This window comes from Bacillus sp. DE0042 (assembly GCF_007680225.1).
Lineage (GTDB): Bacteria > Bacillota > Bacilli > Bacillales > Bacillaceae_G > Bacillus_A > Bacillus_A wiedmannii.
Genome location: NZ_VEJP01000002.1, coordinates 196,829 through 254,499, shown reverse-complemented (window position 1 = coordinate 254,499; position 57,671 = coordinate 196,829). Strand labels below are relative to the sequence as shown.

55 protein-coding genes and 1 other annotated feature (1 of these 56 cut by a window edge) are annotated in these 57,671 nt (G+C 35.3%); of the genes, 38 read left to right on the top strand and 17 right to left on the bottom strand.

Features of this window, described 5'->3' with window-relative positions:
- Nucleotides 1-781, top strand: the 3' portion of a protein-coding gene (locus FS802_RS11640; RefSeq protein WP_001186934.1) for an MFS transporter. The gene continues 677 nt to the left of window position 1, outside the view; the window shows 781 of its 1,458 coding nt (coding positions 678-1,458); its start codon lies beyond the left edge, outside the window; the stop codon is at nucleotides 779-781.
- A 57-nt stretch (nucleotides 782-838) separates the two neighbouring features.
- On the opposite strand, the gene FS802_RS11635 is transcribed toward FS802_RS11640, so the two are convergent.
- The 3 genes from FS802_RS11635 to FS802_RS11625 are packed head-to-tail and all read right to left on the bottom strand — an operon-like array spanning nucleotide 839 to nucleotide 4,012.
- The gene (locus tag FS802_RS11635) at nucleotides 839-1,948 is read right to left on the bottom strand and encodes a DUF4018 domain-containing protein (protein WP_144525037.1); all 1,110 of its coding nucleotides are present in this window, start codon (nucleotides 1,946-1,948) and stop codon (nucleotides 839-841) included.
- Complete coding sequence (locus FS802_RS11630; RefSeq protein ID WP_070168916.1) at nucleotides 1,923-3,086, bottom strand: DUF58 domain-containing protein; 1,164 nt, start codon at nucleotides 3,084-3,086, stop codon at nucleotides 1,923-1,925. Before FS802_RS11630 ends, FS802_RS11635 begins: the two co-directional genes overlap by 26 nt.
- Nucleotides 3,083-4,012: an AAA family ATPase gene (locus FS802_RS11625; RefSeq protein WP_070168915.1), complete on the bottom strand. Its 930-nt coding sequence runs from the start codon at nucleotides 4,010-4,012 to the stop codon at nucleotides 3,083-3,085. The genes FS802_RS11630 and FS802_RS11625 overlap by 4 nt, the downstream gene beginning before the upstream one ends.
- Nucleotides 4,013-4,215: 203 nt before the next feature.
- Between FS802_RS11625 and FS802_RS11620 the strand changes: the two genes are divergently transcribed.
- Together FS802_RS11620 and FS802_RS11615 are read left to right on the top strand one after the other, a co-directional pair.
- Nucleotides 4,216-4,533, top strand: coding sequence for a PadR family transcriptional regulator (locus FS802_RS11620; RefSeq protein ID WP_000991836.1), 318 nt, complete (start codon nucleotides 4,216-4,218; stop codon nucleotides 4,531-4,533).
- A 7-nt stretch (nucleotides 4,534-4,540) separates the two neighbouring features.
- Complete coding sequence (locus FS802_RS11615) at nucleotides 4,541-5,077, top strand: DUF2812 domain-containing protein (RefSeq protein WP_000448680.1); 537 nt, start codon at nucleotides 4,541-4,543, stop codon at nucleotides 5,075-5,077.
- A 324-nt stretch (nucleotides 5,078-5,401) separates the two neighbouring features.
- On the opposite strand, the gene FS802_RS11610 is transcribed toward FS802_RS11615, so the two are convergent.
- Nucleotides 5,402-5,650: a hypothetical protein gene (locus FS802_RS11610; protein ID WP_000433607.1), complete on the bottom strand. Its 249-nt coding sequence runs from the start codon at nucleotides 5,648-5,650 to the stop codon at nucleotides 5,402-5,404.
- A 283-nt stretch (nucleotides 5,651-5,933) separates the two neighbouring features.
- On the opposite strand from FS802_RS11610, the gene FS802_RS11605 reads away from it, so the two are divergent.
- The 9 genes from FS802_RS11605 to FS802_RS11565 all read left to right on the top strand — a co-directional run bounded on the left by FS802_RS11605 (nucleotide 5,934) and on the right by FS802_RS11565 (nucleotide 11,863).
- Nucleotides 5,934-6,317, top strand: a complete 384-nt coding sequence (locus FS802_RS11605) for a VOC family protein (RefSeq protein WP_001049874.1) — start codon at nucleotides 5,934-5,936, stop codon at nucleotides 6,315-6,317.
- A gap of 14 nt (nucleotides 6,318-6,331) precedes the next feature.
- A complete protein-coding gene (locus FS802_RS11600; protein WP_070168914.1) occupies nucleotides 6,332-6,874 on the top strand; it encodes a GNAT family N-acetyltransferase in 543 nt (180 codons plus the stop codon).
- Nucleotides 6,874-7,455: a kinase gene (locus tag FS802_RS11595; RefSeq protein WP_064475647.1), complete on the top strand. Its 582-nt coding sequence runs from the start codon at nucleotides 6,874-6,876 to the stop codon at nucleotides 7,453-7,455. Before FS802_RS11600 ends, FS802_RS11595 begins: the two co-directional genes overlap by 1 nt.
- Nucleotides 7,456-7,478: 23 nt before the next feature.
- Complete coding sequence (locus FS802_RS11590; protein WP_001024257.1) at nucleotides 7,479-8,057, top strand: HAD-IA family hydrolase; 579 nt, start codon at nucleotides 7,479-7,481, stop codon at nucleotides 8,055-8,057.
- A 178-nt stretch (nucleotides 8,058-8,235) separates the two neighbouring features.
- Nucleotides 8,236-8,970, top strand: a complete 735-nt coding sequence (locus tag FS802_RS11585; protein WP_000021622.1) for a LytR/AlgR family response regulator transcription factor — start codon at nucleotides 8,236-8,238, stop codon at nucleotides 8,968-8,970.
- A complete protein-coding gene (locus tag FS802_RS11580) occupies nucleotides 8,970-10,286 on the top strand; it encodes a GHKL domain-containing protein (protein WP_000276074.1) in 1,317 nt (438 codons plus the stop codon). The genes FS802_RS11585 and FS802_RS11580 overlap by 1 nt, the downstream gene beginning before the upstream one ends.
- An 89-nt stretch (nucleotides 10,287-10,375) precedes the next feature.
- On the top strand, nucleotides 10,376-11,053 hold the full coding sequence (locus FS802_RS11575) for a YhfC family glutamic-type intramembrane protease (protein ID WP_001013714.1): 678 nt from the start codon (nucleotides 10,376-10,378) through the stop codon (nucleotides 11,051-11,053).
- A gap of 2 nt (nucleotides 11,054-11,055) precedes the next feature.
- Nucleotides 11,056-11,442, top strand: a complete 387-nt coding sequence (locus FS802_RS11570; RefSeq protein ID WP_001253789.1) for a DUF3887 domain-containing protein — start codon at nucleotides 11,056-11,058, stop codon at nucleotides 11,440-11,442.
- Between the two features lie 109 nt (nucleotides 11,443-11,551).
- Nucleotides 11,552-11,863: a hypothetical protein gene (locus FS802_RS11565; protein WP_098190411.1), complete on the top strand. Its 312-nt coding sequence runs from the start codon at nucleotides 11,552-11,554 to the stop codon at nucleotides 11,861-11,863.
- Between the two features lie 40 nt (nucleotides 11,864-11,903).
- Here FS802_RS11565 and FS802_RS11560 read toward each other — a convergent pair whose 3' ends face one another.
- Nucleotides 11,904-12,119: a helix-turn-helix domain-containing protein gene (locus FS802_RS11560; protein WP_000974614.1), complete on the bottom strand. Its 216-nt coding sequence runs from the start codon at nucleotides 12,117-12,119 to the stop codon at nucleotides 11,904-11,906.
- 10 nt (nucleotides 12,120-12,129) lie between these two features.
- Nucleotides 12,130-12,612 (bottom strand): DUF2975 domain-containing protein, encoded by a 483-nt coding sequence (locus FS802_RS11555; RefSeq protein ID WP_078183365.1) that lies wholly within the window; start codon nucleotides 12,610-12,612, stop codon nucleotides 12,130-12,132.
- Nucleotides 12,613-12,936: 324 nt separating this feature from the next.
- Between FS802_RS11555 and FS802_RS11550 the strand changes: the two genes are divergently transcribed.
- From FS802_RS11550 to FS802_RS11535, 4 genes are all read left to right on the top strand, one after another.
- The gene (locus FS802_RS11550) at nucleotides 12,937-14,598 is read left to right on the top strand and encodes an alkaline phosphatase (RefSeq protein WP_098655005.1); all 1,662 of its coding nucleotides are present in this window, start codon (nucleotides 12,937-12,939) and stop codon (nucleotides 14,596-14,598) included.
- A gap of 258 nt (nucleotides 14,599-14,856) precedes the next feature.
- The gene (locus FS802_RS11545; protein ID WP_000739687.1) at nucleotides 14,857-17,241 is read left to right on the top strand and encodes an immune inhibitor A domain-containing protein; all 2,385 of its coding nucleotides are present in this window, start codon (nucleotides 14,857-14,859) and stop codon (nucleotides 17,239-17,241) included.
- Nucleotides 17,242-17,616: 375 nt separating this feature from the next.
- The gene (desA, locus tag FS802_RS11540; protein WP_000171507.1) at nucleotides 17,617-18,648 is read left to right on the top strand and encodes a Delta(5) desaturase DesA; all 1,032 of its coding nucleotides are present in this window, start codon (nucleotides 17,617-17,619) and stop codon (nucleotides 18,646-18,648) included.
- A gap of 282 nt (nucleotides 18,649-18,930) precedes the next feature.
- The gene (locus FS802_RS11535; RefSeq protein ID WP_098200520.1) at nucleotides 18,931-20,118 is read left to right on the top strand and encodes an RtcB family protein; all 1,188 of its coding nucleotides are present in this window, start codon (nucleotides 18,931-18,933) and stop codon (nucleotides 20,116-20,118) included.
- Between the two features lie 199 nt (nucleotides 20,119-20,317).
- Here the strand turns inward: FS802_RS11535 and FS802_RS11530 are convergent, their stop codons facing one another.
- Both FS802_RS11530 and FS802_RS11525 read right to left on the bottom strand, forming a co-directional pair.
- Nucleotides 20,318-20,665 (bottom strand): VOC family protein, encoded by a 348-nt coding sequence (locus FS802_RS11530; RefSeq protein WP_000589594.1) that lies wholly within the window; start codon nucleotides 20,663-20,665, stop codon nucleotides 20,318-20,320.
- Nucleotides 20,666-20,968: 303 nt separating this feature from the next.
- Entirely contained in the window at nucleotides 20,969-22,393 is a 1,425-nt protein-coding gene (locus FS802_RS11525) for an amino acid permease (RefSeq protein ID WP_098655004.1), read from the bottom strand.
- A 270-nt stretch (nucleotides 22,394-22,663) separates the two neighbouring features.
- Here FS802_RS11525 and FS802_RS11515 point away from each other — a divergent pair, with 270 nt between their 5' ends.
- Together FS802_RS11515 and FS802_RS11510 are read left to right on the top strand one after the other, a co-directional pair.
- Nucleotides 22,664-23,413, top strand: a complete 750-nt coding sequence (locus tag FS802_RS11515; protein WP_098655002.1) for an IclR family transcriptional regulator — start codon at nucleotides 22,664-22,666, stop codon at nucleotides 23,411-23,413.
- A 51-nt stretch (nucleotides 23,414-23,464) separates the two neighbouring features.
- Nucleotides 23,465-25,129, top strand: coding sequence for a M20/M25/M40 family metallo-hydrolase (locus tag FS802_RS11510; RefSeq protein WP_141545882.1), 1,665 nt, complete (start codon nucleotides 23,465-23,467; stop codon nucleotides 25,127-25,129).
- Between the two features lie 201 nt (nucleotides 25,130-25,330).
- On the opposite strand, the gene proC is transcribed toward FS802_RS11510, so the two are convergent.
- A complete protein-coding gene (proC, locus tag FS802_RS11505; protein WP_000360731.1) occupies nucleotides 25,331-26,149 on the bottom strand; it encodes a pyrroline-5-carboxylate reductase in 819 nt (272 codons plus the stop codon).
- A 339-nt stretch (nucleotides 26,150-26,488) separates the two neighbouring features.
- Nucleotides 26,489-26,699, top strand: a binding site (T-box leader).
- Between the two features lie 144 nt (nucleotides 26,700-26,843).
- Between proC and proB the strand changes: the two genes are divergently transcribed.
- On the top strand, nucleotides 26,844-27,947 hold the full coding sequence (gene proB, locus FS802_RS11500) for a glutamate 5-kinase (protein WP_098655000.1): 1,104 nt from the start codon (nucleotides 26,844-26,846) through the stop codon (nucleotides 27,945-27,947).
- Between the two features lie 30 nt (nucleotides 27,948-27,977).
- The gene (locus FS802_RS11495) at nucleotides 27,978-29,225 is read left to right on the top strand and encodes a glutamate-5-semialdehyde dehydrogenase (protein WP_001006640.1); all 1,248 of its coding nucleotides are present in this window, start codon (nucleotides 27,978-27,980) and stop codon (nucleotides 29,223-29,225) included.
- Between the two features lie 49 nt (nucleotides 29,226-29,274).
- On the opposite strand, the gene FS802_RS11490 is transcribed toward FS802_RS11495, so the two are convergent.
- Nucleotides 29,275-30,468, bottom strand: coding sequence for a NupC/NupG family nucleoside CNT transporter (locus FS802_RS11490; RefSeq protein ID WP_000545487.1), 1,194 nt, complete (start codon nucleotides 30,466-30,468; stop codon nucleotides 29,275-29,277).
- Nucleotides 30,469-30,632: 164 nt separating this feature from the next.
- Between FS802_RS11490 and FS802_RS11485 the strand changes: the two genes are divergently transcribed.
- From FS802_RS11485 to FS802_RS11465, 5 genes are all read left to right on the top strand, one after another.
- Nucleotides 30,633-31,676: an ArsR/SmtB family transcription factor gene (locus FS802_RS11485; RefSeq protein WP_000454586.1), complete on the top strand. Its 1,044-nt coding sequence runs from the start codon at nucleotides 30,633-30,635 to the stop codon at nucleotides 31,674-31,676.
- Nucleotides 31,677-31,727: 51 nt separating this feature from the next.
- A complete protein-coding gene (locus FS802_RS11480) occupies nucleotides 31,728-32,948 on the top strand; it encodes an MFS transporter (protein ID WP_098654997.1) in 1,221 nt (406 codons plus the stop codon).
- Nucleotides 32,949-33,044: 96 nt separating this feature from the next.
- Complete coding sequence (gene hmoA, locus FS802_RS11475) at nucleotides 33,045-33,371, top strand: heme-degrading monooxygenase HmoA (RefSeq protein ID WP_000469503.1); 327 nt, start codon at nucleotides 33,045-33,047, stop codon at nucleotides 33,369-33,371.
- A gap of 148 nt (nucleotides 33,372-33,519) precedes the next feature.
- Complete coding sequence (locus FS802_RS11470) at nucleotides 33,520-34,224, top strand: nucleotidyltransferase domain-containing protein (RefSeq protein WP_098274059.1); 705 nt, start codon at nucleotides 33,520-33,522, stop codon at nucleotides 34,222-34,224.
- 205 nt (nucleotides 34,225-34,429) lie between these two features.
- Nucleotides 34,430-34,825, top strand: a complete 396-nt coding sequence (locus tag FS802_RS11465) for a VOC family protein (protein ID WP_098274060.1) — start codon at nucleotides 34,430-34,432, stop codon at nucleotides 34,823-34,825.
- Nucleotides 34,826-34,977: 152 nt separating this feature from the next.
- Here FS802_RS11465 and FS802_RS11460 read toward each other — a convergent pair whose 3' ends face one another.
- Nucleotides 34,978-35,580 (bottom strand): hypothetical protein, encoded by a 603-nt coding sequence (locus FS802_RS11460; protein WP_098654996.1) that lies wholly within the window; start codon nucleotides 35,578-35,580, stop codon nucleotides 34,978-34,980.
- A gap of 282 nt (nucleotides 35,581-35,862) precedes the next feature.
- Between FS802_RS11460 and FS802_RS11455 the strand changes: the two genes are divergently transcribed.
- A complete protein-coding gene (locus FS802_RS11455; protein WP_000127643.1) occupies nucleotides 35,863-36,366 on the top strand; it encodes a GNAT family N-acetyltransferase in 504 nt (167 codons plus the stop codon).
- A gap of 138 nt (nucleotides 36,367-36,504) precedes the next feature.
- Here the strand turns inward: FS802_RS11455 and lsrF are convergent, their stop codons facing one another.
- The 4 genes from lsrF to FS802_RS11435 form a co-directional block, all read right to left on the bottom strand.
- Nucleotides 36,505-37,287, bottom strand: coding sequence for a 3-hydroxy-5-phosphonooxypentane-2,4-dione thiolase (gene lsrF / locus FS802_RS11450; RefSeq protein ID WP_144525035.1), 783 nt, complete (start codon nucleotides 37,285-37,287; stop codon nucleotides 36,505-36,507).
- Between the two features lie 6 nt (nucleotides 37,288-37,293).
- Nucleotides 37,294-37,656, bottom strand: coding sequence for a cupin domain-containing protein (locus tag FS802_RS11445; RefSeq protein ID WP_000909986.1), 363 nt, complete (start codon nucleotides 37,654-37,656; stop codon nucleotides 37,294-37,296).
- A 177-nt stretch (nucleotides 37,657-37,833) separates the two neighbouring features.
- Nucleotides 37,834-39,396 (bottom strand): autoinducer-2 kinase, encoded by a 1,563-nt coding sequence (gene lsrK / locus FS802_RS11440; protein WP_141545881.1) that lies wholly within the window; start codon nucleotides 39,394-39,396, stop codon nucleotides 37,834-37,836.
- The gene (locus FS802_RS11435; RefSeq protein ID WP_000192723.1) at nucleotides 39,396-40,328 is read right to left on the bottom strand and encodes a sugar-binding transcriptional regulator; all 933 of its coding nucleotides are present in this window, start codon (nucleotides 40,326-40,328) and stop codon (nucleotides 39,396-39,398) included. Before FS802_RS11435 ends, lsrK begins: the two co-directional genes overlap by 1 nt.
- A gap of 197 nt (nucleotides 40,329-40,525) precedes the next feature.
- Here FS802_RS11435 and FS802_RS11430 point away from each other — a divergent pair, with 197 nt between their 5' ends.
- From FS802_RS11430 to lsrB, 4 genes are read left to right on the top strand one after another with little or no spacing between them, the layout of a single operon-like run.
- Nucleotides 40,526-42,007: a sugar ABC transporter ATP-binding protein gene (locus FS802_RS11430; RefSeq protein ID WP_098654994.1), complete on the top strand. Its 1,482-nt coding sequence runs from the start codon at nucleotides 40,526-40,528 to the stop codon at nucleotides 42,005-42,007.
- Nucleotides 42,004-42,957, top strand: a complete 954-nt coding sequence (locus FS802_RS11425) for an ABC transporter permease subunit (protein ID WP_000827674.1) — start codon at nucleotides 42,004-42,006, stop codon at nucleotides 42,955-42,957. The genes FS802_RS11430 and FS802_RS11425 overlap by 4 nt, the downstream gene beginning before the upstream one ends.
- Complete coding sequence (locus tag FS802_RS11420) at nucleotides 42,954-43,943, top strand: ABC transporter permease (RefSeq protein WP_000876511.1); 990 nt, start codon at nucleotides 42,954-42,956, stop codon at nucleotides 43,941-43,943. The genes FS802_RS11425 and FS802_RS11420 overlap by 4 nt, the downstream gene beginning before the upstream one ends.
- Entirely contained in the window at nucleotides 43,940-44,983 is a 1,044-nt protein-coding gene (lsrB, locus tag FS802_RS11415; protein ID WP_000823626.1) for an autoinducer 2 ABC transporter substrate-binding protein LsrB, read from the top strand. The genes FS802_RS11420 and lsrB overlap by 4 nt, the downstream gene beginning before the upstream one ends.
- A gap of 45 nt (nucleotides 44,984-45,028) precedes the next feature.
- Here the strand turns inward: lsrB and FS802_RS11410 are convergent, their stop codons facing one another.
- Complete coding sequence (locus FS802_RS11410) at nucleotides 45,029-46,531, bottom strand: malate:quinone oxidoreductase (RefSeq protein ID WP_000069157.1); 1,503 nt, start codon at nucleotides 46,529-46,531, stop codon at nucleotides 45,029-45,031.
- Nucleotides 46,532-46,912: 381 nt separating this feature from the next.
- On the opposite strand from FS802_RS11410, the gene FS802_RS11405 reads away from it, so the two are divergent.
- The 5 genes from FS802_RS11405 (at nucleotide 46,913) to FS802_RS11385 (ending at nucleotide 54,298) form a co-directional block, all read left to right on the top strand.
- Nucleotides 46,913-47,959: a DUF2332 domain-containing protein gene (locus tag FS802_RS11405; protein WP_098355291.1), complete on the top strand. Its 1,047-nt coding sequence runs from the start codon at nucleotides 46,913-46,915 to the stop codon at nucleotides 47,957-47,959.
- 360 nt (nucleotides 47,960-48,319) lie between these two features.
- Complete coding sequence (locus FS802_RS11400) at nucleotides 48,320-50,059, top strand: sigma 54-interacting transcriptional regulator (protein WP_098355290.1); 1,740 nt, start codon at nucleotides 48,320-48,322, stop codon at nucleotides 50,057-50,059.
- A 240-nt stretch (nucleotides 50,060-50,299) separates the two neighbouring features.
- Complete coding sequence (locus FS802_RS11395; RefSeq protein WP_098849843.1) at nucleotides 50,300-51,904, top strand: ATP-dependent acyl-CoA ligase; 1,605 nt, start codon at nucleotides 50,300-50,302, stop codon at nucleotides 51,902-51,904.
- Between the two features lie 44 nt (nucleotides 51,905-51,948).
- The gene (locus FS802_RS11390; RefSeq protein ID WP_098355288.1) at nucleotides 51,949-52,740 is read left to right on the top strand and encodes an enoyl-CoA hydratase; all 792 of its coding nucleotides are present in this window, start codon (nucleotides 51,949-51,951) and stop codon (nucleotides 52,738-52,740) included.
- A 121-nt stretch (nucleotides 52,741-52,861) separates the two neighbouring features.
- Nucleotides 52,862-54,298, top strand: a complete 1,437-nt coding sequence (locus FS802_RS11385; RefSeq protein WP_098355287.1) for a GntP family permease — start codon at nucleotides 52,862-52,864, stop codon at nucleotides 54,296-54,298.
- A gap of 104 nt (nucleotides 54,299-54,402) precedes the next feature.
- Here the strand turns inward: FS802_RS11385 and FS802_RS11380 are convergent, their stop codons facing one another.
- On the bottom strand, nucleotides 54,403-54,888 hold the full coding sequence (locus FS802_RS11380) for a GNAT family N-acetyltransferase (protein WP_098355286.1): 486 nt from the start codon (nucleotides 54,886-54,888) through the stop codon (nucleotides 54,403-54,405).
- Nucleotides 54,889-55,068: 180 nt separating this feature from the next.
- On the opposite strand from FS802_RS11380, the gene FS802_RS11375 reads away from it, so the two are divergent.
- From FS802_RS11375 to FS802_RS31500, 3 genes are all read left to right on the top strand, one after another.
- Nucleotides 55,069-55,560 (top strand): nitroreductase, encoded by a 492-nt coding sequence (locus FS802_RS11375; protein ID WP_141530058.1) that lies wholly within the window; start codon nucleotides 55,069-55,071, stop codon nucleotides 55,558-55,560.
- A gap of 156 nt (nucleotides 55,561-55,716) precedes the next feature.
- A complete protein-coding gene (locus tag FS802_RS11370; protein WP_098355284.1) occupies nucleotides 55,717-56,478 on the top strand; it encodes a glycosyltransferase in 762 nt (253 codons plus the stop codon).
- A 242-nt stretch (nucleotides 56,479-56,720) separates the two neighbouring features.
- A partial coding sequence (locus FS802_RS31500; RefSeq protein ID WP_260989066.1) for an SH3 domain-containing protein occupies nucleotides 56,721-57,671 on the top strand: 951 nt, incomplete at its 3' end.

Here is a 57,671-nt window from a genome sequence, read left to right as displayed (position 1 = left end):
CTTTGAAGAGATGGAAAAAGCACAAGAGGAATCTGAAGAAAACGAACAATTTTCATTTATGGATATATTAAAATATCACAAAAAAGACTTCTTATTAAGCACAGTAATTGTTGCCTTCTTTAACATTACAAACTATATGATTCTTTCGTATATTCCTTCTTATCTAACTCAAGTATTAAAAGTCAAAGAAACAACTGGCTTATTAATTATTTCTATTACGATGGCACTTATGATTCCACTGGCACTTTATTTCGGTAAATTAAGTGATAAAATTGGTAATAAACGTGTTGTGCAAATTGGTTTACTTGGTTTAACAGTATTTGCAATTCCAGCATTTTTACTAATAGGTAACGGACATATTGCTGCTATATTTGCAGGTATTTTCGTATTAGGATTCTTCCTAAGTGTGTATGAGGGAACATTACCTTCATTATTACCATCACTATTTTTCACCGATGTACGTTATCGAGCACTTTCGATCTCATTTAATATTTCTGTATCTATATTCGGTGGAACAACACCGCTCGTATGTTCATACTTAGTTCATGCAACCGGTAACCCACTTGCACCGGCATTTTATTTAGCAGGTGTAAGTATTATTGGATTAGTCGTATTTAGTGTATTATTCGTTACAACTTCAGGACGTGCGCTTAAAGGTTCATATCCTACAGTTGAAACGAAAAAGGAAGCACACCTAATCGCTAAAGAAGACCCTGAAGAAACACTTTGGTGGCATGAAGAGTCGTTAGAAATTGAAGCAGGGAAAAACGCTTCAATTTAAAAAGTAATGTAGAAGTATAAAAAGACTCCTATGAAAATAGGAGTCTTTTTTGTTATGTTATTTCTTTCTTTTCTTCAAACTCTTCTGATACAAGTAAAGTTTATGAATCTCTTCCTTAAATTCACGCAAAAGTACAGTGTTTTCCTCATTTGAATAACGCACTGTATTATAAGCATTTACAATAATATGACTCTCAATATTTACATCTTCTTCACTATTTATTCTTTCTAACCATGCTTCAACAGTTTCTCCTCGTTTTCTGTTTAAAGGAGGAGTTAATTTACTCTCCAGCTTAAAAATTTCTTTTCGAATTTCGTTATGTGGTGGTTTGTTTCGTTTAAAATGTTTTAAACTCATTCCTTCTTTGTCAGTGATAATAGTAGATTCGAAGGCAGGCATATTTGGTAAACTTAAATATTTTCGTTTTTTTATTATTTTCCAAACGACGTAAATAGCAATGGTTGTACATACTATTATTGTAATGCTATTTATGAGTGTTGGATCAAAAGCACGCTGTCCAAAGTCATCCTTAATTTGAGGATCCTTTAAATTCCCTTTATTCGACCAAAAATCGTCTGTTTCTTTTGATTCAGCTGCCGAAAATAACGGATTAATGGCGTATCCAAATCCTAAAGCAACTACTTGTACGGCATAAGAAAAAAGAAGCCGAATGTATGGGAAAATAGGAATGAGGAAAGCACTAATTATTCCAATCGTAATAAGAGAAGCGAAACGTAATAACTGCTGATTACGATTAGCCCCAGTTAACCAAAATGTAATCATAATGTGTATTACTAACAGCAACAGTTTCCACAAAGGTGGAAAGGGCGCATAAAATATAGCTGAAACACCAAACCAAACAATACCGCTTAATGATTTTTGAACTGGATATCCTGGTCCGACTACATGTACGATAAAGAAGAAAAGTGGTAACATTATTGTGCCAAATAGAGAGAAAGAGAGAAAGAGAGAACAACCGATTATTTGAGTAAGTAACAGTATGAGAAAACCTGTTGTTTTTTTCTTCATTAGTTTATGGATAAGAAATACTCCCATATAGCCTGTTGCTAAAAATATAGCAATACCGATGAGTTCATCTCTTTCCGTTAATAACGAAAGGAGGAGCAGCAGAATAAAGTCATTAACGTGATAAAGCCAAGTTTTCAAGCTTTTCCACCATCCCTTCGTTATTAATGAGAAACGTAGGCTGAGAGAGAAGAGGGAGTTCATTTCTCTGTAAACCAATGTATATCATTGTAGACGATCGTTCTCTTTTTCTCGTTACATAATGAAGAAATCCTTGTTTCGGAAGTAACGTACTATCATCTGAAATACGCGCTAATTCCTCTAAAGATATTCCGTAATGGGTTTGCCCTTCGTTTAATGGTAAGTGCAGAGGACCACCTTCAGCTAATACACTAATAAATAGTTCAAACGGTATTTGATGCTTCGTTGCGTATTGACAAATGTATGTTGCAAATGAAATAAGGTCTTCTATATTATCTTTCCAACCAAACCCGCGATCAGCAGCTAATGAAAGACAAATCGTCCAACTATAATTTTTTACAGGCTCATATTGCTTCGCCTGTAATGATTGCATTTTAGCAGATGCTTTCCAATGAATAGAACGGAAAGACTCACGTTCATATCGTTTAACTCCAATAATAGATGTTTCATCATTGTAAAAAGAAAAATTCGTTCGATAAGATCCGTTTAAAAGTTGCTGTAGTTCTTGTAGGCCTGCTACTTTTTTAGGAGAAGGGTACACAATAATTTCAGTCCTTAATTTATCAAAAATGGGCAAATGCACAGTTAAAAGATGAAAAGTATCTTTCAAGACACATTCGAACTGTTCAATTTGAAACACACCACGTTTCGTTGCGGTTAATGTTAAATCCCACTTTTGCGCCGAATGAGCAGGTTGTGAAAACGGGAAAGAGAATAGTGTTTTTGATATTTGTTCAATTCCTTGATCATTTTGTGGTAGTAGTGACGGATTTAAATGAAAATAACAAACACCGTTAACGAGTGGTATATTTGCTCCATTTTTTAAATGAATAAAAAACTGCCCAGATTCATTAGGAAAAAGCCGAGTAGTTTGTTTCTCATTTACGACTTCAAATGTTTTCTCTATGTAAGCGACATATTTATAAATGAAAATCGCAAATAAATAATAGAAGAAAAAGAGAAACATAATGATTTGTTGTGGCATAAAAAATGTAAATAGTATAGCGCCTGGGACAGTTAGTTGAATAATATGGAGTTGGAAAAATAAAGGTACAGTTACAACGCGCTGTCCATTCATGTTTGTTCAATCTCCACTGGTACGTCAACCTCTTTAAAAATCCTTTGCATAATTTCATTTTTTGTCGTACGTAATGCACCTTCCATTGATAAGACGATACGGTGATTCCAAACAGAAGGAACTAAAAATTGTATATCTTCTGGCGTGCAATATTCTCTGTCGCGTAAAAAGGCTAGTGCTTGAACTGCGCGTACTAAAGCTAATGTGGCACGCGGGCTTACACCATTGGCGATGTAATCATGATTTCTTGTAGCGTGAGCAAGTTTAATAATGTAATGTTCTAACGGTTCTGATACGAAAATTTCTTTTACTCGTTTCTGTGCTTCTAAAATATCATCTAAAGAAATAACAGATGTGACACTTTCTAGTGGTACATCGCTACGAAAACGTCGCATCATTTGTAGTTCATCCTCTGGAGACGGATAACCAATTGAAATTGTCATTAAAAAACGATCAAGCTGTGCATCTGGTAGAGGGAACGTTCCTTGTGATTCAATTGGATTTTGCGTTGCAATAACAAAGAACGGTTTCGGAAGAGGAGTAGATTGCTTTTCAAGCGTTACTTGTCGTTCTTCCATCGATTCTAATAAACTAGCCTGTGTTCTAGGCATAGCGCGGTTAATTTCATCGGCAAGCAAAATATTGGTCATGACTGGCCCAAGTCTTAACTCGAATTCACTCGTTTTCGGATTGAAATATTCAATACCTGTTACATCACTCGGTAGTACATCCGGTGTAAATTGGACGCGAGAAAAATTACCACCAATACTTTTAGAAAGTGTTTTCGCAAGTAACGTTTTCCCCGTACCAGGCACATCCTCAAGCAGTACATGTCCATCAGCAAGCAATGAAACGAGTAATAAATCTATAACATTTTCTTTGCCTACAAAAACCGATCCTATGTTTTCTTTCAATTTATTTATCATATGTATCATTCCTTTCAAAATATAAGCGGATATTTCTGTATTTTAACAAATTATTCAGAAAATTGATACGATTTTTTGATTTAAAGAAATAGATATTAAGTTATTAAATTACCTTGCATATTTTGGAATATGATTATATAATATCGATATACGATGTATCGTTAGTCGATATATCAGGTAACGATGTATCGGAGGTGGTTATAATGAATGCGAAAGCGAAAAAATATATTCCGTTAACAGAGGCGACATATTACATATTGTTATCACTAGTGAAACCAATGCATGGTTACGGAATTATGCAAATGGTAGAAGAGATGACAAATGGAGAAGTAAAGCTCGGTCCAGGTACTTTATATGGGAATACGACAAAGTTACTAAAAGAGAAGTTAATAGTTGAAGTGGCCTCTACAGATAGAAAGAAGTGCTATGAGTTAACGCTACTTGGTAAAGAAGTATTAGAGCTAGAGTATAACAGGTTGCAGAGATCTGTAAGGAATGGGAATAGTATTTTAGGGGAGTGAATGGAAGATGGAGACTAAAAGGGTATTTAAGTTTTTTACGGCATGGAATTTAGAAAAAGAAGAAGCTTTTTTACGAAAGATGCATCAGCAAGGTTGGGCATTACAAAAATATAATTTAATGTATACGTTTAAGAAAACTGAGCCAAAAGATGTAATATACAAAGCTGATTTTAGATTAGTTTATAGAGATTCGAAAGAACAACAACAGGAGTATTTCGAAATATATGAAATGTCAGGTTGGGAACGTGTAACAAGTTTCACAAGATGGAATTATTTTTGTAAAGAAGTAGAAGAAGTAAATGAATTGCCTGATATTTACTCAGAAAAGGAGACGAGGATACAAAAACTAAATGAGTTATTAGTATTCTTTGTTATTATGTTAGCAGCTATATTACCATCAATGTACAATCTATTTATAAGCCCGATGGAATCAAGAGTGCCAATGTGGGCGAAAGCTATGACGGGTCTTACAGGTTGTATGTGGATATACTTCTTTATAAGACTCACTTGGAAAATTAAGAAATTAAAAAGTGAAATATTATAATAAAAAGTAGAGTTAAAAAGAAGTTGATGTTGTAGGGAAATACCGGGATCAACTTCTTTTGTTTCTATATAATTGTATTTTTGTTCACTCTTTTTTATATAATAAAAATCTATATAAAGGCACAGAATTAACAGTTACGAAGAACCACAAATAACCCAAAAATAATAAATGAAGAAAAAATGATTCATATCGAAGATCAAAAAAATAAAAGATGACTAAAGAGGTGTGGGGTGTAACTTATAATAAGGAAGAAAAACATTTTTTGATTAACATATTAAATCGAAAAACCCCCTACAGAAAATTGGTAGGGGGTAATAAAAATGTTTAAGAAAAAGACTGATTTTGAGCAGGTTTAATAAATTGTTCTGGATTTTCAACGAGTCCGCATACAGCGCATTGGACTCTGTATGTTGGTCCTTGATAAGCCATATGAAAAGCATTCATATTTTCATTTGTGTATTCCTCTTCTACTTGACCAGTTTGTGGATTTAACTTGACTGGTTTTACTTGTTGCTCAAGAATATTAAAGCGAGTACGGTTCGTTTTACAGCTTGGACATAGCATTGGTTCCATATGTATACACCTCCATTTGTAGCATTTCTTAAACTCATTAATTTTATGCAAGCAAAAAAACTTTCTCAATATAAATGGGTGTTTAAAGTATTCAAAATTCAGAAAAAATAAAATATAATAAGAGTACGAACTGGTTATGTCCAAACCAAATCTCCTGTTTTATGCCAATAAGCTGGGGGGCCGAGAAATCGGCCTCATTTTTTTGTGCTCGTTGCTATACGAAACAAGGTTTTTATGAGACATTTGTCGAAATTTTAGGGATGGATATAAAGGAGGATGTAAAATGAATTTAAAAATGAAGTACATCATTTTATATGTAGAAAAGCTTGAAGAATGTTTAAGATTTTATAAAGATATTTTACAGTTACCTATAAAAGCAGAGCATGGTACATATATTGAGTTTAATACTGGTTCTACAATTTTAGCGATGAACACGAGGCAAGATGTGAAAGAATTAACAGGACTACCACTTACAGAAGGCGAGTTACAATCTTCTCATTTTGAATTGGGATTCGTTGTTGATCATGTACAAGAAACAATCGAACAATTTAGAGAGCAAGGAATTAAGATCTTAGTTGAACCAATTGTGAAACCGTGGGGACAAACAATTGCATACATTGCCGATCCAGATGGGAATTATATTGAAATTTGCAGTTCATTAGAATAGAAGGAGAAAAAGAGATGGAGTTTCCGAAACTAGAAACAGAACGTTTATTATTAAGAGAATTAACACTGTTAGATGCAGAAACAATGTTCCGTTATTTCTCAAAAGAATCTGTTATACGTTATTTCGGGATGGATTCTTTCGAAAATATTGAGCAAGCGAAAACAACGATTCAAACGTTTAAAAATCGTTATGAAGAGGGAAGTGTATTTCGCTGGGGAATTGAGAAAAAAGGCACGGGCCAATTAATCGGAACGTGCGGATTTCATTTAATAAACAAGCATCATAAGCGAGCTGAAATTGGTTATGAATTAGACGATACATATTGGGGACAAGGGTATGCAACGGAAGCGTTACAGGCGATTTTAGGTTACGGGTTTGAAACGTTACAACTTATAAGAATTGCAGCTGTTGTATATGTAGAAAATAAATCTTCTCAAAAATTATTAAGTAAAGCAGGGTTTCAAGAAGAAGGATTACTTCGAAAACATATGATTCAAAATGGAGTTGCTCATGATACAATTTTATACTCGTTATTAAAAGAAGAGTGGAAGAAGTAATGAATACAAACGAGCTTATAAATATTATGAAGAAGCATAAAGAAAATAGATTCATTTTAGGTATAGATGGTTTAAGTCGATCGGGAAAGACAACATTTGTAACAAACTTAAAGGAAAATATGAAACAAGAAAGCATCCCGTTTCATATTTTTCATATTGATGATCATATAGTAGAGCGTAATAAACGATATCATACTGGCTATGAAGAATGGTATGAGTATTATTATTTGCAATGGGATATTGAGTCGCTTCGGCAGAAGTTTTTTCAGAAGTTACAAAATGAAACAAAACTGAAATTACCGTTCTATAATAATGAGACAGACTCAAGTGAGATGAAAAAAGTACAGATACCCATAGTAGGTGTAATTGTAATTGAAGGTGTTTTTCTACAGCGAAAAGAGTGGAGAGATTTCTTTCATTATATGGTGTATTTAGATTGTCCAAGAGAGACACGTTTTCTTCGGGAGAGTCCGGAAACGCAGAAGAACCTTTCAAAGTTTGAGAATAGGTATTGGAAAGCAGAGGGTTTTTACTTAGAAACGGAATTGCCGAAGGATCGGGCGGATTTAGTCATACAATGATTGGAAAATAGAAGGAGAACAGAATGAATATTTTATGGGATTTTGATGGGACGTTATTTGATACGTATCCAGTTTATACAAAAATTCTTTCTCAAGTTTTAGGGAAGGAAATAAGTGAAGAGGAAATCTATACAAAGTTAAAGGTTTCATTTTCTCACGCAATTGATTATTATAAAATATCTAAAAAACAATTAAGTGAAATTGATGTATTAGAGAGTCGCATTATGATAGAAGATATAAAACCATTTGAAAAAGTGGAAGAGATATTAAAGTTTGCCGATAAAAATGTCATTATGACTCATAAAGATAGAGCGGGGGTATTATCTATATTAAATCATTACGGCTGGAACAAATACTTCGTAGACATGGTTACAATTGACGATGGTTTCCCCCGAAAACCGAACGCTTTATCTTATGATCATTTGCATAAAAAGCACAATATTGATTTAGCTATTGGTGATAGAGAATTAGATTTATTACCTGCAAAAGAATTAGGTATTTCAACATGTATGTTTCAAGGGAACTGTGATGTAGCGAATTATTCTTTATCGCATTACTCGGAATTTTTTAACGTAGTGATTGATAGAGAGGTTATTTTATAAATAATTCAAATAAAACCTTTACTTTTTGCTTGAAAGTAGAGGTTATTTTCTATGCTTTATAAAAACTATAGAAAATTAATACTTTCTAGTAATTAGGAGGAGATTGGTATAACGATTTGAATTATATAGTTATAGATAAATCTATAGATGAAAAGATTTCAATAAAGCGAGTGATCACATGAGTATTTTCATTTTAGAAGATGATGTCATACAAGCACAGCAAATGAAGCGGCTAGTTGAAGAGATTTGTGAGGAGTATATGTTGCCTTTTGATTTTATAGAGGTAACTAGTAAAAGTGAAAACATTATTACAAACATTCCTAAGGCGAAGTATATCCCAATCTATTTTTTAGATATAGAGATAAAAAGAGAAGAGCGTAAAGGGTTACAAGTGGCACAAGAGATACGAAAGTATGATACACAAGGAATTATTGTGTTTGTAACGACGCATTCTGAATTTGCACCTATTTCATATCAATATATGGTATCAGCTTTAACTTTTATTGATAAAGGGTTGCCATACGAGGAGAGGCGTAACGTTTTTGAACAATGTTTACTACAGTATGAAGCGCGTAATAAGCAAATTATTCCGTCCGATGACTTTATCGTTGAAAATAGTAATGCGACTGTACGGGTTCCGTTTCATGAAGTTGAATATGTTATGACTGATGAACCGCACCGTTTAGCATTAGTGACGTTAGATCGAATCGTTTATTTTTACGGGACTTTAAAAGAAATTGAATTAGTAGATGAACGTTTATTTCGTTGTCATCAATCATATATCGTGAATACGAAGCAACTGTCTTCTTATGATGCGAAGCAAAAAATGATAGTTTTAAAAAGCGGGAAACGTATTCCAGTATCACGTCGTTTATTGAGTAAAGTACGTAACATATTAAAGGGTGAGATGTAATGTATATTTATGATTTATTTGCAATACTGCTTACTAGTATAAGCCATACGTTTTTATACATTCAATTAATCCGGTACAACAGATTGTCAGTTAGAATGTTAATAGCTTTAAGTGCAGTATTCATTATTTTACTGGCTATTGTCGTAACAGTAACGAGATACCCAGAGTTGAATAGTACTATTGTGTTATTTTTAATAAGTTTAGGATTAATGCAAAATGAATTGAAATTTAAGCATAATGTATATTTTGCACTAGTGAGTATGGTAATTATAACGTTAGTGAAAATGTTGCTATTTGATTTAGGAATGAAAACCTTTATGTTAACGCCATTCAATTTATATTTATGGACAGGTAGCATGATTCATCTTATCGTATCAACCCTTACTTTTATCGGTATTTTTGTAGCTCGGAAAAGAATCCGAAAAATTGCTCAATATATAGTAGGTAGTCGGCTATACTATGTAACTTATATATTATTAATTGCCGGATTTATTATTGAATTAATCTTAACTCAGCCATCTACTGCGTTTTTAGCACAATTAAATCGACAATACAGTGAATTAAGTTATATTTCAGCGATTATTGTATTTTTATTATTAGTCATTATAGTACTTATAAGTTCACATTTATCGAAAGCAAAGTTACAAGAAGAGCATGAAAAACGCTTAGATAAAGAGTTATTAGATTATGTGGAGAAATTAGAGGATATGCATGACGAGCTTGCTAGTTTCCGTCACGATTATATGAATGTATTACTATCGTTAGAAGAGGGAATACGTACGAAAAATGTGAAAGAAATTGAGCAAGTGTATTATGACGTTATAGCTCCTACGTTAAAAACAATAAATGATCATGAACTTGATATTGCGAAATTATCTCGTATACATATTCCTGAAGTGAGAAGTGTATTAAGGGCGAAAGTTGGCACTGCCCAGCAGCATCAAATAAAAGTAATGCTTGATATACCGGAGAGCATTGAAAGTGTTTCGATGACGATCATTTCATTTATTCGCATCATTTCAGTTTTAGTAGACAATGCAATTGAAGAGGCAGTACATAGTGAGGAAAAGATATTGCAAATCGCATTTTTTGAATTGGATTCACGACAATATTTTATCGTACGTAATAGTTCAAAGAGTGAAGCGATTGATTTGCAAAAAATTTATGAGAAAAACCATTCAAGTAAAGCAGGAGCGAGAGGATACGGGCTATTTTCGTTAAAACGGATTATGAATAAAACAAATAACGCGACGTTAGAAACAACTTATGTAAGTCCTTATTTCACGCAAACATTCATATTAAAAGAGATGAAATGACCATCTATGATGAAAATGAAACCGAATAGGAAAGAACTACATACTTCCTTCACTCGTTTATATACACTTTAAGTAAGAGGTGAAGCGAGATGAATGGTCTTATTTTTACAACAATGATTAGCTTTGGTTTACCGCTTGTAGCACTTTTATATGCTGTTTGGAAGAAACGCTATATTCCTTATATGTTAGGTGTATTGGCTTTTGTTGTATCACAAATATTGATTCGCATACCAATACTGAATTATGTAAATGGAACTAGCATAGATTTTCAAATGTTTTCAGTAATGCAGCCTGTATTATTTGTACTTTTGCTTAGTTTATCAGCTGGAATTTTTGAAGAGATAGCTCGTTTTATTGCAATGCGTTATTTTATGAAGCAACGAGATTGGCAGTCTGGTTTTTTATTTGGAGCAGGGCATGGTGGTATTGAGGCAGTGTTGATAGTTGGTATCCCGGTAATATCTCTATTATTGTCACAAACAGTCATTCAAAATGGTGACAGTTACTATTTCGGCGGTATTGAGCGCATCTTCGCGATGATATTGCATATTGGACTTTCCTTCATTGTATTACAAGCTGTCGTCCAAAAGAAATTCCGTTATGTTGTATATGCAATTCTCATCCATGGGACCGCAAATGCATTAGCTGGCATTATATCTCTATATGTACCAGGGAAAAACGGGATCATTATGTCAGAAGTTTCAATAGTAATTTGTGCTTTACTCGTTTTTAGTTATAGTTTTATTTTAAAAAGAAAGGGTGTATGAAAATGAGAAGAATGTTACTTATTATTATAAGTGCTATCGCGGCGTTCGCGCTTGCAGCATGTACCGGTAATAAAGTAGATGAAAGTACGTCGGAAAAATTTATTCTGAAAGCGGAAGAAATTGTATCATTATTAAATGAGGCGAAGTATAAAGACGTGCATGAAAAATTTGATAGTAAAATGAAAGCTGGATTGCCAGAAGAAAAAATGAAAGATCTTACACCTGTAATTGAGAAAGCTGGAACGTTCGAAAAAATTGAGAAAAAATCGATTGAAGAAAAAGATGGTCTTTATACTGTTATTCTTGTAGCAAAGTATAGCAAGGAACAACGGACATATATTATAACTTATAACGATAAAGAAGAAATAGCAGGTTTATTTATTAAATAAAAACAGGTGCAGTGGAAGTTTCCGCTGTATCTGTTTTTATTGTTTTAACCAAATTATGGTTATTTGTGCTAATATGAACTCATAGCTATAGAGAAGGGGGTGGGTTAGTATGAAAACTGAAATAGTCCCTAAAAAGAAGTACAGCATAATAAGCTATATATCTTTACTCATCGGTATTTTATGTTTTCTGTTCGTTTTTGTAACTCCGACAAGGATAGCGAATGCAGATAATATAGTGGGAGATTATATTACAGTTGCCCTCACTGTTGCAGGTATCATACTTTCTGTCATTACGATGACGAAAAAAACAGAGAAGAAGGGGATTGCTATTCTTTCATTAATACTGTCCTTATCCTTCTTTATATTTTGGATTATCGCAATTATTTTAGTTTTGACTGGTCGAGTTAGTTTTGCGCCATAATACCGAATAAAAAGAGTCCTTCATACGAGAAGGACTCTTTTTATTCCTTGTCTTCCGGTTGATATTCTAAAATATCCCCTGGTTGGCATTCTAACGCTTTACAAATAGCATCTAAAGTTGTAATTCTAATTGCTTTTGCTTTTCCATTTTTTAATATAGAAAGGTTAGCCATTGTAATTCCAACCTTCTCTGAAAGTTCAGTTACACTCATTTTACGTTTCGCTAACATTACATCAATATTAATTATTATTGCCATGTTATTCACCTCAGACCGTTAAATCATTTTCTGATTTTATATCTATCGCATCTTTTAAAAGTCTTTGGAGAACGGCAGCAAAGACTGTGATAACCATTGAAGCAAAGATAAGGATCATGCCAATTATTATAATACCTGGTGCATCATCTCTCTCTGCTACAAGATAGAAAAGCGGCATACCTACTACATATAATACACTAATTGTAATAGCACATTGTTTTATCTTTTTTAAAGCTCTAACAGATAATTTCGAGAAGGCGTTCCCCTTATCAATGTAGCTTACAAGTTTAAAGGCTTGATATAGAGCAAAATAAAAAGGTATCACCGTTGCATATAGATTGATTAAAACAAGATATTTTATATATGCAATATCCGGGTATAAGTCCGCTGCGTAATTCCCGATATTAGGAATTAAAAATATACACAAAGCAAAAACAGGAATACCGATAAGGATAATTGCTGTCTTTAAAAAGAGTGTTGATCCTTGTTTCATATAAAGCACCTCATTTTTAAATTATCATTTTAATTTAACATAAATTTTATCGTTTAACAATAAATTCTTATTTATTTCAATCGGATTTTTATTGAGAAACAAATTTTAGTGAAGAGAATGATAAGATGTTTTTATAAAAAAAGGTGTGGTCTCTAGTTACTTGAACATAAAAAGGTATGATATGTACCGTTCGTTGCTTTACTAATAAAAGAAAATGAAGGTAATGATTGTTAGCTTCATGAAAATTGGGGACTAATAAAACATATATAGGTTGTGGAAATCTTTTTGTATATAAATGAATGTGAAAAATACGGAGGAACAACAATGTCGAATTTGGGTTTATTGATGAAGAGGTTACTGTTAGTAGGAACAATCACACTAAGTATGTTATGTACGGAAAGCATGATGAATTATCATACGGTGGAAGCTAAGGTGAAACAAGTAGAACGGCAACCGAAAAATGTAATCATAATGGTTATGGACGGAACGAGTTCTTCAGCAACGACATTAGCTCGCTTGTATAAAGGGAAACCACTTGCACTAGATGAAATTGTAACAGGAGGAGTTCGTACCTATTCGGCGGAATCAGCTATAACAGATTCAGCCCCAGCAGCTACAGCTTTAGCGACGGGGAATAAATCGAATTCAGGATATGTAGGTATATTACCTTCTATTGTAAGTTCACCTGGCTTAAAATCAATAAAAGAAGAGGACAAGTTACGTCCAGTTGCCAATGTTCTAGAAGGTGCTAAACGCACTGGTCGCGCAACTGGAATAGTTGCTACAGCTGAAATTCAGCATGCTACTCCCGCTGGATTTTCTGCTCACCATATTAACCGTAAGCGTTTTGACGTAATTGTGGAGCAGCAAGTGTATCAAAATATAGATGTCGTATTAGGTGGGGGAAAAGTGGCACTGCTACCTATAAAAAGAAAAGATGGTGAAGATTTAGTAAAGGTGATTCAAGACAAAGGATACGACTTTGTTGAAACGAAAGATGCATTATTGAACTCTAAATCTAAGAAAATTTGGGGCTCTTTCTCACATAATGCTTTAGCATTTGATATGGATCGTGAAGCAACAAATCCGGAGCAACCAACACTTTCTCAAATGACGGAAAAAGCAATTCAAATACTATCAAAAGATAAAGATGGTTTCTTTTTATTTGTAGAGGGAAGTAAGCCAGACTGGGCAGCTCATGTGAATGATCCAATAGGGATGATTAGTGATGTATTAGCATTTGATAACGCAGTTGCAGAAGCATTGGAATTTGCAAAACAAGATGGTAATACGATGTTAATAGCTGTAACTGATCATGGTAACGGCGGTATTTCTATTGGGAATGCGAATACGACAAAAGGCTATAATATTACGCCGGTCTCTGCATACATTGGTCCATTAAAAAAATCGAAAATGACACTTGAAGGTGCTACAAATAAACTAAAATCTGATTTATCAAATGTAAAAGATGTAGCTAAATTATACGGTTTGGACAATTTAACTTATGATGAAAAAGAAAGAGTAAAAGCAGCAAAAAAGAAATCGGATGTAGGTCCAATACTTACTACATTATTGGCCAATCGTGCGAACATAGGCTTCACAACAGGAGGCCATACAGGTGAGGATGTGTTTTTGTATTCTTACGGTCCTCAAAAGCCAAACGGTTTGATCCAAAACACAGACATTGCGAAGACGATGGCGAAAGCAATGGGCTTTAACTTAGAAGAAGTAACAAACAAATTATTTGTAGAGAGTGAATTAGCCTTTAAACGAAAAGGTGCAACAGTAACAATAGATAATACTGATGCAGAAAACCCGGTGCTCATAGTAAAACGTAATAATGTAAAAGCTCAATTATTTGTAAATAAAAATATAATTCGTATTAAGAATAAAGAATATGAATTAGGTAGTGTCGTTGTAGAAAGCAACGGCAAGTTCTATATACCTGAAGAAGCAATCCATTTATTCATAAAATATTCTCATTAAAAAAAGCCAATTCCTTAGCTAGTACTTAGGAATTGGCTTTTTTTGTGTAGATGAAATTTCATTCGAAAACAAGAGTAAAGAGAATCACAAATTCTAAAATGGACTTCTTGTAAATTTATTTATCATATGTTTTTCACCCTGAAAAATATTTCTCAACATTTTAGCTCTTCAAAAAGATTGAATATTCGTATTATAACGAATATTATGTTCCTATCGGCAAAAAAAACGATAATTTGCAGACACTGGGGAGGAAAAGCATTGAAAAAGAATAAGAAGTTAAAACCATTATCAGTTTTAGCAACAGCGGCAGTGCTAAGTAGTACGTTTGCTTTTGGAAGTCATGCAGCGTATGCTGATACGCCACCATCTCTACCAATTGATGAGCATTTAATACCAGATGAGCGTTTGGCAGAAGCGCTGAAACAAAGGGGAGTAATTGATCAATCTGCATCACAAGCTGAGACATCAAAGGCTGTCGAAAATTATGTTGAGAAAAAGAAAGGGGAAAACCCTGGGAAAGAAATCTTGACAGGAGATAGTCTTACGCAAGAAGCTTCTGATTTTATGAAAAAAGTAAAAGATACAAAAATGAAGGAAAATGAACAGGCGCAGCAACCTGAAGTAGGACCAGTGGCTGGACAAGATGCAGGATTGAATTCTAGAAAACTAAATGGAAAAGTACCTACTACACCAGCGAAGCAAGAAGAGTACAATGGAGCTGTTCGAAAAGATAAAGTGCTTGTTTTACTCGTAGAATTTAGCGATTTTAAGCATAATAATATTGATCAAGAACCGGGTTACATGTATTCTAAGGACTTTAATCGTGAACATTATCAAAAAATGTTATTTGGTGATGAGCAATTTACGTTATTTGATGGATCGAAGATTAACACTTTTAAACAATATTATGAAGAGCAATCTGGCGGAAGCTACACAGTTGATGGCACTGTAACCGAATGGCTTACTGTTCCAGGAAAAGCTTCAGATTATGGTGCGGATGCGGGAACTGGTCATGATAATAAAGGTCCTTTAGGGCCACGCGATTTTGTGAAAGAAGCATTAAAAGCAGCTGTAGCAAAAGGCATTAATTTAGCTGATTATGATCAATTTGATCAATACGATCAAGATGGTGATGGAAATAAAAACGAACCAGATGGAATTATTGACCACCTAATGGTTGTACATGCGGGCGTAGGTCAAGAAGCTGGCGGTGGTAAATTGAAAGATGATGCGATTTGGTCCCATCGTTCAAAACTAGGATCAAAGCCATATGCAATTGATGGTACAAAATCTTCTGTTTCAAATTGGGGCGGAAAGATGGCTGCATATGATTATACAATCGAGCCTGAAGACGGAGCAGTTGGTGTGTTTGCACATGAGTACGGTCATGATTTAGGCTTACCAGATGAATATGATACAAAGTATTCAGGGCAAGGTGAACCTGTTGAATCATGGTCCCTTATGAGCGGCGGTAGCTGGGCTGGAAAAATTGCGGGAACAGAGCCAACAAGTTTCTCGCCACAAAATAAAGAGTTTTTCCAAAAGAATATGAAGGGTAACTGGGCGAATATCGTTGAGGTAGATTATGATAAACTGCGCACAGGAATCGGTACTGCAACATATTTAGATCAAAGTGTTACAAAATCAAAACGACCAGGAATCGTTCGTGTTAACTTGCCAGACAAAGATATAAAGAATATCGAATCAGCATTTGGTAAGAAGTTTTATTACAGCACAAAAGGAAATGACATTCATACAACACTTGAGACACCAGTATTTGACTTAACGACTGCAACGGATGCTAAGTTTGATTATAAGGCATTTTATGAATTGGAAGCGAAGTATGATTTCCTTGACGTAAATGCGATTGCAGAAGATGGAACGAAGACACGTATTGATAGAATGGGCGAAAAAGATGTAAAAGGCGGCGTAGATACAACAGATGGTAAGTGGGTTGATAAATCATACGATTTAAGCCAATTTAAAGGAAAGAAAGTAAAACTGCAATTTGAGTATGTAACAGATATTGCAGTAGCTTATAAAGGATTTGCGTTAGACAATGCAGCATTAACTGTAGATGGAAAAGTTGTTTTCTCTGATGATGCAGAAGGCCAGCCAGCAATGACGCTAAAAGGATTTACTGTGTCTAACGGATTTGAACAGAAAAAACATAACTACTATATCGAGTGGCGAAATTACGCTGGGTCTGACACGGCGCTACAACATGCACGTGGTCCAGTATTTAATACAGGAATGGTTGTATGGTATGCGGATCAAAGTTTTACAGATAACTGGGTAGGCGTTCATCCAGGCGAAGGATTCCTTGGGGTAGTAGATTCTCATCCAGAGGCAATCGTAGGAACATTAAATGGACAACCAACTGTGAAGAGCAGTACGCGTTATCAAATTGCCGATGCGGCATTCTCATTTGATCAAACGCCAGCATGGAAAGTAAATTCGCCAACCCGCGGTATCTTTGATTATAAAGGATTGCCAGGCGTTGCGAAATTTGATGATTCTAAGCAATACATCAACAGTGTTATTCCAGATGCCGGGCGTAAGTTGCCGAAACTTGGATTGAAGTTTGAAGTAGTAGGTCAAGCTGAAGACAAGTCTGCAGGTGCAGTTTGGATCCATCGCTAAAATAAAATGAAAAGGAGCTGCCATAAGTCGGTGAAACCTGACTTATGGCAGCTCTTTTCTTCTTGTGAGAAAAAACTGTTACATAAATACAAATCGAAAAAAATTACCATTTAAAGAAATGAAAAGATGTGCAGAAGTGAAAAAGTCCTCTGTTTTTATATATATTTATTGGAAAAAACAGATGTTTCTTTTATAATTGAAATGCTCCATCAGTCCGATTATATAAGGTTTTTTGACCGTAAGTAATTTGTAAGTAATGAGTAAGAAAAAAGAGATTTTTATATTATATAATATTTATTACAGCTACTTTTAACACCTGATACTAATAGTATGCTATAATGTGAATTAGCAACATAAAGGAAAGGAATTAGACCAATGACATTAGAAAATACTAAAAATTTAAAAAAACAAGTTGCTCCGTATGAAAAATCAACGATTAAAAAAAGTGTGTGGCAACTTATTAACACAATTGTGCCGTTCATTATTTTATGGTACCTTGCTTATAAAAGTTTGTCCGTTTCTTATTGGTTATCGTTAGTTCCATCTCTGTTAGCCGCTGGTTTTATGACACGGATTTTCATTATTTTTCATGATTGTACCCATTATTCATTCTTTAAAAGTCGACCTGCAAATAGAATCGTAGGGACATGTATGGGTGTGTTAACTTTATTCCCGTTTGATCAATGGGGACATGAGCATTCTATTCATCACGCTACAAGTGGTAATTTGGATAAGAGAGGTACAGGAGATATTTGGACGCTTACAGTGGATGAATATGTAGCTGCTCCATTTAGACTGCGTTTAGCATATCGCTTATATCGCAATCCATTCGTTATGTTTGGATTAGGTCCGATTTATGTTTTCTTACTTAAAAATAGATTTAACCGAAAAGGTGCTAGACAGAAAGAACGTATGAATACGTATTTGACGAATATTATAATCGTTGCTTTAATAGCTATACTTTGCTGGGCAATTGGTTGGCAATCGTTTCTGTTAGTGCATGGCACTATATTCTTAATAGCAGGTTCAATAGGAATTTGGCTGTTTTACGTACAGCACACATTCGAAGATTCTTATTTTGAAGAGGATAAAGATTGGGAATATGTGAAAGCGGCAGTGGAAGGAAGTTCATTTTATAAACTTCCAAAAATCTTGCAATTTCTAACTGGTAATATTGGATTCCATCATGTTCACCATTTAAGTCCAAGAGTACCTAACTATAAACTAGAAGAGGCACACAATAATACGCTTCCGTTAAAAAATGTACCAACGATTACACTTGCTACAAGCTTACGATCACTCCGTTTTCGTCTTTGGGATGAGAAAAGTAACAATTTTGTTACCTTTAAAGAATTCAAAAAAATAATTAAAAACAATGTTTCTGTTCGAGTGAAATCTGAACTATAATTTCATCGTATATAAAAAACTCTCCTTAATCATTTTCGATTTAAGGGGAGTTTTTGTTTAATTATTATATGATCGATATTGAGGAGGAGGAATGCTTATGTGTAGGTATAAATATAAAGAGACAGTAATTATATTATGTAAACAAAATGAATCATTATAATTTTTTATTATAGTGAAGGATATAGTACATATATAATGGAAAGCAGAAGGTGGATGATAGTAATTATAAGAACACATACAACGTAATAAAATAATTCTTTCAAAAGGAAGGGGACATAAAAGATGTTGAAATTACAAGGAAAATACAATGAAGCAAAAGTATTTACGAATAACGTTGATGAGACTGCAACTGGGCAGATTATTGATCTTTGTAACCAAGAATTTGTAAAGGATAGTCAAATTCGTATTATGCCAGATACACATGCAGGAGCAGGTTGCACGATTGGAACAACGATGACAATACAAGATAAAATTGTTCCTAATCTTGTAGGGGTAGACATTGGTTGTGGTATGGAAGTTGTTGTGATTGATAAGAAAAAAGAAGAAATTAATTTCGATTACTTAGACGAAACGATTCGTAAATTTGTTCCAAGTGGTTTTCGTATCCGAGATAAAGAACATCGATTCTCAAAAATGATTGATTTTCATGGTGTGAAGGCCCCATATACATTACAACGAGCTCAAAAAAGTATAGGTACTCTTGGAGGAGGAAATCATTTCATTGAATTAAATGAAGATGATAAAGGAAATGTATATATTGTCATTCATAGTGGTTCTCGTAATTTAGGTAAACAAATAGCAGAGTATTACCAGAACTTCGCGTATGAACAACTAATTCATGTTACATCAATGAAGGATGAGATTATTAAGAGATTAACTAAAGAGGGGAGAGAGAAAGAAATACAAGAAACTTTACGTGGAATTAAGAAGCCACAGATTCGTAAAGAACTAGCTTATTTAGAAGGAGAAGGATTCAAAGATTATATGAATGACATGAATATAGCCCAAAAGTATGCTGAGTTCAATCGTAAAGCAATGATTGATGAAATTGTCACTAAAATGGATTGGAAAGTAACTGATCAATTTACTACAATACATAACTATATTGACATGGAAAATATGATTCTACGAAAAGGTGCTATTTCAGCTCAGAAAGATGAACGAGTAATTATTCCAATTAACATGAGAGATGGTTCAATTATTGCATTTGGTAAAGGTAATCCAGACTGGAACTTTTCTGGTCCGCACGGGGCAGGACGTATCATGAGTCGTAAGAAGGCTAAAGAATTATTGAGTCTAGAGGACTTCCAAAATACGATGAAAGAGGTTTGGACTACATCGGTAGTAGAGAGCACAATTGATGAGGCACCAATGGTATACAAGCCAATGGATGAAATTATAACAAATACAAAAGAAACGATAGATATAAAGCACATTATTAAGCCATTATATAATTTTAAAGCGAATTAGAAGGGATAAATAAGCAGCCAGAAAAAACTATTTTTCGTATTTTTTGTTTGGAAACAATCTAATCAAGGGAAGTAGTTTCATTTTATGGTGGATGTGATAGAAAAAAAGTCGATTTCCAGTGGAGTAAAGAAATCGACTTTTATATTTGTTTTGTTGAATGAAAGCAACCGTTAGCTTAATAGCAAAGGATTATAACCGTCTATTTCTCCCAAAGCTCAATTAGACGACCTTCAGGATCTTTAATCCAAATAAACTTTCCGAACTCACTAATTTCTTCTTTCTTTTCAAGAGGTACACCAATATGTTCAAGATGCTGAATAGTCTCATTTAAATTATGTACTTCAAAATTTAACATCACTTGCTGTTCTATTGGAAAATAATTGTCATTTTCGGTAAAGAAAGAAAAAATAGTCTCATTTCCTAATTGGGGTTTAATCACAGTCCCATTCCAATCTTCTATTTCAATTTTCAACACTTCACTGTACCATTTTTTTATAACATCAAGATTGTTAGTTCTCCAAAATATTCCCCCGAAACCTTTTATCATTGTAGATAACTCCTGTCTTTTTTAAAATTTTTAAGTATTATATATTCAATATATCAAAACAGTAATAGTAAGGAAAATCAATAACGTATAAAAAGTGAAAAATTCCAATTACTAGTATTGTAGTATTTACCGCATTATGGAAATCGGTATCACTTTTCAAAGAACTTACAATCCAAGTAAAGGTATATAGTAATACTGACTCGTATGAGGTAATGAATGAAAAGGGAATAGAACAAATGCCAATGATAAAAGACCGCATATGAAATGAAAGCCATGTGCGGTCTTTTATATATAAGTATAGTATTACATAGTCTCGCTAATTTTAGTTTCACTTTGAGTGTTAGTAGAAATTCTTTTCTTCACTTTAAAGTGATAGTAAGTGTAGCAAAAGATGATAAACGGTACAGTGCAATAGATTCCAAGTCGTTGTTCAGGGATAAAGATAAGACTGATTAATATAATGCCATACAATCCAAAACCAAGAATTGGTACAAGTGGATAAAGTGGAGTTTTAAATTTTAAGTCTTCTAATTTTCCACCGTCTGCTAAATAATGTTTACGGAAAAAGAATTGAGAGACACAAATTGACATCCAAACAATGATTGTTATGACGCCAGAAATTGAAATTAACCATAAGTAAACTGTTTCAGCAGCTACGACGCTTGTTAAAAGAGAAAAAGCAGAAATAGAAATTGTCAAAATTAAAGCGTTTAAAGGTATTCCTCGTGAAGATAATTTCTTTAAAAAGGCCGGAGCCATTTCATTTTTTGATAATGACCAAAGCATGCGAGTTGCAGCGTACAGTCCAGAGTTTGCGACAGAAAGAACAGCAGTAAGAATAACAAAATTCATAATATCAGCTGCATATGGAATACCGATATTATCAAATACAGCAACGAATGGGCTCTTTGTTAATCCTGCTTCTTCCCAAGGAATTAAAGCAACAAGAACAAAGATTGCTAAGACGAAGAAAAACATCGTGCGCCATATAATATTTCTAATAGAACGAGGTAAAGTTTTTGCTGGATCTTCACTTTCACCTGCTGCGATTCCGACAAGTTCTGTACCTTGGAAGGAATAATTGACTGTAACCATTGTTAATAGAATAGCTGCAAGTCCATTTGGGAATAAACCGCCATGATTTACGAAATTTGATAATAGCGGGGCTGGTTCGTCGCCTTTTAAGTCAATAAAACCGAACATAGCGGCACCGCCAAGGATAATAAAAGCTATAATGGCAGATACTTTTATACTTGAAAACCAAAATTCTGTTTCTGCATAACTACGAGCAGATAATGCGTTAATAGTGAAGATTGTAACGCCAAATATTAAACACCAAACCCAGACGGGAATATCAGGAAACCAGCGTTGTATTGTAATGCCGGCAGTTGTAAATTCAAGACCGGTCGTATTCGCCCAGCTTAACCAATACAACCATCCGATCGTAAAGCCAGTTGCAGGATTGATGAACTTAGTTGCATATTCCTGAAAAGAACCTGAAACAGGCATGGCTACAGCAAGTTCACCAAGACAAAGCATAACGAAATACATTAATAATCCACCAGCCATAAAGGCAAGTACGGATCCACCAGGTCCAGCTTGACTTATAATAAAACCAGATCCGTTAAATAACCCCGTTCCAATCACACCACCGAGTGCAATCATGAATAAGTGTCTACTTTTCATCGTACGTTTTAATTCATTGTTTGTATTACTTACTTGCGTCATTGTTTTCCTCACTTTCGTAGTTGATAGAATAAAGCTTGATGCTTTTCCGTATTGTGGAATGTATTCCGTGATGTGAAATCTTGTTATAATTTTCAGATAATTAAAAAGAAAAGTCAATATTTTTTTGATTACGCTTTCAAATTATTGTCGTTGGTACATTTTTATTTTTAGAAAATTGAATAAATAGATTGATTTCATTTTAAATTTTTGTTAAATTGATAGGTAATTGAGCGAACTAGCATATTACAAGTCAAGCTGAGGTGAGTTATTATGGTGCAGTCCATTGATCGAGCGATAAGTATTATAAATTTGTTAAATTCTACTAATGAAAAAGAGGATTGGGCTATTTCTGATATAGCGGACAGAACACATCTCCCAGTTAGTACAGTACATAGATTACTTAATTCTCTAATCGAGCATGGGTTAGTTACGCAAATTTCAGAAACGAAACAGTACAAAATTGGGCCAATGTGGATGGAAATAGGATTACGTCAATTGGAGAAAGTAGACTACAGATCAGTTGCAAGAGAAGTGATGAAGCGGTTAGCCTCTGAAGTGGAAGAAAGTGTTTATTTGAACATTCCAAATGGAACACATTCTATTATCATTGAAAGAATGGATAGCCCTTTAAAAATTCGAGTTATTGATAACTTAGGGGAACAAATTCCACTTTCAATTGGTGCGGCAAATAAAACGATGCTTGCCAATATGAAAACGAATGAAATGGAACATATTGTAGAACATTTACTTTCTTCATTACCAGAACAAAAGCACATTCTTTTAGATCAAATAAAGCAAATAAAAACTGAAGGATATGCGGTAAGTTATGGTGAAAAAACAGAAGGGACAGCTTCAGTAGCTGCACCTATTATCGGATTTAATCATAAAGTAGTAGGAGCATTAAGTGTTGGGTTAATTAGTCACCGCATTAATGATGATCGACTATCTTTTCTGATTAGTAAGGTAAAACAAGCAGCTCATGAAATATCAATAAAAATCGGCAGTACATCAGAGCTATAATTTTGATAACTGTCGTCATTTTTTATTCAGATAATGGAATTCATTTTCATAATGCGGAAAAATAGGGGGATTTATATGTCAAAGTGGCAATCAAAAGAACAATTGATTCAATTATTAAACAGTCTTGTTGAAATTCCTAGTATTACAGGTACAGAAGCTGAAGTGATATTGCCAGACTTTGTTGTGGAACAATTATCTGATTTACAGTACTTCAAAGAAAACCCGTATCATTTGCAAAAAAATCCGACGGGGGACGGACGATATTTTGTTACAGCCCTAGTAAAGAAAAGCGATAGTACAAAAAATACCGTAATTCTAGTTAGTCACTTTGATGTTGTAGATGTGCAAGATTACGGAGTTTGGAAAGAAGATGCATTTAATCCTAAAAAGTTAACATCTATGTTTTATTCTCATAAAGATGAATTACCCGACCATGTACGTGAAGATATAGAACAAGGAGAATGGCTGTTTGGCAGAGGAACAATGGATATGAAATGTGGCCTCGCTTTACAAATGGCAATGATTGAGCAAGCCTGTGAAGGAAGATTTGACGGGAATGTTCTTTTATTAGCTGTTCCAGATGAAGAAGTAAACTCTGTAGGGATGAGGGCTGCTGTTCCAAGACTACTAGAGTTAGCAAGAGAACACGATTTAGATTATAAAACGGTACTAAATTCAGAGCCTATGTTTTCACGACATCCTGGTGACCAAAATAAGTATATTTACACTGGTTCTATTGGTAAAGTGTTACCTGGATTCCTTTGCTACGGAAAAGAGACACATGTAGGTGAACCATTTGCAGGCTTAAATGGGAGTTATATGGCTGCTTTATTAACAGCTGAATTAGAATTGAATACGGACCTTTGTGATGTTGTAGAAGGAGAAGCGAGTCCTCCCCCAACTAACTTACTTCAACGTGATTTAAAGGAGGATTATTCTGTACAAATTCCGCATCGTGCAGTCACATTATTCAATTTGTTTTTACTAGAAAAAACGATGACAGATGTCGTTTCATTGTTACGTCAAAAAGTAACGAAAGTAGCAGAGAAAATAGAGGAATCATATGAAAAGCAAGCGTATCGTTTTTCTAAATATAATCCGTTTATACCGCCTAATATGAAAGTGAATGTTTTAACGTATGAAGAGCTTATCGCTTATGCAATTGAACAACATGGGCAAGAGAAAATAGATGATATTCAATCTAGTATAATAAAAAATAGAGAAGATCAAGATGATCGTGCGGTAACAATTGATTTAGTGGATAAACTAGCTATTTTATGTAAAGAAAAGGCTCCGATGATTGTACTTTTCTTTGCTCCGCCATATTATCCAGCTGTAAGTTCACGCAACAACTCGTTAATTAAAGAAGTAGTTACAGAAATGGAAAAGTATGCTCACTACAATCATAACATTACATTTGAAAACCAAAACTATTTTGGAGGAATTTCAGATTTGAGCTATGTGGGCTTACAGAATCCACTAGATTCAATGAGTTCACTTGTAGACAATATGCCATTATGGGATAAAGGTTATTCGATTCCACTTCAGGAACTAGAAGAGTTTGACGTTCCAGTATTAAATATGGGACCAGTAGGAAAAGATGCACATCAATGGACAGAACGTTTAGATGTAAATTACGCATTTGAAACGCTATTAGATATGTTACCGAAATGCATTGAAAAATTATTAGTTTCTAATAAAATTACACAATCATAGTAGGGAATAAGGAAGGGATAAAACTAAAATCTCAAAAGAAGATACAAATAAAATTATTGTAGTATAACCAAAAGAACGGACAAACTCAAGTATCTATGAGTTTGTCCATTTATCATTTAGTGAAAGCGAGAGAGTATGTAATTCACCATTTTCTAATTAAATTCATGTGAATTCATAGCTAACGTGATCTCTTTTATAGTTTTACTTTTTCGTTTGACCAGATAATTCAACAGACTTTTGTGTACAACGCTGCATAGCTGAAATGATGGCTGTTCGTAAGCCTTTTTCCTCTAATGTTGCTACAGCTTCTATCGTTGTTCCGCCAGGAGAACAAACCATATCTTTCAATTCACCTGGATGTATTCCTGTTTCTAGTACCATTTTTGCAGAGCCTAACACAGCTTGAGCAGCGAATTTATATGCTTGATTTCTAGGCATACCATCTAGTACAGCTGCATCTGCCATCGCTTCTATAATCATATATACGTATGCTGGCGACGAACCACTTACAGATGTTACAACGTCCATTAATTTTTCGCTTACGATCTCTGTTTGACCAAAGCTATTGAAAATGTTTAGCACATCTTCTAAATCTGTTTCTGTCACCATTTCATTAGGGCATAATGCAGACATTCCTTCTCCAACAAGGGCAGGTGTATTAGGCATTACTCTTACAACCTTTAATTTTTTATCAAAAGCTTCTTCAGTACTTTTAATGCTTTTCCCGGCAGCGATCGTTACGACGATAACATCGTTTTTGATTACTTCTTTTATTTCGTTAATGATTGATGCGTATAGGTCTGGTTTAATTGATAAAATTAAAATATCAGCATTTTTAGCTACTTTATTGTTGTCAGTAGTTGTAGTTAGCCCATATTTTTCACTAGCATTTTTTAAATTCATAGTGTTTAAATCCGAACAAATAATATTATTTGCAGACACTATCTTTTTGTTTAGCATCCCACCAATCATAGCCATTCCCATATTTCCACAACCGATGAATCCAATTTGTTTATCCATAATAACTCAATCTTGCTCCTTTTATAATAAATTATATCATTTTGAAATTGTTATCTTAAAATAACAATAACATCTCCATGCAATATAAAGAAACATTCTAAGAGAATATATTCCTTTTTGCAACACTAAAAGATAAAAATCAATTATATTCGACATTCTGTAAATATATACACTATAATTTAAGGTATTATGTTTATGAATATGAGTTAAACTTATATCGATTTGTATGTTCATTCAGTAGGTCAATAATTTCATGCAAGTAACTTGCCGCTCTATTCATTTTTAAAAATACTTCTTGACACCAAATCAAACTATATCGCATAATATAAAAAATTAAACCGAAAATCGTTGAAGGGAAATAGTACATATGTCTTCTTGCGAAAGAGAGTGGAATTCACCGGCTGAAAGATTCCTCGTATAGAATATATCGAACCTATCCCTGAGTCTTAAATGAAAGTTTAGGCGTTCGCCTGCGTTATAGGCGCCAAGTGGATATCTATGTATATCAATTAAGGTGGTACCGCGGAACAATGACCGTTTCGTCCTTTTTATTTTATTAAGGGCGAAGCGGTCATTTTTATTTTGCTCTTAAATAGGCTAGGCGCAGCATTGAAAAGAATAGAATCGCTGCAAGCTGTATAAATAGAAGTGTAATTTATAAAAAACTTTGATTTTAGACTTGGGGGATAAAAAAGTGAAAAAACAACGAATTGTTGTAAAGATTGGGAGTAGTTCCTTGGCAGATAGTCACGGAGGCATCTCTATAGAACAACTTTCAGATCACGTTGCCGCATTGGCTCGATTGAAAGAGGAAGGGCATGAAGTTTTGTTAATTACATCTGGGGCCGTCGCTGCAGGTTTTTCAGCTCTAGGGTATCCTAGTAGACCTGTGACAATTAAAGGAAAACAGGCTGCTGCAGCTGTCGGACAAAGTTTGTTAATGCAGGCGTACACGGAGGAATTTCGTAAATATGGTATCGTTACTGCGCAACTATTGCTGACGAGAAGTGATTTTTCTAGAAAAGAACAATATAGTAATGCTTACGCTACATTAGGAGAGTTACTAAACCGTTCTGCTCTTCCAATAATTAATGAAAATGATTCCATCTCTTTAGAAGAGCTGACATTCGGTGATAATGATATGCTGTCAGCTTTAGTAAGCGGGCTTGTTTTGGCGGATATGCTAATGATTTTTACGGATGTGAACGGTTTATACGACAAAAATCCTCAGAAAAATGCGGATGCGAAAAAGTATTATTTCCTTCCTGAAGTTACGGAAGAAATCGCTTCTATTGCAGGAGATGCTGGGTCCAAACTTGGGACTGGCGGTATGAAGTCAAAAATTGATGCTGCGAAGACAGCACTTTCTCTTGGTGTGAGTGTATTTATCGGAACAGGACGTGGACAAGAGAAATTTGTAGATGTTTTGAAGGGCAAAGGTGATGGAACGTATGTCGGAAATGCTCCTCAAAAAGAAATGAAAGTGAATAAGCAATGGATTGCCTTGCATTCGCTTGTTAGTGGACAAATTGAAGTAGACGCTGGAGCAGCTACTGCTATCATTCAGCATGGTAAGAGTCTTCTTCCTGCTGGCGTTACGAATGTGTCAGGATTTTTCAAAGTTGGCGATGTCGTAGAAGTAATGACGCAACAAGGGCGCGTCATCGGAAAAGGGCAATGCACATATAGTGCTGAGGAACTAAGAGATGTAAAAGGTATGCAAAGCCAAGATATCCAAGCAAGAGGCGATAGGCATAATTATGAAGTCATTCATAGAGATTATTGGGTTTCACTTTAAGAATAGTGATGTTAAGAAGGAGGAAAAAAGATGAATGAAGTGTTGGCAAAGGGAAAAAAAGCGAAAGAAATTGCTAGAGAACTTGTACTAAAATCTACAAGTCAAAAAAATGAAGCACTTGCTGCAATTGCTGAAAGGCTAATAGTAGAAACAGCTTATATTTTAAAGGAAAACAAACGGGATATTGAAGAAGGTAGGGCGAAAGGATTTTCCGATTCTCTTCTTGATCGTCTTATGTTGACGGAGCAGCGTATTATTGATATGGCAGAGGGAATTAAGCAGTTAATTGAATTACGTGATCCTATTGGAGAATGTGTAAGTAAATGGGAGCGACCAAATGGACTATCTATTCAGGAGATGCGTGTACCACTTGGTGTTGTTGGCATGATTTACGAGGCAAGGCCGAATGTAACTGTGGATGCTGCTACAATTTGTTTGAAGACAGGAAATGCAGTTATATTACGTGGTAGTTCTTCTGCTATCAATTCTAACAAAGCCATCGTTTCCGTTATTCATCGAGCGCTCAAAGAAACAAGCTTGCCTCCAGAAAGTGTACAGCTTATAGAAGATACAACGCGAGATAGCGCAAAGCAGTTGTTTACAATGAATGATTACCTAGACGTTCTTATTCCAAGAGGCGGCAAACAATTAATCGATACGGTAGTAAGAGAAGCATCTGTTCCAGTACTTGAAACGGGTGCAGGAAATTGTCATATTTTCATTGATGAAACAGCGAATAAGCAAATGGCAATTGATATTATTATTAATGCAAAAACGCAGCGTCCATCTGTATGTAATGCAATTGAAACGATTGTACTTCATGAGAAGTGGGTGCAGCAATATGGTAAAGAGCTGTTTTCTGCTTTAAAGGAAAGAGGCGTGGAACTACGTGGTGATCAAAAAGCATTGGCAATTGATTCTTCAATTGTACTTGCTTCAGAAGAAGACTGGGGTACAGAATTTTTATCACTCACGCTGGCAGTGAAAGTAGCTTCTTCTATAGAAGAAGCGATTTATCACATAAATACGTATGGATCTATGCATTCCGAAGCGATTATTACAGAGGATGAGGAAAACGTCAATAAGTTCTTCACATCTGTTGATGCGGCGGCACTTTATCATAATGCATCCACTCGTTTTACTGATGGATCTGAATTCGGATTTGGAGCAGAAATTGGCATCAGTACACAAAAGCTACATGTAAGGGGACCGATGGGACTTCCTGCATTGACTTCTACAAAATATGTGATTCGTGGAAATGGTCAGATTCGAAAATAATAATAAAAGACACTCAATTAGCTTGGGTGTCTTTTATTTTAAAGATTATTTACCATACAAATAGTCCAACAAGCATAGCGCTTAATAAGGAAACTGCCATCCCGCTAACAAGAAGCTTCCAAACATTTTTACCGATTATGGCTGATTTTTCTCCGCCAAATAATGAATTGTAAGTTCCGTAAATCATACCTACTGTACTAAAGTTAGCAAAAGAAGCTAGAAATGTAGTTGCAACTGCAACTGTATGTGGTTGTAAAGACTTTAGGTTTGATTTTAAATCCATCATTGCAACAAATTCATTCGTCGTTATTTTGATCCCCATTAATTCAGCTACATACATCGCATCACTGCCCGATAAACCGAGTAAAAAAGCAAAAGGGCTAAAGATAATGGAGAAGATTTTTTGAATTGTTAAACCTGTGACGAAAAAGCCTAAAATCCCATTTAAACATGCAGTTAATGCTACATAACCAATTACCATAGCTAAAATAACGATAACCATATTCATCCCGACTAACATACTGTTTGAAATTGTAGAAAAGAAATCTTTTTTTTCATCTTTTGAAGGTGTATATACGACATCTTCTTCTTTCGTAACTTCCACAGGATTTAATACATTGGCTAAAATTAATGCGTTAATACAGTTTAAAGGGATAGCGCTGAAAATATATGTTGCCGGAACCATTGATAAATAAGCGCCAAGAATGGATCCGCTAACGCTACTCATACTCATAATTCCAAAAGTTAATAAACGATTTTCTTTTAAAACGGATAATTGATCACGGACAACCGCAAGTGCTTCAGTGTTTCCTAAAAACATCATTTGAATCGAAAAGAAACTTTCTAACTTTGGTAAACGAGAAATCTTTGAAATAACTGCACCTACTTTATCAATAATCCAAGTTAAGATACCGAAGTACGAAAGAATATCAAAGAACGTGATAACAAAAATGATAGGAAGTAATGCACTAAAGAAGAAATCAACAGTTTGATTTTCCATAGCGGAAGGAAATACAAACCGAATACCTTCATTCGCACATGATAGTAGCCAACTGAAAAATGAAGCAATTTTATTAATGATAATACTGCCGAGCTTCGTGCCTAACATAAACCACGTAATAAAGAGCTCCAATATGATTAGAATAACGATTGGTCTCCATTTTATTTGTTTTTTATTAGGCGAACATAGGAAAACGATTAATATTACAACAAAAATCCCTAACATATTTAATATGAAATGCATCTCAACAACTCCTTGAGAGTTATTATTTGTATATAAAAAAGCTCCTATTCTTCTTAATTTAGAGTGAATGTATTTCAACTTAAATTTTATTAATTCTAAAAATATAGAAGGTAAAATTCGATAAAAATAGAATTTGATATATAGCAAACAAGGAGGGGATAAAAATGGAGGTTTATCACATAACGAGTAGAAAGAGGGAAACTTATTACGTTCAAGTAAAATATTCGATACTTTTCGAATGTGCACTAGGCATTGCGGCAATTACTCATAAAAGGTTAATCGATACTCTTGAAAAGAGTCAAAATGAATGGGAAGAGATTAAGGAATCATTAACAGAAGAAATGAGAGAGCACTTACATTTTGTAGAAGAACATAACACGTGGAAAGCGTTGCTTCAGTTATTGTATGAAGGAGAGTTTCAGGACTTATCACAGTTTCGTGCTAAAATCGATTCACTTTCAGAAGAAGACTTGAAGTATATATGTTTACCGTTTTTAGGTGAGAAATATGAAGAGAAAAGACATTTAGCAGCAAGTGGAGACGTAACGGCAATACATGAACTAATGGAATTGACACATGATCATCAATTTTTCTCCACGTATATTCGTTTTATATGTGATGTTCATGTACAAGAGCTGCAATCCCATTTAACCGCTGTTATGACAGGTTGGTATGAGAGTGTTATTCAGAAAGAGGAAGAGCAAATACTATCTATATTAAAACGAGATTATGAAGCGAAAAATGAAATGAATAAAAAGATGAAACCAGAAGAGTTTGTCGAGTGGGCGACTGGCGGCGTGAATTATATGCCAGAGCCAAGTGTTCATTACGTACTTCTTATCCCGCAAATGACATACAGACCGTGGAATATTGAGGCGGATATTGAAGATACGAAAGTATTTCATTACCCAGTCGCAAACGAAAGCATTCATCCTGAAGATCTGTATGAACCGAATTATTTTTTAGTTCAAAAACATAAAGCACTTGGGGATGAAGCGAGGTTACGCATTGTAAAAATGTTGTTTGAAAAAGAACGAACATTGCAGGAAATTACAGAGAGACTGCAACTCGGTAAGTCGACAGTACACCACCATTTGAAATTGTTACGTGCAGCGAAGTTAGTTGATATACATGAGGGGAAATATGTATTGAGAAAGAAAGCAGTACAGTCGTTAGCGAAAGAATTAGACGCGTTTTTAAATAGATAATATGCAACTAGAATGCACATAGAGGGAGGAATCTAGTAGAAAAGTTGGTGTATGAAATTGAAAAATGTATTGAAAAACCGTTCGTTCTTTTATATGTGGATTGGCAGTGCAATTTCAGAGTTAGGTGGGGCTTTCGGAACGTTATGTAATTCGATTCTTGTTTATGAATTAACAGGGTCAAAAACAGCATTAAGTAGTATGTGGTTACTATACTTTATCCCGTCACTCATACTACAACTAATAAGTGGCCCATTTATTGATAAATGGAGCCGGAAGTGGATTATGATATTTTCGCAATGGGTGCGAGCTTCGATCTTCTTACTGCCGTTAGTCATGTTACTTACTAACAGTATAGAAGTATGGCATGTGTATGTCGTACAAATAATAATCGGGCTTATTACGCCGCTGTATACACCTGCAAGTCAAGCAATTACACAGAGCATTGTATGTAAAGAACAGCTTCAAGACGCAAATGCGTCTATTGATGGAATGGCTCGTCTGATGATGTTTCTTGGGCCCGTATTAGCCGGAGTAATCATTCATTTGATTGGAACAGAACTTACATTATCTTTCGTATGTATTTGTCTATTTGTTAGTGGTGCATTATTACTTAATATAAAAGAGAGGAGAACAACACAACCCATTCGGAAAACGTGGTTAGAACAGTTTCTTCACGGTTTTACATATTTTTTCACAAAACCAGTTATCGTTTGGCTAGGTATTTTTCTTACTTTCGTGCAATTTGGGGTTGGGGTAACGTTGGTTACAAATCTTCCTTATATAAAAGATGAGCTGTCAGCAGGGTATGCGGGGTTTGGTTGTTTTATGGCTGGTTTCCCGTTTGGCTATGTAATTGGATCTATACTAGTCGGAAAAGTAACGTATAAAAGCCGGCGGATACTTATGCTTGGTGGATTGTTTATAGGAGGACTTACATACATTTCTCTAGGGTTCAATCATAGTATAGTAATTGCGGTGTTCATTGAAGTAGTTGCAGGTATTTGTATTTCATTTTTCAATGTTCATAACACAACAATTTGCCAACAAACAGTACCAAACAATATGATAGGACAAATATTTTCAGTGCGTTTATTTTTCATACGATCCGCTATGCCGTTAGGTGTGTTATTAGGAGGCATATTAAGTGAAATGTGGGGAATAAGAGCACTATACTTTATTATCGGTGCGATTATATGTGTTCCTTCTTTAATAGGATTATTCCTTCCTTATTTCAAATTTTTAGATGAAGCTGTTGAAGAGAAAATAGCTTAATTCAAACAATTAAAACTTTTTAATTGAAAATAATTATCATAATCAACTATAATAGAAGAATACTAGTATTCGTAATAAGAAGAGGGAGTGGATTATATGTTTATTGAAACGAAAACATTTACAGTAAAAGAAGGTACATCAAATATAGTTGTAGAACGTTTCACTGGAGAAGGTATTATTGAAAAATTTGAAGGGTTCATCGACTTAAGTGTTCTTGTGAAAAAAGTAAGACGCGGCGATGAAGAAGTTGTCGTTATGATTCGCTGGGAATCTGAAGAAGCATGGAAAAACTGGGAAACAAGTGAAGAACATTTAGCAGGACATAGAGCGAGCCGTGGCAAACCAAAACCAGATCATATCATTAACGTTGATCACGCAGTTTATTATGTAAAATCATCGAAAGCGGCTTATCAGCAGTCATAAAATATAATTAAAGGTAGAGGATATTTGTTTATTAATAAACGAATATCCTCTTTTTTTGATTTATAGTAAAATATGGATGTGATATATGTTTTATTGTTTCGTTATAAATGGAGGTAAATGAAGAGAAGAAAATGTTTGGAGGTTACAAATGTTAGAAACACAAACATCTATTAAACATGAACAACATAAAAAATTAGTGCAAACAATAGTAGCTGAAATCTTATCAATAGATAAGGTAACTGGATGTATGCTTATCGGATCTGTCGCAAGAGGTGATGCATATCCTGATTCGGATTTAGATTTATATATTCTGTTAGAAGACGGACAAAAGAAGAAATTTCATTCTGAAATGAGAGAAGAAATTTTAATTGAATATAAGTATGCAGACGTTAATCAAATACAAGTAAACTTTAAAAACAATCCGATGGAACTATACTCATTTTTAGAAGGGGAAATTTTGTTTGATAGAAGCGGTGAGTTAAAAAAGTTAAAGGAAATAGCTACATATGAATTTGAAAACTATCGTGTTTCTAGCGACAAAGTGAAAGGTATTTCTCATTGGTTGCATAGTTCGCTCATTAAAATTCAGTCTACTTTGAAAGCACATGATGAGCTAAAGGCTTCATACATAGTTCATACATCAACTTGGACATTGGTAGAAGGGATATGGGCGATTAATAACAAACCTACACCGCCAGCTGGATCTGTTTTAAGGTATATTCAAGTGTTGCCTAATAAACCAATCCATTTGGAGGCATTACTTCATAAATTATTTTTAGGGAATACGACAGAGCGTATCTCTTCAGCAATCTTCTTGATTGAGTGGATTTTACACAATTTGAAAAGTAAATAATGTGGCTATTATATATAGGTACATTAATATTTCACGTCGAATCGTTCATGTAATTGCATTCATAAAAAAAATCGTTCTAGGCTATAGAGAAACGTATTAGACTATAAAGCATAGTCTTAGATGGAACGCTTGAATATCTTACCTTACATATTCAAGTATTATGAAAATAAGTCTACATACCCTTTGCTTAAAAGGAGATGAGTGAATGAAGTTAAATCATTTAAATCTATGTGTTGATGATTTATCAGAAGCGAGACATTTCTTTGAAACATTTTTTGATTTTCAATTTTTGGAGCAAAAGGGAAAGGCGCTAGTAGTAATGAGTGACGAGAGTGGCTTTCTACTTGTGCTAAGTGATCCAAAAGCATTTAAGGGAAATATGGAAGTAATGTATCCAGAAGCTTTTCATATTGGTTTTTTAGTGGATACTTCAAATGAAGTTGATCAAGCATATAATCGTTTAGTAGCTGGAGGCATTGAAATAGAAAAGGCACCGTATTCTATGAGAGGTAGTAGTTACGGTTTTTATTTTACAATGTTTAACGGATTGTTAATTGAAGTGTCCTGCCTTGACTATAAAGGTGGTAAGAAAGTTCAATAGCGATCAACAAGAGTAATTGTTTGAAGATGTAAAAGTAGCCCCTTATCCAGTTTGGAAGGGGGCTTGATTATTGTATTTATTTTTAATGGACATAAAAAATAAAAAACAAGCGGATTTTAGTCAATTATATGAATTGTGAGATAACTTTTTTATTAATCTATCTGAATTTCAAATTCAAGCACAGCTTGATCTTTCCTAAACGGCATATTGAGTTCTTTGAATCGTAAGCTTATTCCAGACAAATTATCAGGAAGGGCAGGAGATATAATGAAATGATGACTAAAATGTCCATCAGTGCCGCCACCACCTTCTGGCCAGCAGTCATATGTATCATCTATTGATAATTGGAAGAAACTTTGAGGCATATTTTCATTAAAAACTTCAGCAGTGGAATCCCAATCGCTATATAAATAAACTACACTAGCATTTGCATATTGCCGAATAAAAGTTACGGTATACATGATGCCTTTATGTTCATACGTTTTAAAAACGGGTATATGTTTTTGGAATGTAGTTGGTTCGACGCGAGGTTTAAATTCACCTTCGTCCATTATGGAAGAGAATAGTGAATTTAAATAGTCTGGATAAAATCCGTATTGCTTTGCCCATTTATAAATCGCTTCGTCATGTGGAAAACCTGGGTCACCACCTGAAAGTTCTTTCCGTTCTTTTAATAGTTCACAAATTTTTTCATCGATAGTATACAATCGTTCATCGTAATAATCAGTAGGGCGTTCAAAAGTCATCCGTTTCATAATCATTCCTCCTTTTCTTTATTTTAACAAAAAAGAAAGGGCGATACATTTTTTAATATAAATATTAATTGTAAATTTAAAATCATTCATAAATCAAATATTATAGATTTAAAATGAAGTTTGATAACAAGGTAGGTCTATTTAGCAGCGGAATTGCTTATGTATAAAATAACAATTAAGTGTGCTGATGCAAGAAAATTTAGAGAATGAAGCAGGTTTTCCATATGGTAAAGTACGAAACTATTATAAGTAGTGCAGTGATATGAATAGGAGGTTATGGCTATGACAGCTGTTTTTAAAGATATGGCGTTCCAGCTGAAAACAGAACGACTCGATCTGAATATGTGGGAGGAATCCGATGCAGTCTGGCTTAGAAAATTAATTGGTGAACGTGGTGTGGACATGCCAACTGTTGATTCTGTTCGTAACGCTCTTATTGAGATGCGCAAGAAAGCAACTGAAAATGGAATTTCTCTTCTTACTATTCGTAGGCGAGAAGAAGGGGATTTCATCGGATACTGTGGCTTAATTATCGGTCGTTCCACGCTTGAAGAGCCGGAAATTGCATACGAATTGTTCCAAAGTGCTCATCGCAAGGGTTATGCGACAGAGGCAGCATCAGCAGTGCTAGAGGCTGCGATTGCTACGGGTCGCCATAGACTTTGGTCAACTGTAGGCGCTTGGAATACGGCGTCTTTCCGGGTATTAGAAAAGATAGGGTTTCATCGGCATCACAGTACGTGGGGGGAGCGCGGTGAGATTGTTTGGAATGTACGAGATCTGTAGAAATCTGATCAAATTCGGAACAAAAAAATGTAAAAGAAAGCCTCTATGTTAGGTTACTTAGTAATCTAACATAGAGGCTTTTTCTTATAGTAAGTATTGATTTTGTATATATTTAAGTGTAATAGTCTGTCGTTTATTTTAATTTTTTACATCTTCGTATAATTGGAGTGCCTCTTTCACATTCAATCCATTCTTCACGATACCATGAATTGCTTGAATCATCGCAGCAGGATGTTCAGATTGCCATATGTTCCGGCCCATATCTACGCCAATTGCGCCTTCTTGCAGTGCATTGTACGTAATGTTTAATGCGTCTTCAATTGAATCTAGTTTTGGTCCGCCAGCGATTACGACTGGGGCAGGACAAGTGCTTGTAATTTTTTCGAACCCTTCGCAGTAATACGTTTTAATAATGTCAGCTCCCATTTCAACACAAACGCGGGAAGTGAGAGCTAGAAAGCGAGCTTCACGTTTTTGTAATTCTTTCGCAACAGCGGTAATGCCGAGTACTGGCAGACCGTAATCGTGAGCTTCTGAAACTACATTTGCGAGATTTGAAACTGTTTGTGTTTCATAGTCGGATCCGACGAAAACTGAAACGCCGACGCCAATTGCATTTTGTTTTACTGCTTCTTTTACAGGTGTAACAATTGTTTCATTCGCTAAGTCTTTACCGACGACAGTAGCTCCGCCTGAAACACGCATAACCATCGGTGTGCTGCAGTTTTCAGGAATACAAGAGCTAAGTACACCACGTGTCAAAAAGAGGGAATCTGTATAAGGAAGTAAGTTTTTAACGGTCTCAAGTGGTTGTTCTAGGCCGTGAATTGGTCCTAAAAAGTAGCCGTGATCTATCGCTAACATAACCGCTCTGCCATCAGGTAAAATTGTATTTAATCGATTTTTAAATCCCCAAGTCATGTGAAATCACTCCTTCGTTAATGTTGGATTTTCCGTTTGTACTGTATCTTTATTTGGTAAATGTGGTGACTTAATAAAAACTGCTTTAAAAGGTTTGTCAGAATGGTTAATAAGATAGTGAGATTCATGAGGGCGAACTTGCAATACATCGCCTTGTTTAATCGGAACTCTTTCGTTATTCACATAGAAATCAATTTCACCTTCTAATGCATAAAAGACTTCTTCGCACGTCGTATGATAGTGATTTTGAAACTCCTGCCCAGGCTGAATGACAACAAGACCAAGATCAATATTCGGACCTTGTATTAAATATTTCGGCCCGTTATCACCGAAGCGATAGGAGAAATCATTTTCATTCGCTTTTAACATACATTTCACTCCTTTATCCCGTATTAACGGGCAGTAAAACTCCCATCTCAAAATTTAGCTGGAGCAAAGAAGATAGGGGGAGATCAACTGCCCGTAAAAGCCCGATTGGTTCAACTAATAATCAGTGGGGGAGGAACAAAATCCCCCACTGATTAAAGTTTCACTTTATGTAATCTGTTACAGTGCACCAGGCGCAATCCACATATGTGAGGTGAGCCCTTTATCAGCTAAAGCGAGCTGACTGTCATATACAGTTTTCCATGTTTCATAGAACTCTTTATATAGTTCGTGATTTTCAGTAATTGGTTCGAATGTGTGCTCCCACTGTACAAACTGTTCGGCAGTTTCTGCCATAGATGAATATATGCCAGCACCAACTCCGGCAGCAATAGCAGTTCCTAAAGCAGCTGCTTCTTTCACAACTGGTACTTTTACAGGGATACCGAGTACGTCTGATAGAATTTGTGGCCATAGTTTTCCTTTAGCGGCACCGCCAGCAAACACGACTTCAGAAGGGAATGTTCCTGTGAGATTTTCTATTAATTTTAAGTTACCAAGTGTAACGAAGGCAGCATTTTCTTCAATAGCACGGAACAGTTCTTTTTTTCCGCATTTGTCAGCATCTAAACTTAAATTTAAAAAAGAAGGTGCGGCATGACGCCAAGAAATGTAGTTCATTACGTTTGAAAAAGTAGGGATAATACCATGTGAGCCGACAGGTACGTCTTTCGCTTGTTCTTCTAATAATGCATAAGCATCTACACCGAGCTTGTCAGCAAGTTTCTTTTCCTCTTGGCAAAAAGCGTCTCGAAACCAGCGCATAACTAGGCCAGGGAAAAAGGCAATCGTTTCATATTGCCACAGGTTAGGTACGACGTGACAATTTACGCGAATTGCAGCATATGGATCTGTTAGCGGTTCTGTAACATTCATTTCTTGTTGCCAAAAACTTCCTCCGCATATTAACGTTTGATTAGGTTTCACGACTCCTGTTCCAAGTGAGGCCATTTGTGCATCTCCGCCCCCGGCAACGACAGGAATTCCTTCACGTAATCCAGTGAATGCTGCACACTCTTTTGTAACATTGCCGATAACGGTACCAGCTTCATTTACTTTTGGTGAAAATGTCAAAGTTAGACCGCAATCTATAGCGATATCGTTATCCCATACTCTATTTTGTAAGTCAAAAATACCGGACGTACATCCGTTTGAGGGATCGATTTGCAGCACGCCGCTTAATTTATATAAAATCCAATCGTTTAACATCGTAAAAGAGTGAATAGCATTATAGACGTCTGGTTCATGTTTTTTAATCCAAAGTAGGCGGGGTAAAGCACCTAATGAAAAAGTTTGGCCTGATCTAGTATATAAATCTTCTTCAAGATGCGACCGAATTTCTTTTAGCTCACTAACTTCAGCAGATGCGCGCCCATCAACATTTGCACAAGCCCAAATTTCTTGCCCATCTTTATCATATAAAACAAAACCTTCTCGCATACTAGTAGCGCTAATAGCTTGAATAGAAGAGGGAGAGACATTACTTCTTTGTAAAACTTCTTTCGTGCATTGTTGTACAAGTTGCCAGTTTTCTTTTACATCAAAATTCATAGAGCCTGGATAGCGAGGATCCGTTTTATGAACCCATTCTTTTTGACTGACCGCAATTTGATTACCTAGTAAATCAAAAAGAACAGCTCGAATGCTTCCTGTACCAGCATCAAAAGCTAATAAATGAGACATTAACAATCACCATCCTTTCGTAATAAGGAGAGGGCCGTTTCCTCATCGGTAATTAATGTATGAATGAACTTTCCTTTTAAGGCACCATATATTGCATCTATCTTTTCTATACCTCCAGCAACACCAACGACATGCTTCATTTTGCGAAGGATAGAGAGTGGCGTACCAATTAGGCGGTTGTGATGCGGAAGATGTAATAAATCACCATTCGTATTATAAAACTGTCCTAAAATATCACCAGCGCCGTGTTGGCTACGAATATATGTCATTTCACGTAGCGTTAATTTTTCTTCTTTTACAATAGTTGCGTCTTGGGATAGCCCGCCAATACCAACAACTGCTGTATGAGCAAGTGAAGCGACATGAAGCATATCTTTTACACTCGGTTCTGATAGAATACTTTGTGCCATTTCGGTTGTAGATGCTAAAAACGGCGTAGGGATAATGTGAAAATCGCCTTGCATGTAGTGAAAATAGTTTTGTTTTCTCGGGAGATAGTGATTTACTCCGCCTGTTAGCGTTACGATTGAAAGATTAATAGAACTTTCAAAATGAATGTTTTCTAGCATTTTGCTAATCGTTTCGCCCCATCCAATGCCGAGTAAATCGCCTTGCTGGAGCTGAGTCTCTAAATATTGTGCAGCAGCTTTTCCGAGTGAGGCGGCATAATTGTCTATTGGAGTAGGGATAATGAAAGCATCTTTTAAGTGGAAATTTTTCATTAGGTCACGTTCAATGCTCAAACAGTGCAAACCAGTACCTTTTACGTGAAATGTAACGATACCTTCACTGCGCGCCTTATCTAATAACCGGACGACTTTATTTCTTGAAATATGAAGAAGTGAAGCGATCTCCTGTTGTGTTAATTGATCTTTATAATAGTACCAAGCTACTTTAGTTAATAAATTCTCTTCAAAGTTTAGCTGTGTCATACTCTTCATCCCTTTCAACAATTGACCACTGCTTAAACATATGTGCTACATATTTTGTTTATTCCAGTTGAAACGATTATTAGTCTGGTGAAAAAAGTGTTCTAGATATGAAAAAAGGAATATACAATGCTACAAAACAAGTAGAACAAATAATCATTTTCTCAAAAAATGTTCTGGATAAAGGCAGGTGACATCATGTGAAGAACGTACCTTTATTACATGTAAAGAAAATGAGTAAGGCGTTTTTAAATCAACTTGTGCTAAAAGAAGTGGACTTACAAGTAGAGCGTGGTGATATATACGCTTTAGTTGGGGGAAATGGTGCTGGAAAATCAACATTAATGAAAATATTAACGGGGTTATATTCGTATGATTGTGGAGAAATGTATGTAAAAGGAATGAGGAAACAGTTTGCAAATCCGAAAGAAGCCCACCGAGAAGGGATTTACTTAATACCACAAGAACCACTCATTTTTCCGCATATGACCATTGAAGAAAATATATGTATCGGACTAAAAGGAAAGAAAAAGGAATTAAAAGTAAAAATCAAGCAATTGATTGACAGTTTAGGATGGGGGATTGACCTTAAAGAACTGGGAGGATCACTATCCATTGCGCAGCAACAATTAGTAGAAATCGTTAGAGGGTTAATAAGAGAAGCCGAGATTCTTATTTTAGATGAGCCAACATCGACATTAACAACTCACGAAATGAAGAGTCTTTTTGTGCTGATGAAAAGTTTGCAAGAAAAAGGAATTGGGATGATATATATTACGCATCGCTTTCCAGAAATTTTTGAAATTGCAAATAAAGTGGCGATATTACGAGATGGAATGATTGTAAGCAAAGGGGATGTATGTGACTTTACATATGACATGTTGATGGAGGGATTATTGCCAAAAGGGTATAAACAAGAAGAGAAAAGAGAAATAGTGCGAGAGTCAAAAGAAACGAAAAAAATATTAGAAGTAACTGATGTAACGAGTCACGCATTCGAAAACATTTCATTCACTGTACATACTGGTGAGATTGTAGGTATTGCTGGCATTGTTGGATCAGGCAGAACTGAATTAGCAGAAGCGATATTTGGATTGAAACCTATAAAATCAGGTTCTATTTTATTAGAAGGAAAATCAATTGATTCATACTCTTTGCATAAAAGACTAAGCGAAGGACTAGTTTATGTGCCAGAGGATAGAGTAAGAAATGGTATTTTTTCAATTGCATCGGTTAAAGAAAATATGACTGCAGCAAGTTTACATCAAAATAGTCGTTTTTTCATTAACCAAGAAAAAGAAAGCGCTTTAGTGAAGTCGTATATAGAACAGTTTCGAATTGTTGCACGAAGCATGGATGAAGTACTAGCATCTTTATCAGGAGGTAATCAGCAAAAAGTCGTGCTTGCAAAATATCTTGCGTGTAATCCGAAAATTATTATTCTTGATGAACCGACTCGCGGAATTGATGCGAAAGCAAGGCTTGAAGTATATGAAACGATAGAAAAAATGAAAAGGGAAGGACTCGCAATATTATTAATCTCTTCAGATATTGAAGAAATTGTTCAATTAGTAAACCGTGTATATGTAATGCGAAATGGACAATTTGTTTCTCATCTGGAGAAAGAACAAATACATGTAGAAGAAGTTACACGTCTAGCATACGGAGGTGTAACGGAATGAAACGTATGTATAAAATGCACGAAACCTCTATCATACTGTTATTACTAATTTACATTGCCATTGTCGGAATGATAAATCCAAGTTTCGTTCAGCTTAACTCGTTATCTTTAATGATGAAATCAAGCGTTATTTTAGTCGTGCTAGCAATTGGCCAATCGTTCGTCTTATTTACGAAAAATATAGACGTATCAGTTGGTTCAATTATGGGATTAAGCGCAGCGGTTTGCGGGATGTTGTTATCGGATGGATATAATGCATTCTTGTCTATTACAGCTGCTATTTTACTTGGCGCTATTATCGGGTTCGCAAACGGGATTGGCGTTGCAAAGTTTCGGGTACCAGCTATTATCATGACATTAGGTATGTTAGGGGTCATTAGAGGTGCGATGTTAATTTTCACAGGCGGAAAGTGGATTGAAGATATACCAAACGATTTTAAGCAACTGTCATCTATCGTCATACTTGGTTTGCCGATAATTGTATGGCTTGTTCTTATTATTTTACTACTACTATACTTCTTTTTAAGGAAAGTGCCATTCGGAAGATACTTTTATGCGGTAGGTGATAATGAAGATGGCGCGAGACTCATTGGTATACCTGTTAATAAAGTAAAGATATATGCGTTTATTATATCGGGTATAAGCGCTGCGCTCGCTGGTTGCATATTTGTTTTGAATATCGGGTTCGTTCCAAATCAAACAGGAACCGGGATAGAACTACAGGTTATCGCAGCTGCGGTACTAGGGGGAATTCATTTAAAAGGAGGAACGGGTTCTATAGTTGGAGCTGCATTAGGAGCAGTATTTTTAGAGGCGATTAGTAGTTCACTTGTCTTTTTAAAAATACCTGCGTTTTGGAATAATGCTATTTCAGGGTTTTTATTATTAGTAATCGTTATGTTAGATAGTGTTATGAAAAAGTGGAAGGCGGAAAGGAGGATGAATCTATGAAGTATTTGTATAGATGGGAAGGCGTTCTAATTGTATTACTTCTTATAGAATTCATTCTCTTTAGTTTTATAAGTAGTGATTTCTTAAATATTAGTAATCTCCTTTTTAGTACAAATGATTTTCTATTTATAGCAATCGCGGCGATACCAATGACTTTCGTTATTGTAACAGGAGGAATAGACGTTTCTGTAGGATCTATTATGGGGTTAACTTCGATTATAATTGGTGTACTTTGGATGAATGGAATACCTATTTTGCTAGCGGTCATATTAGCTCTTATAATCAGCTGTTTAGCAGGAGCTTTAAACGGAATCATTATAAAAATGACAGACGTAGAGCCACTTGTCGTTACACTCGGAACGATGTTTTTATACGGCGGAATTGCACTCGTCATTTCAGGAGGGGCAGGTGCTTCTGGATATGAAGGGATAAGTGGTTTACCTGACGCATTTGTACAACTTGCAAACGGTAGTTTTATAGGAATACCGAATTTATTATGGATTCTGATCGTATTAACAGTTTTATGTACTATATTATTTCACCGTACTATATATGGGCGCCACGTAAAATTAACAGGTTCGAACGAAAATACAGCAAAATACACTGGGATCAAAACGAAAAAAGTAGTCATTATCGCTTACATACTTTCCGGGTTAGGAGGTGGATTAGGGGGCGCTTTCTTAACTGCATATTTCGGTTCCGCACGTGCTGATATGGGAAGTGAAACGATTTTACCAATCATTACTGCAGTCGTATTAGGCGGGACACTTATTACAGGGGGAAAAGGAAGCATTATCGGTACTGTACTGGCGAGTATTTTTATAGGGCTAATGCAGTATGGCTTGCAAATGACGGGTTTAACAAATGAACAATCTAACGTAGTTATTGGTATTATTCTTATTCTTTCAGTTATTATGAGACATTTCAAATTACATCAATTTACAATGGGGAAAAGAAAGAACTTGCATAAGGGGGAAATGTCATGAAGAGAAAACTGGGGATTCTATTAATAGTATGCATTTGTATAATCGGTTTAATTGCTTGCTCTAGTCAAACGGCAGATAAGAAGAAGGCAGATGATGTGAAATTTGCATTCATTCCGAAATTAACTGGAGTTGGCTTTTTTACATCGGGCGGTGAAGGAGCAAAAGAGATGGGAGATAAACTAGGCGTACAAGTGAAATATGATGGACCGTCTGAAGCAAGCGTATCAGGCCAAGTGAAATATATAAACAATTTTATTAACCAAAACTATGATGCACTTATGGTCTCTTCTACTTCAGTAGATGGACTATCACAATCATTGCAACGTGCTAAGAAAAAAGGGATGACGGTGTTAACGTGGGACTCTGATGTGAATCCGAAAGACCGTTCATTTTATATAAGCCAAGGTACACCAGACCAACTTGCTAACTTATTAATTGAAATGACTTCAAAGCAAATTGGAGATAAAGGAAAAGTAGCCTTCTTTTATTCTAGCCCAACAGTAACGGATCAAAATCAGTGGGTAACGAAAGCGAAAGAAATTATTAAAAAGAAATATCCGAACTGGGAAATTGTAACGACGCAGTACGGTGAAAATAATGCGCAAAAATCTTTATCCGTAGGGGAGAATATATTAAAAACATATCCGGATATTAATGCAGTCATATGTCCAGATGCAACGGCACTACCAGCGATGGCACAAGCAGCTGAAAACTTAAAAATGGATAAAAAGGTAGTCGTAACAGGGTTTTCGACACCTAACGTTATGCGTGATTACGTAAAACAAGGAACAGTAGCGCAATTTGGATTATGGGATGTAAAACAACAAGGTGCACTCGCAACTTATGTAGCAAATGAAATCGTTGTAAAAGGGAAGAAGTTAAAAGTAGGGGATAGCTTTGAAGTAAAAGGAATTGGAAAAGTGAAAGTAGAGCCAAATTCTATCCAAGGTTATGATTATGAAGCAGAAGGAAATGGAATTATCGTATTACCAGAGCGGGTTGTATTTACGAAAGAGAATATTGATAAATATAATTTTTAGGAACAAAAAAACGTCCGAATATATCGGACGTTTTTTATTCCTTCATTAATTATGAACTGTTTCTTTTTCATTTAATCCAAGCGTACGACCAGTAGAAGTGTGAAGATCTTGGAACAATCTTGGATTTTCAGTTAGTGAAATGCCGTAAGAAGGGATCATTTCTTTTATTTTTCCTTCCCATTCTACCATGCGGCTTGGGAAACATTTTTCTAATACTTCAAGCATGACGTGAACAGCAGTAGAAGCACCTGGTGATGCACCTAGTAATGCAGCGATTGATCCATCAGCCGCACTAACAACTTCGGTACCGAATTGAAGTGTACCTTTACCGCCAGCATCAGTGTCTTTAATTACTTGCACACGTTGCCCAGCAACTACAATATCCCAATCTTCACTTTTCGCGTTCGGAATGAATTCGCGTAATTCTTCCATACGTTTTTCATGTGATAACATAACTTGCTGAATTAAGTATTTTGTTAGTCCCATTTCTTTTACACCAGCAGCTAACATCGTTAAGACGTTATTTGGTTTTACAGAACCAATTAAGTCAAGATTTGAGCCAGTCTTTAAGAATTTAGGTGAGAATCCTGCGAACGGTCCAAATAGTAAAGCTTTTTTATTGTCTATATATCTCGTATCAAGGTGAGGTACAGACATTGGCGGAGCGCCAACTTTAGCTTTACCGTAAACTTTCGCATGATGTTGCTCTACAACTTTTTGGTTTTTACATACCATAAATAGTCCGCTTACTGGGAATCCACCGATATGTTTTGATTCAGGAATGCCAGTCTTTTGTAGTAGAGGTAGACTACCGCCACCGCCACCGATAAAGACGAATTTTGCAGTATGATGCTCAATTTTACCACTATTCATATCGTGTACTTTCACTTCCCACAAACCATTCTTCGTACGTTTAATATTTTCGACACTATGTTTGTAGTTTAGCTCGACATTTTTCGTTTGTAAGTAATCAAACAACATACGAGTTAATGCACCGAAGTTAACGTCTGTTCCAGAGTCAATCTTCGTTGCAGCCATTGGTTCGTTAGGTGTACGTCCTTCCATAATGAGTGGAAGCCATTTTTTTAATGTTTCAGGAGCATCGGAAAATTCCATTCCTTGAAACAGTGGATTTTTTGAAAGCGCTTCAAAACGGTTTTTTAGAAACTCAACATTTTTTTCGCCTTGTACTAAACTCATATGAGGTAGAGGCATAATAAAATCTTGTGGATTACGAATTAATTTGCTTTTTACAAGATATGCCCAAAATTGTCTTGAAAGCTGGAATTGCTCATTCACTTTTACAGCCTTACTAATATCTATAGATCCGTCAGATTTTTCGGAAGTATAGTTCAGTTCGCATAGCGCAGAATGCCCTGTACCTGCATTATTCCATTCATTAGAGCTTTCTTCCCCGGCACTTGCGAGTTTTTCAAAAACTTTAATTTCCCATTCAGGTGCTAATTCTTTTAGTAATGAGCCTAACGTTGCACTCATAATTCCTGCACCAATTAAGATAACGTCTGTTTTTTGCTGCATGTTGCTCATGATAATCTCTCCATCCCCTATATTGGCAAAAAAGAGTAGGTGTTTTTTTATATCTAAGCCGTAAATTGAAAACACCGCCTAGGCCCCACCTAGGTGTATACCTTTTTTGTCTCAATTATATAACCATCTCATACTCTATTATAATAATTAATAGACTAAAATATCTAGTGTTATCTGATAATTTTAAACTATTTAACGTTTTATTCGCCAAAAATCTTATTTAACAAGCTCTTTTAAGGTGATAAATAGAAAAAAATTACAGTTTGAAATTATCTCGAAAAAGCTTACGTATCGTAGAATGGATAGAAAGGATACCTTTTTATGGAATTTTACCCCTGTTAATAGTATGATTATTCTGTAAAATGAAAAGGAGGGATACCAATGCGTACACAAGAACAAATCGCAAACTTATTTCGAAATTTTTCAATAAAGGAATGTAAAGGGTCAAGTGACTTATATGAATACTTATCAATAAAAATTGCTGAAGATGAGGAAGTACTTACACTATCTTCCTACGCTCAAGTAGGCCAACCAGTCCCAAACTTATTATTAGGCGCCGTACATTATTTATTACTAGCAGGGAAAGAACATCATTTAAAAACGTATTATAGTAGTTTAGTTGAAAATACGAATACAAATTTAGATCAAGCTTTTGATCAATTTAAAGATTTCTGTAAAACGTTCCGAGAAGAAATCATTACTTTGTTACAAACAAAACTTGTTCAAACGAATGAAGTAAGGCGATGTGCGTACTTATACCCAAGTTTCTGTTACATATTTAATAAAGTGAAAAAGCCATTAGCGTTAATTGAAATTGGGACAAGTTCTGGGTTACAACTGTTCTGGGACCAATATAGCTATTCGTACGGAACAGATGAAACATACGGAAATATAAAATCAAATGTACATTTAATTTCTGAAATAAGAGGAGAGAATGTGCCTCATTTTCTAAAAGAAAGTCCATCTGTCGCAGAAAGAATAGGACTAGATTTACATGTAAATGATTTACATAGTGATGAAAATTATTTATGGCTACGTGCACTCATTTGGCCAGAACATAAAGAAAGACTTGAAATGTTTGACCAAGCAGCATCTTTAGTGAAAAATGAATCTGTTCAATTAATAGAAGGAGACGGTGTGGAGCTATTGCCATCTATTATTGAACAAATAAGTGAAAATGCTGTAATCTGTATTTTCCATACACACGTCGCAAATCAAATACCTGAACAAGTAAAACATAAATTAGAAAAACAAGTGAAAGAAATCGGTGCAAAACGTGATGTATTCCACCTGTATAACAACATGTGGGACCGGGACCTTCATATTGATTATTATATTAACGGAAACGAATATCGTGAAACGGTTGCGGAAACAGAAGGGCATGGGAGATGGTTTAGTTGGAAAATTGGAGACCGAACTTTATGCTAAAGGAAACCTAACAATTACGGGTTTCGTCACCAATATTCGTAATAAAAACAGTTGACAGAAGGTAATCCGTCAACTGTTTTTTATTTTTATTAAACTTGCTTTATGTATCCAATGTAAGTGTTAAACATGTCCTTGCTGCATGTTGCAAATAGCCCATGAAATAATCTTCTCTCAAAAGAAGCTAAAGAAAGTAGATTATAAAACTCTTGCTAGTGCCAAAAAAAGAAGCCACTGGTTAATGGGCTATATTACTAGTTTAATAATTTATAACTTCAAACGGAAAAACCAAGGGAAAGTAAATATTTAAAATGAATATATAATACATGCGAGAACGAGCACAATTGGATAGGGGGCTTTCAAATGCATATGAACGAACGAATGAATTTGCAGGTAACTAGTCAGGCTCTTCAGGTAATGAATAACGGAATTGCTGTTATAAGTCATGATGGAATCATCACATATAGCAACAAACTATTCTGTAGCATGTTACATAAAAAAGAGAATGAAATAATAGGTAAGCATTTATCAAAGATTATTCCTGATCGTAAGAAGTTAGTAGTGAATCAAAGTGATAGTTTGTACAGGTATGAATGTAGGAGTGGCAACCAAATTTTAATTGTGAATGAATCCCGTGTATATCAGAATGAGACAGAATACGGATCAATTGCCATACTGGAAAGCAAGGGGAAAAGTATACAGTCTTTGGAAAGCATCATAAGTCGATATGAAAGTGCCTTACATTTACTGTCTGAGTGTATTCTAGGTGTAAATGAACATGGAATTGTCAATTTTTTAAGTGGTTCTTATGCACAATTTTTAGGGATTGATGATCCAAAGGAAGCGATTGGTAAGCATTGTACGGAGGTTGTTGAGAATACGAGGATGCATATTATCGTAAAGACGGGACAGATGGAAATTGGGCATATTCAGCGTATAAGTAATCGGAATATAATCGCAACGCGCATACCTATCATTAAGGAAGGCAAGATTATTGGAGCAATTGGTAAAATTATGTTTCATGATATACAGCAGTTTAAAGCTTTGGGAGATCAAATTAGTGAAATGGAATCAAAGTTATCTTACTATCAAACTGAATTACAGCGGCTGCAAGAAGGGCGACTTTCCTTTCAAAGCATTATAGGAGAGAGTGTAAAAATGAAAGAAGTCAAAATGATGGCTTTAAAGGTTTCTAAAAGTCGGTCTACCGTTTTGATAAGAGGAGAGAGTGGGACAGGAAAAGAGCTCTTTGCACATGCGGTACATCGTGCAAGTCCGCGTGCTAGTGGCACATTTATTCGTTTGAATTGTGCTGCGATTCCGAGGGATCTTTTGGAGGCTGAATTGTTTGGATACGAAGAAGGGGCTTTTACAGGAGCAAAAAAAGGCGGTAAGCCTGGGAAGATTGAGTTAGCTCATAAGGGAACATTGTTTTTAGATGAAATTGGTGATATGTCATTGGACATGCAGGTGAAGTTGCTTCGTGTATTGCAAGAGAAAGAGATTGAAAGAATTGGAGGTACAAAAATTCAAAAAATTGATGTCCGCTTCATTGCGGCTACACATCGAAATCTCCGTGAAATGGTGCAAAGTGGGGAGTTCAGGGAGGATTTATATTATAGGCTGAATGTGTTTGAAATTGATATCCCTCCGTTGCGAGAGAGAAAAGAAGATATGATACATATAACGGAATTTTTAATTAAGAAATTGAATGGTGAGCTAGGTAGTAACGTTATTTCATTGGATGAGAGAGTAAGAGATTTATTTATGGAGCATGATTGGCCAGGGAATATTAGGGAGCTAGAGAATGTATTAGAACGAGCGATGAATGTTATAGAAGGAATGATTATTCAAGTGCATCATCTTCCTGTCTATTTACGAAAAAAAGATTTGGAAGAAGAGTTAATCCATGAAATATTTACGATGGGCCATGAGAACCATGAGATGAGTTATTTACTGAAGGCGGAAGTGGAATCCGCTGAAAAACGTGCGATTACGAGAGCTTTGGAAAAAACAGTTGGAAATGTAAAAGAGGCAGCCGAGCTTTTAGGAATTCATCGGGCCAGCTTATATCGAAAAATAGAGAAATACGAAATATCGTGAAGGAAAGTAAAGGGCAAATAGGCCCTTTTTTTGTTTGTAGTAATAAACACTGTCTCTTTTTTGCGACATTTTCTTATAGATGCGACATGGTTGCTAATGTTTGTAGCGCAAATGCGACATGTGAGGTTAGAAAAGTAAGGGAGATTACGAAGGAATAAGGGAATAGGTAATGAGTCGATTTTTGGCATGTTTCTTGCTATATAAATAAAAAAGATTTTAGTAGGAAGGGGATGGAATTAAATGCTGGAAAATCATAGCTTACCGCATTTTATTATGCAAAGTATCGAAAAAACACCAAGTAAAGTGTATTTACAATTTGAAGAACAAAGGGTTACATATGAGGAACTTTATCATCGAATTACAAGAGCTATAGCGGGGTTTTGTGAGCTCGGTATTAAAAAAGGAGACAAAGTTTGTATTATGCTTCATAACACTCCTGAATATCTGGATGTATGGTTTGCTTTATCTTTTATGGGAGCAATTGCGGTGCCTCTGAATGTGCATTTAAAAGGAGAAGGCTTGCAGTATATTGTATCTCACTCTGATTGTAAGTTAATTATCATGGATAAGGAATTTGTTCCTCAAATTGCCTCTTGTTTGTCATTGATACATAGGGACATTCAAATTGTTGCTTACGGAAAAAATGAAAGCGCGGTCATTACGGGCGATGGTAAAGAGCGGTTAGTAATCGAATTGAAAGATGTACTAAATACAAATAATTATCACCTTCCAACTGAATTTGTTTCCTCCACTTCTATTAACAGTATCCTCTATACCTCTGGGACGACTGGTTTACCTAAAGGGGTTATGTTAAGTCATTCTGCTTATGTAAATTCTGCGCAGTCATTTGCCAACTATATGGTTGGCGCAAGTTCAAACGATGTCTTATTTACAGCGCTTCCGTTATTTCATATAAATGCCCAGGCCCATACAGTACTTGGATCCATTTCTTCCAATGCAACGATTGCTCTAGGTAAGCGGTTTAGTGCTTCTAGATTTTGGTATGAAATTCGCAGTCATGGCGCAACCATTTTTAATTCTTTAGGATCTATGATTCCTATTCTCTGTAAGCAGCCGGAAAAGGAAGATGATAATGAAAATTTAGTAAGGGTGACAGCTTGTGCTGCTACGCCTAAGGAATTTTGGAAGCCGTTTGAGGAGAGGTTTGGCGTTCGGATTGTAGAAGGTTACGGATTAACGGAAACGACGGGTTTTTGTGCAACGAATCCATTGTATGCCAATAAGCCACCTTCTATAGGAAAACCATATTCTTACGTAGAGACGAAGATTGTTAATGAGGATGGAAATGAAGCGCGGACTGGTGAAATTGGAGAGATTTTTATTCGTTCCTTACAGGGACAAGCATTCATGGAAGGCTATTATAAAATGTTTGATAAAACAGAGGAGGCAATGAAGGAGGGATGGTTCCATACAGGAGATCGAGGTTATCTAGATGAGGAGGGTTACTTATATTTTTGTGATCGAATTAAACAGTGTATACGAAGACGTGGTGAAAATATCTCCTCTTGGGAAATCGAAAAAGTTGTGAATAATCACCCGAAAGTACTTGAATCGGCGGCCATTGGTGTCCCATCAGAAGTGGGAGAGGAGGATGTTAAATTATATGTGATTGTAAAGAAAGATGAAACGATGTCCCATGAAGAGATTATAGATTGGTGTCAAGAACGTATGGCTTATTTTATGGTACCTCGATATGTTCAGTTCAGTGAAACTTTCCCAAAAACAGCGACGGAACGGATTCAAAAGTTCAAGCTGAAGGAGGAAGGGATCGGTAGCGCTTGGGATCGCGAACAGGCCGGTTATGTAATTAAAAGAACGAGTTGATGTGCTAATTTTACTTTATTACATATTGGAAAGAAGGGATTGAATTGGAAAATAAGCGGGTTGTTACATGGTCCAAAGAAAATGGAATCGCAACGATTATCATTGATAATCCTCCTGTGAATGTACTGAGCGGTGCTGTGATAGATCAACTGACGGTAGTGGTCGGTGAAATAGAACAGGATGATGAAGTCATTGTTTTACTTCTAACTGGAGCTGGAGAAAAGGCCTTCGTTGCAGGAGGAGACATTAAGTCGTTTCCGGAATGGATTGGGAAAGGGAGTGAATATGCAGAGGGAAAATCAATGTGGCTTCAGAATCCGTTAAATAAAATAGAAAGATTGCCCAAGCCTGTAATTGCTGCTATTAACGGATTAGCGCTTGGGGGCGGGTGTGAATTAGCTTTATCATGTGATTTACGGATTATAGAAGAACACGCCCAAATCGGGCTTCCAGAAGTGAAGTTAGGTTTGTTTCCAGGTGCAGGAGGAACGCAGCGCTTACCACGATTAATTGGAACTGCAAGTGCGAAAGAAATGATGTTTACTGGTGAACCACTCACTGCCGAAGTAGCTTGGCGAGTTGGTTTGGTGAATCATGTTGTTCCGCGTGGCGAATCGCTGAATAAGGCAAAGGAACTAGCTGTGAAGATGGCTCGGTTTTCTCTTCCTGCTTTATCCTTGATGAAGCAATCTATCAATAAGGGATTATCTGCTTCTCTTGAGGAAGGATTAAAAATAGAAGCTGAGAATTTCGGACATGTGTTTCAAACAAGTGATGTAAGAGAGGGAGTGGAGGCCTTTATAGAAAAGAGGGCACCAATCTTTCATCATAAATAAAAAGCTATAACTATAATATGCAAAAAAGTAATGCCTGCCTCCGGCAGGCATTACCAAAATATATACAAACAGAAAAGGATACAAAGTTAAAAAATCCATATTATTGAGGGGGATTGGGGTTATGGATTTATTGATTGTATTGTTATCGCTTGGCCTGCTTATTTTTGTTGCTTACCGAGGATTCTCAGTCATTTTATTCGCTCCGTTATGTGCGTTGCTCGCTGTGTTTTTAACAGAACCGGCAAATGTTTTACCATTCTTTTCTAATGTTTTTATGGCGAAGATGGTCGGATTTATAAAATTATATTTTCCTGTCTTTTTGCTTGGAGCGATATTTGGTAAAGTGGTAGAAATCACTGGAATAGCAGAAAAAATCGCGAAAATTATTATCCGCTTTATAGGCGTGAAAAGAGCAATTCTTTCCATCGTATTAATGGGAGCGATTCTTACATACAGCGGTGTCAGTTTATTTGTCGCAGTATTTGCGATTTATCCATTTGCGGCGCAATTATTTCGTGAGGCGGATATTCCGAAACGTCTCATTCCTGCAACAATCGCATTCAGCGCATTTACGTTTTCGATGGATTCACTTCCTGGATCGCCTCAAATTCAAAATGTTATTCCAACTACGTTCTTTAAAACAGATATTTATGCCGCTCCTACATTAGGAATTATCGGAGCACTATTTATCTTTATATGTGGCATGTTGTATTTGGAAAGATGTAGGAAGAAGGCTGCTGCTAAGGGCGAAGGGTACTTCGGAAAAGGCGATGCTACTTCTGAGATGGCTGCTACAACTAGCGAGCAATTGGTGCAAAATCCGATTGCTTCCAGCGATGTAATTCCAGCTAGTTACTGGATAGCATTTCTTCCGCTTGTACTGGTTGGAGTGATGAATAAAGTCTTTACAGAATTCATTCCTGTTTGGTATACAAAGGGATTTGATTTTGCATCCATAGGTTTGAAGGAGTACGGAACAATTGATATGGGACAAGTTGTGGGGATTTGGTCAGTGGAAATGGCACTTCTTATCGGAATATTATCTGCTATATTATTAAACTTCCAAGCGGTAAAAGATCATTTTCAATCAATTACAAGCGTTGGTGTGAGTGGTTCAATCTTAGCAGCTATGAACACTGCAGCCGAGTATGGATTTGGTGCCGTTATAGCAGCTTTACCTGGATTTGTCATGATTCAAAACTATTTAACGGGGACTTTCTCAAATCCATTAATTAGCGGAGCGGTCATGACGAATATATTATGCGGGCTGACGGGATCAGGCTCGGGTGGAATGAGTATTACATTAGGTTTAATGGCTGAAAAATATATTGAAGCGGCAGCGAACTTTGATATTCCGTTAGATGTGCTGCATCGTGTAATTGCAATGGCGGCAGGAGGTATGGATACTTTACCTCATAACGGAGCAGTTATAACTTTACTTGCGGTTACAGGATTAACGCACCGGGAAGCTTATAAAGAGATATTTGGTATTACGATAATTAAGACACTTGCCGTATTCTTCGTTGTTGGAGTGTATATGATGTTTTCTATTGTATAATAGGTAACTTGATCGTCAGTTAAAAAGAATGTATCTATCAATTAATTATGAATAATAGTAATCAGAAAAAGGCAATACTACTAGTAGTATTGCCTTTTATTTAGTTAAATATATGTACTCAAAATCTCCCTAGGCAATCCATCAATCTCACAAACTTTTTCAGAGGTAAAACTGACGTTTATTAAAATTTTGCGAGAGGGGATATTATTTGGATCAATAATTGCTTTTAGTACCTTTATATCTGTCTGCTTCGCTATATTCATTAGTTCCTTTGCAATCCTGCTACCATATCTTTTTCCCCAATGCTCTGGTAAAATTATATATCCAATTTCAGCTTCTTTAACATTATCCTCGTTTACCGTAACATGTCCAAGACCGATATATTCATTTGTAATAGAATCATATACTTTATAAGAGCCGAATAGTTGATGGTTTTCATTGCACTTTAACAGCTTTGTAAAGTCATTTTTTGCTTCATCTAACGGAATAGCCCGTTCGGTAATTTGCGCCATTACTTCTTCATTTGAAACGAGCTGGAAATATAAATTGAAATCTGTTCGTTCAAATTTATTAAAATATAGTTTCTTCATAATAACTCCTCCAAACTAATTTTTAATGTTCTTCAGAAAAGTTTAATGACACGTAAATCATAATTTCAATTATAAAAGATTATTAAAGGTAATTATTAATTTTTGGTTAGTAACGTACATACAATGTGTAATTAAGTGCGTGCACTATGGAGTGAATGCAGAAAAGGGTGAATGAAGCATATGAATCCATTTGAGCAAATGATGTATGTTGGTGTCATTATGTCTATTGTACTATCCGTAATGATTTTAGGATCTTTATATTATAATCCCCGTCTTTCGTTAACTGAATATCCGAAAGATATTCAAAAGGTAGTTTTTCCAAAATCGATTTATGAAAAGAAGCAAACAATCTACTTTAATATTGCATATAATGCTATTCTTTTCGGTACGCCTGTCGTTTCTACATATATACTACATAAACATGAAAAATTATTATATGTTGATGCCTATTTACATACTTTTGGTATTTTAATGATTTTCAATTTAGTAGATTTGTTTATAATTGATTGGCTAATCTTTTGCTGGATTACCCCGAGATTTGTTGTTATTCCTAGTACAGAAGGGATGAAGGGATATAAAGATTACAAGTTCCATTTAAGAGGGGCTATAGTAGGGACTCAATTTTTGGCAATTGTAAGTTTGTTTTTGGCAGGAATCGCGACAACTATGTAGTATAAAAAGTATTGTTTAATTTTGTTTGGATAGAAGAATTCTAGGTGACTTTAATCAAACTATTAATAGCATATTTTTATTTTTTTATAATACAAACTCATAAATATTAATATATGTTATATAGAGTGAAAATTCATTTTATAAAAGGGGTGTGTTATGAAAGAAACGAATGAATCTTCAGGAAACAATTTAGAGAAAGATATAAAGTTCTCTATTATAATCCCTGCGCATAATGAAGAAAAGTATATTGAAAAATGTTTAGATTCAATTTTAAAGACAGCGGAAGCATATAAAGATCAAACTGAAGTCATAGTTGTTTTAAATCGTTGTACAGATAAAACAGAGGAAATTGCAAAGTTGTATAACTGTATTACATTAAAAAATGACGATAAAAATTTATCTAAAATCCGAAATGCAGGAGCCGAAATAGCTAACGGAGAAATAATCATTACTATAGATGCTGATACCCAAATGACAGAGTCTTTCTTGTCTAACGTAGACAAATATTTAGCTTCAGGTAAATATATTGGCGGCGGGGTAACTGGTAAGTTTGAAAGAATATCTTTAGGAATATTTGTTTCCGCATTGTTAATAATAATTCCTTTGTTTTTTAAGTATGGGGCTATATCTGTCGGGATTTTTTGGTGCTATAGAAAAGACTTTATGGCGATTAATGGATTTAATGAAAATATGCTTATGGCAGAAGATGCAGATTTTGCAAAACGGTTAAAAGAATGGGGGAAACAAAAAAATAAGAAATTCGGTACAATAAAAAATGGAATGATAACTTCGTGCAGAAGATTTGATACATATGGGGATTGGACTTTAGTTAAAAATCCAAAAATAATCTTAGCATATCTAAAAGGAAATGATAAAAAATATGCAGATAAAACATATTATGATAATCAAGAAAGATAACTGTAGAAATTCTTAAACAAATAGCCTTTCGCTCACCTCATTTTATATATGATGAGGTGATTTTTATTTATAGAACGAAAATGTATAAATTTGATATTTTTGAAGAAAAAGGATATTTTGAACAACAATATATTAAGTATTATTAATATATTGTTACAAAAGTTTTGATATTCTGTGAAAATACCTGATTTTATGGAAGTATTTGATATAATAGAAGTCAAAAAAACGTTATGGAGGCTAATATGAAAAAAATAATTGGCGCAGCAACAGCAACAGTTTTTGGGATGGGGGCTTTTACCACAGTTGCTACTGCAGAAACAATCGTAACAGCAGATGTACTCAATGTACGTGAAAAACCGACTACGGAATCAAAAGTTGTCGAAAAAGTAAAGGAGGGACAAGAGTTAAAAGTAATAAATACCGAAGATGGATGGTCAAAAATTGATTTAAACGGTAAAGAAGTGTTTGTTAGCTCGGAGTTTACAAAAGATGTGTATCATGTAACAGCGAATTTGTTAAATGTCCGTTCTGATGCAAATACAGAATCAGAAATTCTTGGCAGACTGAAAAAAGATGATGTTATTGAATCAACGCATCAAGTAAAAGATGGATGGCTGCAATTTGAGTATAAAGGAAAAACAGCCTATGCGAATGTTTCTTTCTTATCAAGTAAAGCACCAGTTGAAAAAAAAGCTGAAGAGAAAACGAAGCAAGTAGTAAAAGTACAAAAAACGGTTAAGGCTAAGGAAGAAGCTAAAACACAAAAAGTAGCAAAAGCTAAAGAAGAAGCGAAAGTACAAGAAGTAGTAAAGCCTAAGGAAGAAGTGAAAGTACAAGAAGTAGTAAAGCCTAAAGAAGAAGCGAAAGTACAAGAAGTAGTAAAGCCTAAGGAAGAAGCGAAAGTACAAGAAGTAGTAAAGCCTAAGGAAGAAGCGAAAGTACAAGAAGTAGTAAAGCCTAAAGAAGAAACGAAAGTACAAGAAGTAGTAAAGCCTAAGGAAGAAGTGAAAGCACAAGAAGTAGTAAAGCCTAAAGAAGAAGCGAAAGTACAAGAAGTAGTAAAGCTTAAGGAAGAAGCGAAAGTACAAGAAGTAGTAAAGCCTAAGGAAGAAGTGAAAGCCCAAGAAATAGCGAAGGCAAAAGAAGAAGCAAAAGCCCAAGAAATAGCGAAGGCAAAAGAAGAAGCAAAAGCC

Coding starts and splice junctions, on each gene's coding strand:
- FS802_RS11510 (WP_141545882.1), top strand. CDS start 23,465: ATGCGGAAAAATAGGGGGATTTATATGTCAAAGTGGCAATCAAAAGAA.
- FS802_RS11590 (WP_001024257.1), top strand. CDS start 7,479: ATGAATATTTTATGGGATTTTGATGGGACGTTATTTGATACGTATCCA.
- FS802_RS11565 (WP_098190411.1), top strand. CDS start 11,552: ATGAAAACTGAAATAGTCCCTAAAAAGAAGTACAGCATAATAAGCTAT.
- lsrB (WP_000823626.1), top strand. CDS start 43,940: ATGAAGAGAAAACTGGGGATTCTATTAATAGTATGCATTTGTATAATC.
- FS802_RS11410 (WP_000069157.1), bottom strand. CDS start 46,531: ATGAGCAACATGCAGCAAAAAACAGACGTTATCTTAATTGGTGCAGGA.
- FS802_RS11395 (WP_098849843.1), top strand. CDS start 50,300: ATGCTGGAAAATCATAGCTTACCGCATTTTATTATGCAAAGTATCGAA.
- hmoA (WP_000469503.1), top strand. CDS start 33,045: ATGTTTATTGAAACGAAAACATTTACAGTAAAAGAAGGTACATCAAAT.
- FS802_RS11420 (WP_000876511.1), top strand. CDS start 42,954: ATGAAGTATTTGTATAGATGGGAAGGCGTTCTAATTGTATTACTTCTT.
- FS802_RS11445 (WP_000909986.1), bottom strand. CDS start 37,656: ATGTTAAAAGCGAATGAAAATGATTTCTCCTATCGCTTCGGTGATAAC.
- proC (WP_000360731.1), bottom strand. CDS start 26,149: ATGGATAAACAAATTGGATTCATCGGTTGTGGAAATATGGGAATGGCT.
- FS802_RS11460 (WP_098654996.1), bottom strand. CDS start 35,580: ATGAAACGGATGACTTTTGAACGCCCTACTGATTATTACGATGAACGA.
- FS802_RS11600 (WP_070168914.1), top strand. CDS start 6,332: ATGGAGTTTCCGAAACTAGAAACAGAACGTTTATTATTAAGAGAATTA.
- FS802_RS11595 (WP_064475647.1), top strand. CDS start 6,874: ATGAATACAAACGAGCTTATAAATATTATGAAGAAGCATAAAGAAAAT.
- FS802_RS11625 (WP_070168915.1), bottom strand. CDS start 4,012: ATGATAAATAAATTGAAAGAAAACATAGGATCGGTTTTTGTAGGCAAA.
- FS802_RS11465 (WP_098274060.1), top strand. CDS start 34,430: ATGAAGTTAAATCATTTAAATCTATGTGTTGATGATTTATCAGAAGCG.
- FS802_RS11585 (WP_000021622.1), top strand. CDS start 8,236: ATGAGTATTTTCATTTTAGAAGATGATGTCATACAAGCACAGCAAATG.
- FS802_RS11515 (WP_098655002.1), top strand. CDS start 22,664: ATGGTGCAGTCCATTGATCGAGCGATAAGTATTATAAATTTGTTAAAT.
- FS802_RS11470 (WP_098274059.1), top strand. CDS start 33,520: ATGTTAGAAACACAAACATCTATTAAACATGAACAACATAAAAAATTA.
- FS802_RS11490 (WP_000545487.1), bottom strand. CDS start 30,468: ATGCATTTCATATTAAATATGTTAGGGATTTTTGTTGTAATATTAATC.
- lsrF (WP_144525035.1), bottom strand. CDS start 37,287: ATGACTTGGGGATTTAAAAATCGATTAAATACAATTTTACCTGATGGC.
- FS802_RS11380 (WP_098355286.1), bottom strand. CDS start 54,888: ATGAAGAAACTATATTTTAATAAATTTGAACGAACAGATTTCAATTTA.
- FS802_RS11615 (WP_000448680.1), top strand. CDS start 4,541: ATGGAGACTAAAAGGGTATTTAAGTTTTTTACGGCATGGAATTTAGAA.
- FS802_RS11620 (WP_000991836.1), top strand. CDS start 4,216: ATGAATGCGAAAGCGAAAAAATATATTCCGTTAACAGAGGCGACATAT.
- FS802_RS11495 (WP_001006640.1), top strand. CDS start 27,978: ATGAATGAAGTGTTGGCAAAGGGAAAAAAAGCGAAAGAAATTGCTAGA.
- FS802_RS11455 (WP_000127643.1), top strand. CDS start 35,863: ATGACAGCTGTTTTTAAAGATATGGCGTTCCAGCTGAAAACAGAACGA.
- FS802_RS11530 (WP_000589594.1), bottom strand. CDS start 20,665: ATGATAAAAGGTTTCGGGGGAATATTTTGGAGAACTAACAATCTTGAT.
- FS802_RS11375 (WP_141530058.1), top strand. CDS start 55,069: ATGAATCCATTTGAGCAAATGATGTATGTTGGTGTCATTATGTCTATT.
- FS802_RS11550 (WP_098655005.1), top strand. CDS start 12,937: ATGTCGAATTTGGGTTTATTGATGAAGAGGTTACTGTTAGTAGGAACA.
- FS802_RS11560 (WP_000974614.1), bottom strand. CDS start 12,119: ATGGCAATAATAATTAATATTGATGTAATGTTAGCGAAACGTAAAATG.
- FS802_RS11570 (WP_001253789.1), top strand. CDS start 11,056: ATGAGAAGAATGTTACTTATTATTATAAGTGCTATCGCGGCGTTCGCG.
- desA (WP_000171507.1), top strand. CDS start 17,617: ATGACATTAGAAAATACTAAAAATTTAAAAAAACAAGTTGCTCCGTAT.
- FS802_RS11370 (WP_098355284.1), top strand. CDS start 55,717: ATGAAAGAAACGAATGAATCTTCAGGAAACAATTTAGAGAAAGATATA.
- FS802_RS11605 (WP_001049874.1), top strand. CDS start 5,934: ATGAATTTAAAAATGAAGTACATCATTTTATATGTAGAAAAGCTTGAA.
- lsrK (WP_141545881.1), bottom strand. CDS start 39,396: ATGTCTCATTTATTAGCTTTTGATGCTGGTACAGGAAGCATTCGAGCT.
- FS802_RS11485 (WP_000454586.1), top strand. CDS start 30,633: ATGGAGGTTTATCACATAACGAGTAGAAAGAGGGAAACTTATTACGTT.
- FS802_RS11480 (WP_098654997.1), top strand. CDS start 31,728: ATGAAATTGAAAAATGTATTGAAAAACCGTTCGTTCTTTTATATGTGG.
- FS802_RS11385 (WP_098355287.1), top strand. CDS start 52,862: ATGGATTTATTGATTGTATTGTTATCGCTTGGCCTGCTTATTTTTGTT.
- FS802_RS11435 (WP_000192723.1), bottom strand. CDS start 40,328: ATGACACAGCTAAACTTTGAAGAGAATTTATTAACTAAAGTAGCTTGG.
- FS802_RS11535 (WP_098200520.1), top strand. CDS start 18,931: ATGTTGAAATTACAAGGAAAATACAATGAAGCAAAAGTATTTACGAAT.
- FS802_RS11425 (WP_000827674.1), top strand. CDS start 42,004: ATGAAACGTATGTATAAAATGCACGAAACCTCTATCATACTGTTATTA.
- FS802_RS11400 (WP_098355290.1), top strand. CDS start 48,320: ATGCATATGAACGAACGAATGAATTTGCAGGTAACTAGTCAGGCTCTT.
- FS802_RS11580 (WP_000276074.1), top strand. CDS start 8,970: ATGTATATTTATGATTTATTTGCAATACTGCTTACTAGTATAAGCCAT.
- FS802_RS11555 (WP_078183365.1), bottom strand. CDS start 12,612: ATGAAACAAGGATCAACACTCTTTTTAAAGACAGCAATTATCCTTATC.
- FS802_RS11575 (WP_001013714.1), top strand. CDS start 10,376: ATGAATGGTCTTATTTTTACAACAATGATTAGCTTTGGTTTACCGCTT.
- FS802_RS11630 (WP_070168916.1), bottom strand. CDS start 3,086: ATGAATGGACAGCGCGTTGTAACTGTACCTTTATTTTTCCAACTCCAT.
- FS802_RS11525 (WP_098655004.1), bottom strand. CDS start 22,393: ATGACGCAAGTAAGTAATACAAACAATGAATTAAAACGTACGATGAAA.
- FS802_RS11610 (WP_000433607.1), bottom strand. CDS start 5,650: ATGGAACCAATGCTATGTCCAAGCTGTAAAACGAACCGTACTCGCTTT.
- FS802_RS11405 (WP_098355291.1), top strand. CDS start 46,913: ATGCGTACACAAGAACAAATCGCAAACTTATTTCGAAATTTTTCAATA.